This is a genomic window from Stenotrophobium rhamnosiphilum, from assembly GCF_003052265.1.
Lineage (GTDB): Bacteria > Pseudomonadota > Gammaproteobacteria > Nevskiales > Nevskiaceae > Stenotrophobium > Stenotrophobium rhamnosiphilum.
This window is the reverse complement of the sequence record NZ_QANS01000001.1, coordinates 170,159-227,829: the sequence shown is the minus strand read 5'-3', so window position 1 is coordinate 227,829 and position 57,671 is coordinate 170,159. Positions and strand designations below refer to the sequence as shown.

Genomic DNA, 57,671 nt, shown 5'->3' with positions numbered 1-57,671 from the left:
AAACTGGCCGGCCCTAAAGCCACTCAGCTCCTGCTGCATGTCCGTCGCGGTAACGGCGCACTGTTTATCCTGTTGCAGTAAAACAGTACTAGACCCACAAAGGCGTCGGGCTATACTAAGGCCCGTCGCCTTTTCTATTTCCGCCATGCTCGAATCAGAACTCGAACAGCTCGAAGACCGTGTGCAGCGCATGATGGCCGCCTACAGTCAGGCGCGCCTTGAGCATAAGCGCACGCTGCAAGAGCGCGATCGTTTGTTGGCGCTCAATGCTGAATTGCGCCGCCGCATTGAAGGCATTGTTGATCGCATCCGCGCGCTAGAAACGGAGCAGGAATCATGACCGCTGCGAAACTTGGCAAAGACTCGCTGAGCGTTACCGTACGCATCATGGGCAAGGAATACAGTGTTGCCTGCCCACAAGAAGAACACGAAGCGCTGGTGAAGTCTGCGGACTATCTCAACGAGCGCATGACCAGCATCCGCAAGCGCGGCCGCGCATTAGGCGCTGAGCGTATCGCTGTGATGGCTGCACTTAACATTGCACGCGAACTACTTGAAATGCGTGGCATTGATGGCGTGTCTCAGCCAGACGCTGCTGCGGTGGCGCGTGTGAAACAACTGCGCTTGGACATCGACTCCACGTTGGCGCTTGAGTAGATCACCGTTGAGCGGCTGTCATCTTTTGCAACAGTCTGAAATGGTATGCTTCTATCCGGTGTCTCCCTCGGTTTCGGCACAAGCTCCAAAACCCTTGAGCCTAATTGTTAACCCCGGGAGCCGTACCAGTGTTCGGCGTGCAGGCTCACCTTGAAGTGAGAAGCCCAATAGCATTGCGAAGCACCCACTTGAGACTCTGTCTCAAGGTCGTGAGTTTATGACGACGCAGGCGGGAGACACCCCTTCTTATAACGCCACGCAGCGCAAGAGCGCGCTACGTCGCGAACTGCGTCGCAAGCGCAGCGAAATTTCTTCCGAAGACGCACGCAAGGCCGCACTGTTGGCCGCCTGCCATCTTGTAGGCAGCGCACCACTGCGCCACGCAAAGCATGTCGCGGTTTATCTCAACTACGGTTCTGAGCTTGGCACCGAGCCTTTGATTGACGCCCTGCTGCGCGAAGGCAAACAGGTTTATGTGCCGCGCATCGCATCTGAACGCCGCATGCGTTTTGTACAACTCAAAGCAGACACGCCACTGCGCTTGAACATGCTCAACATCAAAGAGCCCGCAGGCCGACTACTTTCACGTCGCGTAAAACAATTCGATGTCATCGTCGTGCCATTACTCGGTTTTGATAGCACGGGCCAGCGCCTAGGTAACGGCGGCGGTTATTACGATCGCGCACTCGCAGCACCCAGGCCATTCCGCAAACCATTACTGGTCGGCTATGGTTACGAACTCCAACACGTTGCCGCAATTCCATCCGAGCCTTGGGACATTCGCCTCAACGCCGTCGCGACAGAAGCTGGCATATACAAATTTTGAACCTAAATTTTAATTTTTGATTAGAGAGCAGCACATGGCCTACTGGCTAATGAAGTCCGAACCCGATTGTTTTTCAATTGATGATCTGGCCAAGCGCCCCAAGCAAACTGCCCCTTGGGACGGCGTGCGCAACTATCAAGTGCGCAATATGTTTCGCGACAATATGAAAGAAGGCGATCTCGCTTTCTTCTATCATTCCAGCTGCCCAGAGCCTGGCATTTACGGCGTGATGGAAATCGCCAGCAATGGATACCCAGACCCTACGCAGTTTGATCCGAAGCAAGATCACTACGACGCTGGCAGCAAACCAGAAGAGCCACGTTGGTTGCTGGTGGATGTGAAGTTCCAACGCAAACTTAAACGTCCCGTGCTGCTGCCTGAAATTCGCACGCACGAAGCTAAACTCGTAGGCCTGCGCATTCTGGAAAAAGGTTCGCGCCTTTCTGTAACGCCAGTAAAAAAAGAGCATTGGGATTACATCCTGAAGCTCGAGAATGCGAAGGCGCCTTGAGTCAAAAACACACTCTTTTATTTATTATTTTTTTACATTTACCTAGACAAATATTAGCTTTGAATTAATTCACGCTACCGCGGTCTTTAGCGCCACGCTCCACCGCCGCCGGTAGCATCAGATGAACCAACCCGCTAACCGCTTCAACCGCTATCAAGCCGTGCGTCAGCTCGGCCCCGGCCTGATCACCGGCGCAGCAGATGATGATCCGAGCGGCATCGCCACCTACTCGCAGGCTGGCGCGCAGTTTGGTTTCAATATGCTGTGGACGATGGTGATTACCTATCCGCTGATGGTGGGCATTCAGCTCATCAGCGCGCGCATTGGTCGCGTCACTGGTCGAGGGCTTGCAGCAAATATCCGTGCAGCTTTTCCCAAGCCACTACTGTTGGGCATCGTTTCGCTGTTGCTACTCGCCAACATCATCAACATTGCCGCCGACATTGCCGCAATGGGCGATGCCGCTCGCCTGCTCCTTGGCGGCTCAGCGCATGAATACACTTCCATCATCGGCCTGCTGTGTCTCACGCTGCAGGTGTTCATGGCCTACAAGCGTTATGTCGAATATCTGAAGTGGCTCACGCTCTCGCTACTGTCGTACGTCGCGATTGTGTTCATGCTCAACGTGCCTTGGGAGCAAGTTGCTGCGAGCGTGGTCGCGCCCAAGATCACTTGGGATCGCGACACGTTGATGATCATCGTCGCCATCTTTGGCACCACGATCAGTCCTTACCTATTCTTCTGGCAGGCCGCGCAAGAAGTGGAAGAGATTCACAACACGCCCGGCGCCATGCCACTCGCCGCAACCGAAGAAGAAACCCCTGAAAGCCGAAAGCAATTGCGTCGCATCAAGTTCGATACCTTTATCGGCATGGGCTTCTCGAATCTTGTCGCCTTCTTCATCATTCTGACGACTGCGGCGACACTGCATCTGCATGGAATCACCGATATTCAAACTTCTGCACAAGCGGCAGAAGCGCTGCGCCCTTTAGGTGGTGAATTCACCTTCTTGCTATTCGCACTCGGCATCATCGGCACCGGCCTGCTCGCTGTGCCTGTACTTGCAGGCTCTGCCGCATACGCCGTTGCCGAATGTTTTGAATGGCGCGCAGGACTCAATCTGGAACTGCTCGAAGCCCGCGAGTTCTACGGCCTCATCGCTCTCGCAACCCTGGGCGGCTGCGCACTCGACTTCGCCAACATCTCACCAATTAAAGCGTTACTCTGGAGTGCCTTACTCAATGGCATCATCGCTGTCCCGATCATGATCGTGATGATGATCCTCGCCTCACGTCGCGAAGTCATGGGCCGCTACGCCATCTCGCTACGTTTGAAAACTTTCGGCTGGCTGGCCACCGCAGTGATGGCCGCCGCTGTCATCGCAATGTTTGTCACAACTTGAAGAGACACTCTTATGACCATCAACACGAATAGAGACGCAAAGAACTTCTACTGGTGCCTTGAACACAATCAGGTCGAAGAAAGTATTGGATGCGGCAGCACCACACGCATCGGGCCTTATGCAACGGCCGCTGAAGCATCGACTGCACTAGAGCGCACACGTCAACGCAAAGCAGAACAGGACGCGCGCGACGCGGAAGATCAAAAATAATTCAGTAATGTAGGGTGGGTTAGCGCAGCGTAACCCACCGTTACCTCATATCGAATAGGTGGTGGGTTACGCTGCGCTAACCCACCCTACGGTCAACACATAAGCAATAAAAAAGCCGGCTCGAAAGCCGGCTTTTTCATTAATATGGAAATACTTACTTACGATCGCGCTTCGCACCAATACGCAGACGCAATGCATTGAGGCGGATGAAGCCTTCAGCATCTTTCTGGTTGTACGCGCCACGATCATCTTCAAACGTTGCGATCTTTGCGTCGAACAGCGTGTCTGGCGAACGACGGCCAGCGTTGTAGACGTTGCCCTTGTAGAGCTTAAGGCGCACTTCGCCGTTGACGTGCTTCTGCGTATCGTCGATCAGCGCCTGCAGTGCGTTGCGCTCTGGCGAGAACCAGTAGCCGTTGTAAATCAGCTTGGCGTAGCGCGGCATGATTTCGTCTTTCAGGTGAGCCTGTTCGCGGTCGAGCGTGATGCTCTCGATGGCGCGGTGAGCTTTCATCAGAATCGTGCCGCCCGGCGTTTCGTAGCAGCCGCGTGACTTCATACCGACGTAGCGGTTCTCAACGATGTCGAGACGACCGATGCCGTGATTGCCGCCAATCTCATTGAGCTTGGCGAGCACTTTGTACGGCGACAGTTTCTTGCCGTTCACTGCAACCACATCGCCATGCTTGAACTTCAGCGTGATGTATTCAGCTTTAGCCGGAGCCTGCTCTGGATTCTTCGTCCAGCGCCAAATGCTGTCATCTGGGACCCACCATGGATCTTCCAGACCGCCGCCTTCATACGAGATGTGCAGTGCGTTGGCGTCCATCGAGTAAGGCGAACCGCCGCCCTTCTTCTTGGTGATTGGAATCTTGTGCTTGGCAGCGTAGGCCAGCAGCGTTTCGCGGCTGGTCAGATCCCACTCGCGCCACGGTGCGATCACTTTGATCGCCGGGTTGAAGTGGTATGCGCCGAGTTCGAAACGAACCTGGTCGTTGCCCTTGCCGGTGGCGCCGTGAGCGATGGCGTCGCAGCCGGTCTGCTCAGCGATTTCCATCAAGCGCTTGGCGATCAGCGGGCGCGCGATCGACGTGCCGAGCAGATACTCGCCTTCGTAAATCGCGTTGGCGCGGAACATTGGGAACACGAAATCGCGCACGAACTCTTCGCGCAGGTCATCAATGAAGATTTCCTTCACGCCGAGCTGCTTGGCTTTAGGGCGGACGTGGTCCAGCTCTTCGCCTTGACCGATGTCGGCGGTGAACGTCACCACCTCACACTGGTAGGTGTCCTGCAGCCACTTCAGGATGACGGAGGTGTCGAGACCACCGGAATAGGCCAACGCAACTTTGCGGACTTTGCTCATAGGGAGTTCGTACGTTCAAAAAATGGGAGAAAAAGCGGCGCGATTATATAGCGACTCGCACCGTGCTAGCTTTACGTCAGCAAAATTAGGACGAGCCATGAGCACCAATCCCATTGAATTGATCATTGAACCGCGCACTCAGGACCTCGGCGGCTTTACCGTCCGACGCCTTTTGCCCTTTGCAAAACGTCGCCATGTCGGCCCGTTTGTTTTCCTTGATCACATGGGCCCCGCGCAGTTCGCACCCGGTCATGGCATCGACGTACGGCCGCATCCGCATATCGGACTGGCCACGGTCACCTATCTCTATGAAGGCGCGATTACCCATCGCGACAGCTTGGGCAGCGAGCTTGATATACGCCCCGGCGACGTCAACTGGATGACCGCAGGCACAGGCATCGCGCATTCCGAGCGCACCCCGCCCGATTTGCGCGCCACTGGTTCTGCGCTGCATGGCTTGCAAATGTGGGTAGCACTACCGCTCAGCGAAGAAGACTGCGCACCCGATTTCCAGCATTGCCCGGCTGCCACGCTTCCGGTGTTCCGACAGGAGCAGGCGCAAATTCGCCTGATCGCCGGCACGCTCTATGGCCATGAAGCCCCCGTGCGCATCGCCTCGCCACTGTTTTATGCCGAAGCGCAGATGGCCGATGGCGCAGAGCTGACATTGAGTGACGAGCACGCCGAACGCGCGATTTATGTGATCAATGGTGCTGTAGAAATTGATGGCCAGCCCCTGAACCCGGGCCAGCTCGCCGTACTCAGCGTTGGCGGTCAGCCCAAGCTAAAAGCAAAAGGTCCAACCCTGCTGATGTTGCTCGGCGGACCGCCGCTCGATGGCGAAAGATTGCTGTGGTGGAATTTTGTCGCCAGCACGCCAGAGCGTATCCGCGATGCGCAAGAACGCTGGTTGGCTCAGAGTTTTGACAAGGTGCCGGGCGAGACGGAATTCATTCCCTTGCCGGAAGATTGGTTGAAACTGCCGGTGCCACGCGGCGAGCATTAAGCAGTTGCCTGCGTAAAACGCTCGATAGGCAAGCCTTATCGCAAGCATGGAAACATACGATTGGCGGCCCGATTCATTGTTAAGAATAATTCTTATCAATGCCGAGGACGCCGCCATGACTAAGACTTTGAGCTTTGCCGCTGTTCACTTCACCGTCGCTTTCAGCGTCGTTTACCTGATGACAGGTGACTTACTGACGGGCGGCGTGATCGCACTCATTGAGCCTTGCTGCAATACCGTGGCCTTCCACTTCCATGAAAAGCTGTGGACGGGACGCACAACGCCTTTGCGCGCGTTGTGTGGCCACGCCCACGCTTAAGGCGTTAGTGAACCTTGCGCGAAACACCCATCAAACGCTCAGCGTCCTGCGACACGCGGCCGCTTTCGCTGTATTCCGGACGCAGCAGCATCTCTAGCTGAGGGCCGGAAGGCTGTTTGTTGGCGAGTGCTTTCTTGATCACTTCTGCGTAACGCTTCAGACCTGAAGCCTTTCTAGGCTTGCGCTTAGGCACTTCACCCTTGGCTGTGGTTTTTGCCACGCGTGGGCGAGGTGCTTTTTTCATCGCCTGCTTTTTGAGCGGAGCAGCAACAGGTTTGGCAGCAGCAACTTTCTGCGCAACAGCTGGCGGAATAATCAGCTCAGGCTTCTTCGCTGGAATTTTCCAAACCGAAGCTTTCTTGGCGACGACCTTGCTGGCCGGTTTGCTCGGAGCTGGCGCAGCTTTTTTAGCAACCGTCTTAACAAGCTTTTTGACGGCAGGCTTTTTAGCAGCAGGCTTGGCAACTTTCTTCGCTGGCGCCTTCACTGCTTTCTTAGCAATAACTTTCTTGGCTGCTACTTTTTTAACCACTGCCTTCTTGGCAGGCAGCTTTTTAGCAGGCGCTTTAGCAACGGCTTTCTTAGGCGCTGCTTTAACGACCTTCTTCGCTTTGGCAGCAGGTTTAGCCACAACCTTCTTTTTAGCGACTGCTTTTTTGGCGACAACCTTCGTCTTTGCCTTGGGCTTGACCGCAGCAACGGGCTTTTTAACAGCCTTAGGCTTGGCAGCGGCTTTCTTAGCGACTGCTTTTTTTGCGGGAGATTTGCTGGGAGATTTCTTGATAGCCATAGGTCGGTAACAGACTCAAAACGAAGTTTCTAAGGGCGAATGATATAACGATTGAAATAACGCTTCATCAGAACATTGCTAACTACCCCTTAAGGTGGGGTCGAGAAAAGCGAACACGCGCAGTCTTCGTCGACATTATTTCGAGGACGACTCATGACATCTGCACGTAGCTGGTTCCTGCAAAAACGCCCCATCGTCAATATTGAAAATGACACGCTGGAGCTACGCGAACACACGCTGCCAGAACTCAAAGACGGCGAATTCCTGATGCGCACGATTTTGCTGTCGCTAGACGCCAGCAATCGCATTTGGATGAGCGATCAAGACTCCTATCTGCCGCCAGTGAAGCTCGGTGCCGCGATGCGCGGTGTTGTGGTGGGCGAGGTGATCAAGTCGCGCCACAAGGATTTTCCCGGAGGATGTCTGGCCTCAGGCTTGGATACCTGGTCAGATTACGTGGTGACTGACGGCACCGGCCTAACGCCGATGGCACCATTGCCCGGCTTAAATCTGGCTGATGCTTTCGGCGTGCTCGCCATCGCTGGCCCTACCGCTTATATCGGTCTGCACGACATTGGTCGCATCAAGCCGGGCGATACGGTAGTTGTCACCGCCGCCGCAGGTGCTGTCGGCATGGTCGCCGGTCAGCTCGCCAAAATTCACGGCTGCCGCACGATTGGTGTCGCGGGCGGTCGCGATAAGTGCAAATTGCTGACTGAGCAGTACGGCTACGACCACGCCATCGATTACAAATCCGAGAATGTTCTGGAGCGCCTGCGCGAATTGGCGCCAGAAGGCATTGATGTGCACTTTGAAAACGTCGGCGGCGAACAGCTCGACGCCGCGCTCACGCATATGAAAATCGGCGGCACCGTCGTTATGTGCGGCCTCATTGCCAGCTACAGCACCAATGAGCCCGTGCCCGGCCCGTATATGTTCCGCAACGTTATTTACAAACGTCTGCGCATCGAAGGCTTTCTGTGCCTCGACTACAGCAAGAGCTACCCCGCGATGCAGGCCAAGCTGGCGCAGTGGATTTTGGAAGGACGTTTACATTTCAAACTGCATGTCGTCGATGGCCTCGAAAACGCGGTTGATACCTGCAAACTGCTCTACAACGGCGGCAATCAGGGCAAGTTGCTGGTGAGAATCGGGCCCGATACTCAGTAATTCCCGAAATCATTCCAGACAGGGCTGATCGAGCGCCCGAAGCGCCTTTACCGAATTAAACGGTGCTTTATTCGCCGAATTCCGTGCAGCCGTGGTCACAAGGACGGATAATCCGCAGCCGCGACCCCGCTCGCGTCCCCCGTCTGGAGTTTTTGTTGAGCACTGAGCCCCCAATCGTCAAAGTCGGCCACCGCTTTCGCGGCTTTTTGCCGATCGTGGTGGACGTCGAAACCGGCGGTTTTAATGCCCAGACCGATGCACTGCTGGAAATCGCAGCCGTGATTTTGGGCATGGACGAGAACGGCAATCTGGTGCCCCAAAAGACCGTATTCAGCCATGTCACGCCTTTTCCGGGTGCCAATCTGGAAAAAGCTGCGCTGGAATTCAACGGCATTGACCCCGATCACCCCCTGCGTCTGGCCAAGCCAGAGCTGGAAGCGCTGAATCACATCTTTAAGCCGATTCGCAACGCAGTCTCAGAAAACGGCTGCACCCGCGCCATTCTGGTCGGCCACAACGCACACTTTGATTTGGGCTTCCTCAATGCGGCCATTGCGCGCAGCAGCGTAAAGCGCAGCCCTTTCCACCCCTTTAGCGTGTTCGATACCGCCACCCTCTGCGGCGCCGCGCTCGGCCAAACGGTGCTGGCGCGTGGATTAATCGCCGCCGGGCTCGATTACGATCAGAAAGAAGCGCACTCAGCGATCTATGACGCCGAGCGCACTGCGGAACTTTTCTGCTTGTTAGTGAACAAAATGCGACCGATTTACGAATCGGTACAGAACACCCCCGAAGATGCGTCGGCTGAGCCGGCCGCGTCCACATAATTAGACTCGACAGGGATGTCCGTTTTGCCTTTAAAATTTCGTATTGATCGCATCAACTGGAATGCCATGAAATTGGGATGGAGCTCGTCGATCACGGGCTGCGCAATGCTGTTTGCCGCACTGATCGCAATGCCTGCACAGGCTTTTGACTTTAAAGACGTCAGTGAGCGTGCACGTGCGCTGGCTGAAAAGCCTTATGAGAAATCGGACGGCGATCTGCCGAAAGAACTGCAAGACCTTTCTTACGATCAGTATCGCGACATCCGTTTTAAATCTAATAAAGCCATGTGGCGCGGCACCAAACTGCCCTTTGAGCTGCAGTTTTTCCATCCGGGCCTTTACTACACGCAGACCGTAAAAATTAATCTCGTCACCCCGAAGGGCTCGCGAGCACTGCGTTTTAATCCGGACTTTTTCGACTACGGCAAAAACACACTCGATAAAAATAAGCTGCGCGACATCAGCTTTGCGGGCTTTCGCATTCACTACCCGCTCAATAAAAAAGATTACAAAGACGAGTTTCTGGTGTTTCAAGGCGCCAGTTATTTGCGTGGCGTTGGCAAAGGACAGCACTACGGTTTAGCCGCACGCGGCTTAGCAGTTGATACCGGCCTGATCTCGGGCGAAGAGTTTCCTGCTTTCACCGAATACTGGATTGAAACGCCGAAAGTCGACGACAAGCAGTTGACGATCTACGCGTTGCTGGATTCCAAGCGAGTGACCGGTGCTTACAAATTCATCATCAAGCCTGGCGACTCCACTTCGATTGACGTGCAAGCGCGCGTCTATCTGCGTGAATCCGTTGGCAAGCTGGGCCTGGCGCCGCTGACCAGCATGTTCCAGTTCAGCGAAAACCAGCCGCATCCCCAAGACTACCGCCCGGAAGTGCATGACTCCGACGGCCTGCAAATTCAAACCGATCGCGAATGGATCTGGCGTCCGCTGGTGAACCCCAAGCGCTTGCTGATGACCTCGTTCACCGCCACCAACCCGCGCGGATTTGGTCTGATGCAACGTGATCGCAAATTTGATCACTACGAAGATATCGACAAGCGCTACGACCTTCACCCCAGCGCGTGGGTACAACCCAAAGGTGATTGGGGCGCAGGTCGCATTGAGCTTGTGCAGCTTCCAACGCCTGACGAAACCAACGACAACATCTCGGCTTATTGGTCGCCCGACACCATGCCGGCGCCGGGCCAGCCCTTGGATTTCGCTTACAACTTGTCTTGGCAGATGAACAAGGAAACGCGTCCGCCAATGGCCTACGCGGTGCAAACGCGTCGCGGCAACGGCTATACGCGCGATCCGGATGACAGCAGCATTCGTTTCAATATCGATTTTGAAGGCGGCGAACTCGCCAATCTCAAGCCAGACGACAAAGTCATCTCTGGCGTGTGGCTCGACGACAACGCTGAGATGATCGAGCGCCGCGTGGTGCGTAACGACATCACCGGCGGCAGACGCTTGGTCGTGCGCTTCAAACGTCTCGACGACGATAAACCAGTGGAAATGCGCGCCTTCCTGCGCAAGGACAACGAGACCATCTCTGAAACCTGGTCTTACATCCTGCCGCCGCAATCGGGCACCAAGAACTCTCCCTGAGTTTCAAGGCGCGGGAGCCCTGCTCTCGCGCCTTCATTGATTGCTCAAACTCAGCACTCAAATGGCGCAGGCATTAAACTGCGCGCCCAAGACCTGTCTGCGGCCTAGCCGCACTGATGATTTGGTCTATCGATAATCGTTTAAATTTATTTTATTAATTAAATAAATTTAATAAATAATCACAATAATTAGCGAACAATGACGACTGCGGGTGATTCCAATATTGAGCGGGAAGCGCTGCTAGCGCGCTTGCAAGCGCAGGGCCGCAAGCGTGGCGATGCGCACATCAGCAATGTCTTGCCGACTGACGTTAATGGTCATCTGCGACTGGTGACGATGCCGCCGCTGCATCGCGCCTCGATGACGCCTAACGAGTGGCAGAACAATCCGTTCAAACGTTTCGCGAGTTGGCTACGTCTGCGCTATGGCAAACAAACCGTGCGCGCACCCGAAGTCATCGCCGCAGAAGCGCCGCACTCAGGCAACGTGCCGTGGCGCGTTAGTGGCCGCAATCGTCGCTTTTTATTGCTTGGCCTCGTGATTGCACAAACCTGGGTTGCAACATTTTTCATGAGCGCGGTGTTGCCGTATCACGGCACCAAACCGCTCGAACTCGTAGTGCTGGCGATTTATGCCATTTTGTTTGCTTGGGTCGGCAGCGGTTTTTGGACTGCGCTGATGGGCTTCTGGGTTTTGCTGCGCGGCAAAGACAAATACTCGATCAACGGCAACACACCCGCTGATCAGCCGATTGCAGACGACAGCCGCACCGCCATCATCATTCCGATCTGCAACGAAGATGTCGCACGTGTGTTTGCTGGACTGCGCGCCAGTTACGACTCGGTGATGCGCGCGGGTGCGCTGAAGCATTTCGACTTCTTCATCATCAGCGATAGCAGCGAAGCCGACACGCGCGTTGCAGAACTGGAGGCATGGATGAATCTATGCCGCGAAGTGGATGGCTTTAGTCATATCCACTATCGCCTGCGTCGCCATCGCATCAAACGCAAGAGCGGCAACGTTGCCGACTGGTGCCGCCGCTGGGGCAGCGACTATAAATATATGGTGGTGTTTGACGCCGATAGCGTGATGTCAGGCAGCTGCCTCAAGCGTCTTGTGCAGTTGATGGAAGCAAATCCCGGCGCGGGCATTATTCAAACCGCACCACGCGCATCCGGCCGCGAAACGCTTTACGCACGCATCCAACAATTTGCGACGCGCGCTTATGGCCCACTGTTCACCGCTGGTCTGCACTATTGGCAACTCGGCGAATCGCATTACTGGGGCCACAACGCAATCCTTCGCGTAGCGCCGTTTATGCAGCATTGCTCGCTAGGTCGTTTATCTGGAAGCGGCGCGTTGTCGGGCGAAATTCTGTCGCACGATTTTGTCGAAGCTGCGCTGATGCGTCGCGCAGGTTGGAGTGTGTGGATCGCGTATGACTTGGAAGGCAGCTACGAAGAAATGCCGCCGACGTTGCTGGATGAGCTCAAGCGTGACCGTCGCTGGTGCCAAGGCAATCTTCAAAATTTCCGCCTGTTCTTCTCGCAAGGTCTGCACCCCGCACATCGCGCTGTGTTCATGACCGGCGTGATGGCGTATTTGTCGGCGCCGATGTGGTTTATCTTTTTGGTGTTGTCGACTGTTCTGCTCGCCGTACAAACACTGACGCCGCCAGAATATTTCACGCAGCCGTATCAGCTATTCCCAACTTGGCCCGAGTGGCATCCGGAATGGGCGATGCGCTTATTTGGCGCCACCGCCACGCTGCTCTTCCTGCCGAAGCTGCTATCGCTAATTCTGTTGCTCGCTAAAGGCTCACGCTTCTTCGGCGGTCCTTTCAAGCTGATCGGCACCACGATTATGGAAGTGCTGTTCTCCGCACTGCTCGCGCCGGTGCGCATGTTGTTTCACACACAGTTTGTGACGACAGCGCTGATTGGCTGGTCGATCAAATGGAAATCGCCGCCACGCGGCGATAACGAAACGCCATGGAGCGAAGCACTGCTGCGCCATGGCACCGGCACTTTGCTGGGCATCGTTTGGGCCGGCATCGTTTACTGGCTCAATCCCGGATTTTTGTGGTGGCTGCTGCCTATCGTCGGCAGCTTGATCATCGCGGTGCCGCTGTCGGTTTGGAGTTCGCGCGTGTCACTGGGACGCTGGTCCCGTGAACATCGCTTCTTCCTGATTCCAGAAGAATCCAACCCACCGCGTGAACTGCGCTGGACCAAGGCAGCGGTGCGTCGAGCACCCGATTACAGCGGTGGCTTTGAACGCGCTGCAGCCCATCCCCTCACCTTTTCAATGGTGCGCGCCGCCGTTACGCCGCGCGACAAACGTCCGCCGCATATCGTCGAAGCCCGCGCACAGTTGGCGTTGCACGCTTTCAAGAATGGTCCGAACGCGCTCAACGAAACTCAACGCAACACACTGCTCGCGGACCCCGACGCACTGTCACGTTTGCACCATATGCTGCAGTCCGATCCGGTAGCGCGCCATTCTGATTGGCCGCTGGAGCCAGCGCCGAAGTAATCACAGGCCGCTGTTGCGGTTGTCACACAAGCTTCATTAAACAGTCATCTCACTTCCATCTTCCTCTCCTATCGTGCACGTGCACAAAAGAAAGAGGAATACGGAAATGTCCGCAATGATTGAAGCAGGTGATGGCACCCGCGCTGCACGTTTTGAACTCAGCTTCGCAACTACGCGCGAAGAAATTCTGGAAACGCAGAAGCTGCGTTACCGCGTGTTTGCCCAAGAAATGGGCGCACAAATTGATGGCGGTGCTGAAGGCATCGACCACGACCAATTCGACCGCTACTGCCGCCACCTGATGGTGCGCGACACGCTAACCGGCCAAGTGATCGCTTGCACGCGCATCCTGACCGACGACATGGCCCCTAATGCTGGCGGCTTCTACTCCGCAGGCGAATTCGATCTCTCGATGATCGACTCACTGCCTGGCCGCGTGATGGAAATCGGCCGCACCTGCGTAGACGCTGAATACCGCGGCGGCGCTGCGATTGCCACACTGTGGCAGGGCATCGCGTCTTACATCACCAGCCACGGCTACGACTACTTGTTTGGTTGCGCCAGCATCGGCCTTGAAGATGGCGGCGCCAGCGCGCACGCAATCCTCGGCACGCTGCGCGAGAAGTACATGGCACCAGAACGCCAGCAGGTTCGCCCTTTCATTCCGCTGCCAGCAGCTGACGCACGCGTGACTGAAAAGCCGAAGATGCCGCCACTGCTCAAGGCTTACGTCAACCTCGGCGCCAAGGCTTGCGGCGAAGCGTACTGGGATCGCGACTTCAACTGCGCAGACGTTTTCATGCTGCTCAATGTGAGCGACCTCAACCCGCGCTACGCCCGCCACTTCCTCGGTAAATCTGCGCCGAGCGAACAGCCTGCGGTTCTGAATGCCTGAACTTAGCGCCCTCATGAACACCACACCGGCTCGCACTGTGCGGGCCGTTGTGCGTGGCGCGCGATTAGTCATTCACTTGGCGATTGGTCTGCTGCTAGGCGTTGCGTTGATGCTGGATCGTTGGAATCGACTTAACGCACAAGCACTGATGACCTGGTGGTGCCAAGTCGCACTCGGCATCTTCAGCATCGAACTGATTCGTAACGGCGCACCACATGATGGTGGACGCATCACGGTCGCCAATCACGTGTCGTGGCTCGACATCATCGTGATCGGCGCCAGCGAACCGACGCGCTTTGTCGCCAAATCCGAAATTCAAGATTGGCCCATCGCGGGTTCACTCGCCGACGCCTGCGGCACGTTCTACATCCGTCGTGGCAAAGGTGGCTCACGCCCGCTGCTGGATAAACTCGTTCCACATCTGAAAGCCGGTGGCTGCGTCACCATCTTTCCTGAAGGCACGACCACCGACGGCCTCAGCGTGCTGCCCTTCCACCCGCGTCTCTTCGCCGCCGCGCTCGAAGCGCAATGCGTGGTGCAACCGGTAGCGCTCCGTTACGGCCTCTCCGCCAGCGGCGACAACATCGCCCCCTTCATCGGCGACGACGATCTCGTCAGCCACGTCCTGCGCATGCTCAAAGAGCCAGAGATTGTGGTGGAAGTGAACTACGGTGCCGTACTCGCCAGCGAAGGCCGCACACGTGAAGAACTGGCTGAGATGACACAAGCCAGCATTTCGAAAGTTGTGATGCCTACGCAGCGAACGAGCTTGCAGCCGAGCTTGGAAACAGCGTTGGAATCTGCGCTGACCTGAGCCGCATAAGAACCTTGGCACAATGGCCGCCCCCGGGCGGCCTTTTTTATGAACAGGATGTTCTGTACCTACGCGGTCGCATGGATGCGAAAGAGCGTAGGTGTTTGTGCAGAGATGCCCTCATTAAAAGGCCGCGCAGGAGTGGGGTTGTCGGCGCCGCATTGATGTCCCAAAAAAGAACGCGAAAGAGCGTAGGCGTTTGTGCAGAGATGCCCTCTCTAAAAAGCCGCGCAGGAGCAGAACTCCCTCCCCCTACCTCCCCAGCAAAGCCCCATTTCCCGCCAAGCAAGGATTAACCGACATTCCCCCATCTGAAGGGCGTAAAATGTGCCGTCCGCGAATCGAGCCCCGCATGAGCACGTCCCCAGAATCCCCCGCTATCAAACCCATCGTCGCCGGTGAAAAACTGCGTGGCGCGGAGAAGATGGCGCGTATTCCGATCAAGATCGAAGCCACGACAGAGATGCTGCGCAAGCCGTCTTGGATTCGTGCCAAGACGCAGGGCACGCCAGAAGTCGCGCGCATTAAGAAAGCGCTGCGCGACAACAATCTGCATACGGTTTGCGAAGAAGCCAACTGCCCCAACCTCGGCGAATGCTTCGGCAAGGGCACGGCCACCTTCATGATCATGGGTGCGATCTGCACCCGTCGCTGCCCGTTCTGCGATGTGGCACATGGTCGCCCGAATGCGCTCGATGCGGACGAGCCGATTAATCTCGCTCGCACAATTCGCGATATGGCACTGCGCTATGTCGTCATCACTTCAGTAGATCGCGATGATTTGAAAGATGGCGGCGCCGCACACTTTGCCGCTTGTATCCGCGAAGCCCGCGTGCTGTCACCAAAACTGACGATTGAAGTACTGGTGCCGGATTTCCGCGGTCGTATGGATCCTGCGCTGGTGATCTTTAATGACACGCCTCCAGATGTGTTCAACCACAATCTGGAAACCGTACCGCGCCTCTACAAGCAAGCGCGTCCGGGTTCGGACTACGAATGGTCACTCGATCTGCTCGAGCGCTTCAAAAGTCTGCATCCAGAAGTGCCGACCAAATCCGGCTTGATGCTGGGCCTTGGAGAAGAGATCAGCGAAATCGAACAAGTGATGCGCGATCTGCGCGCGCACAAGGTCGACATGCTGACGCTGGGCCAATATCTGCAACCATCTAAACATCATTTGCCAGTCGCACGTTATGTGCATCCGGATGAATTTGAACGCCTGCGCATACTCGGCGAAGAAATGGGTTTCTCCCACGTTGCGAGCGGTCCGATGGTGCGCTCCAGCTATCACGCTGATCAACAAGCACACGGCGTGTTACAGGCTTAAGGGCCTGTTAACGCTAATTTCGCGCCAGCGGCGAAAGCCATTGGGCGCAGGGCAAGAAAGAGGGAGCGCGGCATAGTGACTCTATGTAAGCGACTGATGACGCCGCCATGCGTCCAATGGCTCCCGCCCCTTCGGGCTGCCGCCTCAAAAATTGCCATGCCGCGTTGCTCCTTCCTCGTTTAGAATCACTAAACTTCGTCAGTCGCGCCTTGCCTGGCAATTTTTGAGGGGGCAGCGCTGACGTGAAACTAGCGTTAACAGGCCCCATAATGATCGCGATCGAACCCGCGCAGATTGAAAAATTTGCGGCCGTTTTTGCTGAAGCTGTTCTCACCTGGCTCGACTCACGCGAAGCACAGTGGGTGACTTGGGATGGACACTCTCATCGTTTCGAATTTTCCAGCATTGAGCTGGACGAACCGATCATGCCGGTGATGCTGATCGTCGACGGTAACTGGGAAAAACTCTGCGGCGAAATCAACGCAGTGACGGATCCGGAGTCTGCTCACTTTGATATCGAAGCGCTGCGCAATGCGCTGGAAGATCAGCTGAACAACGAAGGCGCAGGCGAGCGTATTCTCAAGATGCATTTAAAGCGTTTGGAAAAAATCGCTGAAGCCGGTGACTTGGAAGACGACAGCGATCGTACTGAGCCTACTAACTCTGAAGATTTGTAGGGTGCGCTGTGCGCACCAACAAATCCCTTAAGTAGAGAGTTGGTGCGCACGGCGCACCCTACGTTTCAACTGCCCTGCAAGACCGTATCGATTTCGATCTTGCCACTCAAAATCTTGTGCACCGGACATTTGTTGGCAATGCCCAGCAAGTATTCGCGCTGCTCAGCAGTGAGCTCACCCACCAATTCGATTTCGCGATGAAAACGCGTGGCGTCTGCCGTTTTCTCCATCGAAACCTGCACGCGCACATCTTTGAGCGGCATCTCTTTACGCTTGGCTACCATCGTCACGGTGATCGCGGTGCAAGAGCCTAGCGCGGCTTGCAGCAATTCCGTCGGGCCAGGGCCTTGGTCATCACCACCAACGCTCACCGGCTCATCAGCAATGATTTGGTGATTGCCAATCTCAATAGTCTGCTTGAGTTTGCCGTCTGCAGCTTTCTGAACCTTGATCATTTTTTGCGCCTCGCTTCGAGTAGCTTGAGTCGTTCTGGCGTGCCTACGTCAGACCATTGTCCGTTAAACAATTCGCCAGTGGCATGACCATTGGCCGCAGCTTTGCGAATCAAAGGTGCCAGTTTGAAAGAACCTGGTTTGCAGTCATCAAACAACGCGGGATCAAGAATTGAGATGCCGCTAAACGTGTATTGCGCGCCTGCATCGTAAATGCGCGAAGACACCAGACCGAAATCGCCTTTGATGTTATGCGGCGGATTAGGCACCAGCACCAGATGCGCCAGATCACCACGCGCAAGACCGCGGCGCGTCCAGTTCTTCCACTCGCATTCGATGTAGACGTCACCATTGACGACGAGAAATGGATCTTCACCCAGCAGCGGTAGCGCCTTGTGGATGCCGCCGCCCGTTTCCAGCGCGGGCCAACCTTCATGCGAATACTGAATGCGTGCGTTCCAGCGTTTGCCGTTACCTAGCGCCGCTTCAATTTTTTCACCGAGCCAGCCGGTGTTAATCACGAACTCATGAATGCCCGCTTGCTTGAGCTGTTCGAGGTGATATTCGATCAGCGGTTTGCCACGGACTTGTAGCAGCGGCTTCGGCGTAACGTCGGTGAGTTCACGCATGCGTGAGCCGCGGCCTGCTGCGAGGATCATTGCTCTCACGAATTTAGCTCCAATTCATCAAACAACTGCACCAAACCAGCAAGCTCTGGATGACGCGCCGCCACTTCACGCACATAACGAATGAAGCGTGGTGTATCAGCCAGATAATGCGGCTTGCCATCGCGATAATTAATGCGCGCGAAGATGCCGAGAACTTTGAGGTGGCGTTGCACGCCCATCAATTCAAAGTCGCGGAAGAATGATTCGAAGTCGTCGCTCAACGGCAAACCTGCAGCACGTGCTTCGGTCCAATACTGCTTAACCCACACGCGTACGCGTTGCTCAGGCCAAGACAGGAAAGCATCTTTAAATAACGAAGCCACGTCATAGGTGATGGGCCCGAACACGGCGTCCTGAAAATCGAGGATGCCGGGATTAGGCGTGGAGATCATCAAATTGCGCGGCATGTAGTCGCGGTGCACATAAACCTTGGCTTGTGCCAATGCGCGTGCGACGAGCACATCTTCCGCATCACGCAGCAGCGCAGCCTGTGCTGGGGTCAGCGAGCGTTGCAAATGTTTGGCTACGTACCAATCCGGGAACAATGAAAGCTCGCGACGCAGCAGCGCTTCGTCATACGGCGGCAGCTCATCGGGTTTGGACGAAAGCTGCCAGTGAATTAGCGCAGTGATGGCAGGTGCGAATAGCTCATCAGCATTGGCTTCATTGATCACATGCAGATAAGTCTGTGTGCCCAAATCCGATAGCAAGAGGAAGCCCTGCTTCAAATCCTGCGCATGCACAATCGGGCCATTGAGCTTGGCATCGCGCACCAATCCAGCGATATGAATGAACGGCTCGCAGTTCTCTTTATCTGGCGGCGCATCCATCAACACCCAAGACTGACCCGCAGCGCTGAGGCGGAAATAGCGACGGAAGCTGGCATCGGCCGAGGCCGGAGCGATGTCGAGATCCTGACGGCCAAGCTGTGCGCTGGCCCAGTCGTAAGCGCTTTGGGCGCGAGGATCGTTGGCAAATGAGGCTATGGTCACGAGGAATTACATCGAGTCTTTACAATTTGGGCGAAGCTTACGGGGCGGCGCTTGCGCTGTCACCGTATCAGCGATGACCTTTAAACGGTTTACGCTGAGCCCCCAATAGCTGAAAATGCGGCATCTATAAGGATCCCCTGTGCTCCGTTCCGCTGCTTACACCCGTGTAACGCTTGTTCTCTGCGCGCTGCTTGCCGTGCCTGCAGCTATGGCTTCAGAAAACGGCTCATCCATAGAGTCCGCCAAACGCAGCGAGCCACGCGCCGCCGCGATGTGTCAGCAACTGCCGCTGGCCGCTAATCTGCCGATGCTCGTCGAAGGCCCTGAAAATGGCCCGGTTCACCTGACAGCCGATGATGTCTCGCTGGACAAGGAAGGCATCAGCACCTTGCTCGGCAAAGTGCGCGTGATGCAAGGCGGGCAAGAATTTTCCAGCGAAGCACTGAACTACGACGATAAGAACCGCACGATCGAAGTGCGTGCCGAGTCGCTGTTCCGCAGCAAGCAGATGAATATCAAAAGCCAGTCAGCGGATTTTGATCTCAACACGCAATCAGGCGCCTTCAACAACACCCTGTTCACCCTGCCCTCACGCGCCGCTCGCGGTAGCGCGGACGTCGTGCAGGTGAATCAGCATGGCACTGCGAATATCCGGCGCATTCGCTACACCACTTGCGGGCCCGACTCCAACGCTTGGTATCTCGCCGCGACCAAAGTACATCTCGACTATGACGAAGGCATGGGCAGTGCAACCAACGCTCGTCTTGAGCTCGGCGGCGTCCCCGTTTTTTACATGCCTTACTTTCGCTTTCCAATCGACAACGAACGCCACACCGGCCTGCTGTTTCCGACGGTTGGCATCACGGAAAACATGGGCTTTGATTTTCGTCAGCCGATTTATCTGAACATCGCGCCGAATATCGATGACACGTTTACGCCACGCTATATGTCCAAGCGCGGCACGCAGCTTGGCAACAGCTTTCGCTACCTACTTGAACAGAGCGAAGGCAAGCTTGACCTTGAATATCTCCACGAAGATCGTCAGACGCAAGATCGCCGTACTTTTCTTGAGTTTCAGCACGACAGCCTGATCAATCCGCGTCTTGCACTTGATATTCACGTTGCCGATGTCAGCGACGAACAATATTTCGAAGACTTCGGCGGTACGCGTATTGATTCCAGCGCGCTCACCTACCTTGATCGCAGCGCGCGACTCACTTATCAAGCGCCCGCGTCGTACACAGTCAATGTCATGGTTCAGGATTACCAAACCATCGACAACACGATTCTGCCTGCCGACGAACCTTATCGCCGCGTGCCGCAAATTCGTTTGGATGCGTTAACGCCGAATAGTTTCTACAACACGCGCGCTGGACTTGGCGCTGAGTACGACTATTTCACGCGCCCAAATTCGATCGATGGTCAGCGTCTTGATCTGCAGCCTTTCCTGCGCTTGGAAAAGGACAACATCGCTTGGTACACCACCAGCCAGATTGATGCGCGCTATACCGCCTATCAGCTATCGAACGTAGCGCCGGGACAACCCTCCGCGCCACAGCGTACCGTGCCGACGTTTAGCACTGAGGGCGGCCTGCGCTTTGAACGCATCACCGCCAATGGCAGCGTGCAGACGCTCGAACCACAGTTGATGTATCTCTACACGCCGTATCGCAATCAAAACGACATCCCAACGTTTGATAGCGGTGAACCCGATTTCGACGTCACCGAACTGTTCTCGCGCAATCGTTATTCCGGCATTGATCGCATCGCCGATGCTAATCAGGCTGCCTTCGCACTGTCCTCACGCTTGCTAGATCCCAACACGGGACAGGTTCGTCTGACCGCCACGATCGGTCAGATCTATCGCTTCACCGCACCAGAAGTCACGCTGCCAGGCTTTGTCTCTCCGGGTAACGGCGCCACCGACTTTATTTCGACTTTGGATTACCGCCTTTCCTCGCATTGGGCGGCATCGTCACTGCTGCAATGGGCGCCGGGCGATCGCCAATTCAATCGCGCCAACTTTGCGGTGCGCTATCGCGAGGACGAGACCAGCGCCACGGGCAAGCGTCTTGACTTGGTCTATCGCTATCGCCGCGGTGTGCTCGAACAGAGCGACGTGGTGGCCTCCATTCCTTTATTTGAAGGCTGGCGTGCCGCAGGTCGCTGGCGTTACTCGATTGAAGATAACCGCACACTCGATGTGCTCGGCGGCCTTGAGTACGAGACGTGCTGCTGGGCACTGCGTACGTCCTATCGTCGCTATGTTGCCAACACCAGCGGCAGATTCGATAACGGCATTTATGTTCAACTCGAACTCAAAGGCATGACGCGCATCGGCACCGGCTTCACGGGTCTGCTGCCGATCAACGACACCTTGCCGCAGTAAGGTTTGCCTGAAGAAAATCGTTTTAAATAGATTATTAATAAGTTTTTATATTATTTTTTATAACATTTCAAAAAGCGCAAAACCACATCGCCGCTCACCTGTCTGGAACCTAAAGCACAGATCAACGTCTGACAGGATGAGCGTGTTAACCTTGCGCCCGTTTATTGCCCGCTTTATTGCGTCGCTTTCGTTCGAAAAACCATCGAAACACCTTCCATGAAAACATCGTTATTCCGGCTGTTCGCCATTCTCGTTTTTGCTTTCAGCGGCGCCGCACATGCGGCCGAATCGCTGGACCGCATCATCGTCGTCCTAAATGACGGCGTGATTCTGCAGAGCGAACTGGACCAGTCCATCGTCGACGCGAAGCAACAGATCAAAGAACGCGGCATTGCTGATCCTCCAGAAGATGTGCTCCGCACGCAGGTGCTTGAGCGCCTGATTCTGACCAAGCTGCAAACGCAACGCGCTGCAGAAGCAGGCGAACGCATTGACGATCGCGAGCTCAACGAAGTCATCACCAACATCGCATCGCAGAACGGCATGACCTTGCCGCAGTTTGCTGAGAGCGTGAAGAAAGATGGCAACGACTATCTCGCCGTGCGCGAACAGATTCGCGATCAAGTCCTGATCAGCCGTCTGCGTCAAAAAGAAGTCGATGGCCGCATCTCCATCACCGATCAAGACGTTGACCTGTTCCTTGCCACGCAACCAGCGGGTCAGGAAGAGAACAAGGAATATCGCCTCTCACACATCCTCATTGCCGTGCCAGATGCTGCCAAGAACGAAGAGCGCAACAAAGCTCGCGCCAAAGCTGAAGACCTTGTGAAACGCCTCAAGGCTGGTGAAGACTTTGCCCAGCTCGCGCTCGCCAACTCCAACGGCCAGAACGCACTGCAAGGCGGTGATCTCGATTGGCGCAAAGCGGCTGACTTGCCGAGCTTGTTTGCGGCAACTGCGGCCAAGCTTGGTAAAGGCGACGTCAGCGGTGTGCTGGAAGCTGGCAGCGGTTATCACATCATCAAGCTGGTAGATGAGCGCGGCGGCAGCGGTCGTCAGACCGTCGCAGAGACCCACGCCAAGCACATTCTGCTCAGCCCGAATGCGCTGCGTGATGAAGAGCAAACGCGCGCACTGTCTCGTGATATTTATGATCGCCTGCAAAAGGGCGAAGACTTCACCGAACTCGCCAAGAAATATTCTGACGACCCCGGCTCCAAGAACGGCGGCGGTGATTTGGGCTTTCAGGCTGCCGGAATATTTGTGCCGGAATTTCAGGTTCGCCTGGATCAGCTCAAACCGGGCGAAATCAGCCAGCCCTTCCACAGCAAATTTGGATGGCATATCGCCAGCGTGATTGAGCGCCGTACGCGTGACACCACAGAAGAAACTCGTCGCAATCGCGCACGCACTGCAATTGGCCAGCGCAAGAGCGCCGAAGAATACGACAACTGGTTGCGTAAGCTGCGTGAAGAAGCCTACGTTGAATATCGCTTAAAGAGCGACGCAGACGCTAACGCGGCTACCAAGTCTTAATGCGATTCGTGCACTGTGAGCAGCGAGGTCAAGAGCAGCGCACGAATTCTGATCACGCCGGGCGAACCGGCGGGTATCGGACCTGATCTTGTCATCACACTCGCACAGACAGCACACCCGCTTGAATTAGTTGCGGTCTGCGATCCTGAACTTCTGCAGCAGCGCGCACAGCAACTGGGTTTGCCCATCAAACTAAAGCTGGTGACGCTGGACTCCGCGCCAACCCCAACACCTGCAGGCACACTCGCAGTGCTGCCCGTAACTCTGTCAGCGCCAGTACACGCAGGCAACTTGGACAAGCGCAACGCGAGCTACGTGCTTGATACGCTGACGATTGCTGCAAAGGCCTGCCAGCAAGGCACAGCACAAGCGCTTGTCACAGGCCCCGTGCAAAAAAGTGTGATCAACGATGCGGGCATCCCGTTCTCTGGGCACACCGAATTTCTGGCTGAGCTTTGCCAAGCGCCGATGCCAGTGATGATGCTCGTTGCCAATAGCAAACACCCGCTGCGCGTCGCACTCGCGACCACTCATCTAGCACTCAAAGATGTCCCTGCTGCGATCACACGCGAAACACTGACGACGGTATTGCGCGTGCTTCAGCAAGATCTGCGCACCAAGTTCGGCATTCAACAGCCACGCATTCTGTGCTGCGGACTCAACCCGCACGCGGGCGAAGGCGGTCATCTCGGCCGCGAAGAAATCGACACCATCATTCCGACACTCGATGCCATGCGCGCTGAAGGCATGAACATCACGGGCCCGCTGCCCGCCGATACCTTGTTCACTGCCAAATATCTCGACCACGCTGACGCAGTGCTGGCGATGTATCACGATCAAGGCTTGCCCACGCTCAAATACGTTGGCTTCGGCGAAGCAGTCAACATCACGCTCGGCCTGCCGATCATCCGCACATCGGTTGATCACGGCACCGCACTCGATCTTGCAGGTACAGGACGCGCTGATGTGGGTAGTCTTCGCGCCGCCGTCGCCCTTGCTGTCACACTATGCTCATGAACGATCAACACGCCGCCAAAAAACGCTTCGGTCAAAACTTTCTGCACGACGCGGGCGTTATCGATCGCATCATTCGCAGCATCAATCCTCTGCCACATGAAGCGATCATTGAGATTGGGCCGGGACTCGGCGCGCTCACCGTGCCGTTGCTACGCAAACTCGGCAAGCTGCGCGTCATTGAATTAGATCGCGATGTGATTCCGCATCTAAAAGCCAACTGCGGTGACGACGTCGACAATCTCGACATCGTGATGGCCGACGCGCTCAAAGTGGACTACAGCACGCTCGCTCCTGCGCAAGGCAAACTACGCCTCGTCGGCAACCTGCCCTACAACATCTCCACGCCGATTCTGTTTCATCTACTGCGCTACGCCGATCACATTTCCGACATGCACTTCATGCTGCAGAAAGAAGTAGTCGATCGCATGGCTGCAGAACCCGGCGACGATGATTACGGTCGCCTTACGGTTGCACTCGCTGCGCGTGCGCATGTGTCGAAACTTTTCACCGTTGGACCTGGCGCGTTCAATCCAGCGCCAAAAGTGGATTCCGCCATCGTGCGCTTGGTGCCGCGTCCACCTGCATTTGAAATTGTCGATCACACATTATTTGATCGCATTGTTGCTGCCGCGTTTTCGCAGCGCCGCAAAACGCTCTCCAACGGATTGAAAACGCTGATGACAGCAGATCAAATCCGCGAAGCAGGTATTGATCCCGGCATTCGCGCAGAGCGTCTCAGCGCCGCTGAGTTCGCCAGTCTCACTGCGGTGGCTGCTCGTAGCTTGACACCCTGACTCATAGGTCAATACTAGGCACACCACCATTCGTGGAGTGCTGAACATGGACAACACCTATAGCCACCTGCTTGCGGCGATAGAACTCAATGACGGCGGCGAACGCGTACTCAAACGCGCACGCGATCTCGCGAAGTTTTTTTCTGCGCGACTCAGCGTCGTTCATGCGGTTGAATATCTGCCGATGGATGCTGGCGAATCGATGATCGCTGCACCAGTGAATCTCACTGAACAAATGCAACAACAAGCGCGCGAACAGTTAAACGAGCTCTGTCAGCGACTTGATCTACCACCGGAAGCTGCAATCGTTGCACCGGGCGGTGTTGTTGCAGAAATTCTACGGCTCAGCGCAGAGCTAAATATCGATCTAATCGTGATTGGTCATCAACAACGCCGCGGACTCGCTGCATTGTTCTCGCATACCGATGAGAGTGTGGTGCACCGTGCACCTTGCGATGTGATGGTGCTGAATATTCCTTCAGCACCGTAGGCACTTCAGAGATTAAGGCGTCACAGGCGGCACTGCCGTTGTCACGATCGTTGGTTGTCCAATAGTGACGGTGTCCATCCACACAGTTGCCGTGCCCAACTGCAATCCCAAGGCAGACAACAAGGGATTGATTGCGCTACTGGCCAAGCCGTTAACCAGATTTAAAAGTGGTTGAACGATGTTGGTCACGGCTGTCAGCAAATTGGTCAGATCAAGACCCTGCGTATTCGGAGCTGGCTTCACTAAACTCAGTGTCACACTGGTTGCGGAGCTGACAGTCTGAGGATTCGGATTGGTCCCGCTTGCCGCAGGTACAGTCGGCGTACCCACCGCACCATTAGCACGATATACCGGGGGGATAGTGCCCTTCTGCGGCGACAGCACCGTAAATTCCTTCACGTCTTTGAGCGTCGTGATGGTAGATGAAACATTGATGTTTCCTGCGAGCGTCAGACTCACCGGCACATCAGTAACAGTATGGCTACCAACGCAAGCGCCCAGCAGAACGAGGCCAGTGCATTTCGGAACATGGATGGTTAACAAGTTCAACGGCGCAGAACCAAGAATCATCGGATTCGCAGCTGTGGCAGTGCCGGTATATGTGCCGACCTGCACATTGGCCAATCCAGTTTTTGCGCTCAAGCCTGCAACAGGTAGCCCCAAAGCGACGCCCGGGCGTGGGCAATCAATTCGATCGAGATACGCAATGGCAGGCGCAATCGTGACATCGACGCCGATATTCGGAAGATTAAGGCTATCAATCGTTGGCAAACCAATGCCCAGACCCAGCAGGCCCAGCAAATTTGTCAAAGTCTTTAAGGCCGCATTGAGTGTGCCTGCAATCAAATTGATGGAATTCGTTAACGTCGTCAACAGAGGGCCGATCTCGACGCGAATCTTGATCGTGATCTGTTCCGTGCTGGCTTGTGTTGCGCCTGGACGGCCCAAGGGACTTAGCTTGGGTGGCTGGATAATATTGGCGAATACCTTCACTGCTGCAATGCCAGCAGCATCTAAATTGACGGGAACTTGTATCGTTGAACCTGCACGCGATGCGATGGCCAGCGCTTGCACCAGATCACCCAGATTGAGCACCGGCACGTCCGCCGCCACTGCACCCAAGGGTGACAAAATACTGCCGAGCTGAATCGGTGCACTGTTGGTGCTTTGTCCCGCAAGATTCAGCAGCGCATCTTTGACTTGATTACTAACCGAGCCACTCAAAGCACCGGCCAGACTATTCAGTGCGCTACTCAATATCGGAGTCTTCGTCGCAATTTTGAGTGGGTCAGAAAGATCTGTGACGCTCAGTCCTATCGCTGTTGCCAGCTGACCTGCGGTGATGTTGGTGTTGACCAAACCCGTGTAGTCCGCAGCGGTCAGTGTCACGTTGCCGCCAAGCAAACCTGACAACAAATTATTGACCATGCCACCACTGAACTTGGCCACGCCACTGCCGACACGAACACTGCCAAGCACGTCCTGCGTTGCTGTTGCAGAGGCTCGCATGGTGCCGCCTGTTCTAAACAGCGGAATGAACTGCTGTGGGAAAGGCACTTGCAAAGTCACGCGCGCGGCATTGGCACTGCTAAAGCTGCTCGTTGCTAATGAGCGTTGCTGAACGCCACTAGCCGTAGTGACGGTTTGAATTCTGCCTGCTTGAGCAATCGTTACTAACCCGTTGGCAGCACCAAAACCGTTGGCAGCCAGGCTGCTGCTAACGCGTGTATTGAGCAAGGTTTGCGTAGGGCTGCCGCTGCTGCATCCACTGACAACGCGCGCTCCATCCAGTGCAGCCAATGTCGCGGCTTTTTGTAATTGACGCTGAGTGGTGTAGACCCTGCCGGTCTCGATGGCGAGCATCGTTCCGATCAGCAAAGCAGTTAATGAAATTGCGACAAAAACTGCTACAGCACCGCGCTGGCGGTGCAGAGATGAAATACCTGGGCGCTTATTGACCGCCACTTCCGCCACTACTACCGCCGACAAAACTTTCGCGATCGAAAGTCTGCGGAATCGGATAATCAAATGTCTTTAGATAACGATCGTAAACTTTGTCAGCGATCTCGCCTGGCATCGGCTGCACAGCAGGATTGCTCGCCGCACCGCTCTTCTGCAGATCAGTCCATGCATGCACTTCATCGCCCAACTTATAGGCGGCTTTATCATCAGCCATAGCTGCGAACGGTATTGTCAGAACTAAAATCATCAAGAGCTTATTCATGGTACTTACCTCTAACGTGGTTTCATCAGGGTTTGCGCTTTACGACGCAAGCCAGCCAGTTCGTCATCACTAACCCCGCTGTTGCGAGCAATCTGCTTGGCGCGGGTTTCGTCTTTGGTGAGAAGCAATAGCGTGATCAAGTTGTTGCGGCTTAACTGGTTGTTTTGATCCAGTTCCACCGCTGTCGCCAGTTCAGGCAAAGCCTCTTTGTAACGTCCTGAAACCATCAAGGCATAGCCTAGATCGTTTCGGAACGTTACTTCAGTGGGTCGCCGTTGAACGGCTAAGCGCAGGTGCTGAACGGCAACCTTGATATCGCGCTTAGCGTACAAGAGACCCAGACCATGCTCAGCATCCGCACGAAAGTCCGTGCTGAGCAGTTCTTTATAAAGTATTTCAGCCTGTACGCTCTGCCCCAGATTGCGGCGCGCTTCAGCCTCTAACAGCTTGAGTTCACGTGTGGCACCCGAGCTGCGCTTCTGATCTTCCACATGCGCCAATGCTGCGTAGTACTGCTGCTTAGCGAGCATGCCGCGAATGAGGTCCGCGTGAACAACACTATCATCACCTCTGCCGCGCTCACGCACACCAGAGTCTGAGGCGCGCGTAAGGCTCGCGCATCCACTAAACGTAAGCATCAGCACGCTGACACATACAACACGCATCAACTGCGTACTTGCAGAAACCCTTAGGGATTTCATTGGCCGTTAACCTGGGCCAATGCCCGAATGATTGAGAGGAATGCCGGGCCAGCAACAAAAATCAGCAAGGCTGGAAAGAAGAAAGCCACCATCACGACCGTCATTCGGCCGGACAAAATATTCACGCGCTCGCGCAAATCCATCGTGCGTCGCTCTTCAAGAATCTTGAGCGTTTCCAGCAAAGGTTCACGCACTTCGCCGCCGTAACGATCGATTTGGCGCAGCACACCGAGCACCGTGCTGAGATCACCGATATCCATCACATCACTAAAGCTTTTAAGGACAGCCTCGGTATCGGCGCCGGCATCGAGCTGTCGCAGCACCACTTCAAATTCACGGCCCAACTCTGGCAGCACGCCACGGCCTTCACGCACTAAGCTCGCAAACGCCTGACGGTTAGACAAGCCGGCTTCAAACAACAGCACCAGCAAATGAATAAACAAAGGCACTTCAGATTTGATGCGTTCGCGACGACTTTCAGCAACGCTTCGCAATATCCAGCGCGGCATCAGGAATGACAGCGACGCTCCGCAAAAAACGAGCAGCACCATGAAGAACGGAGTTTTAAGATGCGCCGGCCCAAACAACCAGAAAATCAGCAAACCAATAATCATTACAACCGGCAAGCCGCCTTGAAAAATGTACCAAAGCATGCGTGCTTGAGCACTGCGCCAGCCGGCCTGCAACATCAGACGTGCGCTTTGATTGTCGCTATCGACCCAGTCTTCAATCGCTTTGCCACGTTTTGCCAATCTTTGTAGCACGGCACGATCACCGCCCGTCGCAAACTCTTCGCGCTCTTGTGCAGTGGGCGCGATGCGCTGTTGCAACTTACTCTTCTCACGCGAACGGAGCGCAAGTATGCCGACGGCAAAAATAGCGCCAATGACGATGAGAACCGTTAGCGCAAGCAAGCTCGCAAGGATTGTCGGACTCATTCTGCGTCCTCCGTAGAACGCATCATTCGCCAGATGACGATGATGCCCGTCAACTGCAACAGCACAGAAACGATTAGCAAAGTACGGCCGCTCGAATCCGCCCACATGTTGACGTAGTAGCCACGGTTAATCAGCATGATGTAGAGCGTCAATGCGACAGGAATTGTTGACAGAATAATTGCTGAAAAGCGCGTCTCTGCTGTCAGCGCTCGCAGTTCGCGTGCTGCGGCATCACGACTACGAATAGCCTGCACGAGGCTACGCAAAATGTTTTTGAGGCTGCCACCGTATTTGCGATTAACCGAAGCGGCCAAGGCCATCACGCGAATATCACGCAACTTGTGAATGCGGCCGGTCTCCATCAGCACGTTTTCAATTGGCGCGCCCAAGCGCACCTGCCGACTGATGCTCAGAAAGAGTGTGCGCAAGGGCTCAGCACTTTCGCGCGCAGCTGAAGCCATCGATTCTTCTAGCGTATTACCCGCAGCGAGTACGCGAATGGTGCTTTCAAGAAAGTCTGGAAGTTGCCCAACGATTTTGCGGCGACGCGCTGCTGCCTGACGTGTCAGCGAGATAAATCCAACAATCAGCACAACGCCAATAATGAATGCGCCTGTAAACGTACCGAAGATCAGCAACACCAAAGGAATTGAAATCCCCAAGCCAATCAAGATTTTTTGAACAGTCTCAATTTCAACTTCTGATCCAGAGCGCCACAAGATGTGGCAAGTCCAGCGCAAGATTGGATTCTTAATCTTGTTGTCATCGGCTTCTGGAGAAGCCAGATCAGCAACCTCATCTCCTCCTAGAGCACGAATCCGCAGTAACGCGTCAGTTTTTTTATCGTCGCCGCTCGACCGCAGCGTGATCACAATTGCCGCGCCAACAAGTAGCAAGGAAACCAGAAATAGCAGCACAGCAAAGATCATGGCTTGTCTCGGCTGTCCACGTGAACACCGGCCTCCATGTCGTAGTGGAATACAGTACGCATCTGCAGTTCATTCCCGGAGAGTCCAAGCACTTCGGTAATCGAGGTCAGTCGACGTTTGCCATCTGCCAGACGGGCCACATGCACCAGCAAATGAATCGCGCTGGCAACTTGACCGCGAAAAGTCACTTCGCTGCCGTTGTAACCCGCGAATCCGGCCAGCAATTCCATACGATGAATAGCGTCACGTGTGCTGTTCGCGTGAATCGTGGTCATTGATCCATCGTGACCAGTGTTCATCGCCTGCAACATATCCAACACTTCATCGCCGCGAACTTCGCCGACAATGATTCGGTCTGGTCGCATACGCAAGGCATTACGTACGAGATCACGTGCGGTGACAGCGCGCTCACCGTCGAGATTCGGCGGGCGCGTTTCCAGACGAACAACGTGTCCGTGTTGTAAGCGCAACTCAGCGGCGTCTTCAACAGTGACGATGCGTTCACCCTGCGGAATCCATTGCGACAATAGATTGAGGAAAGTGGTTTTACCCGAGCCAGTACCGCCCACAACGATCAGATTGGTGCGTTGACGAACGCGATCTTGCAGATAGTTGAGCGCCGCTTCGCTAACGCTGCCACTGCGGATTAGATCTTCCGAGGTCAACGCCTTCTTGCGGAATTTACGAATAGATAAGCAAGGACCGTCCAAGGCAATCGGAGGAATAATTGCGTTTACACGCGATCCATCCGGCAAGCGTGCATCCACCATCGGCGTGGATTCGTCAACGCGTCGGCCAATCGGCGCGAGGATGCGTTGAATCACACGAATGACATGGTTGTCATCGAGAAAACGTACCGGTGCAATGGTGAGCTTGCCGTCACGTTCTACAAACACATTGCTTGGGCCATTCACCACGATGTCATTAATCGTGTCGTCTTCAATCAGCGCTTGGATTGGGCCAAAGCCCATCAATTCATCGCAGGCATCTCGTGCCAGCGCTTCTGATTCGCGTAGATTTACTGGCAGGCGTTGTTCAACAACGTAGCGACGCATTTGCTCAGTGACGAAGCGCTCAAGCTTTGCTTCATCCCATTGATCAATCTCGAGGTTGCGTTCCTCAATCTGTTGAATCAAATGCCGATGAAAACTGCTCTTGAGCTGCTGATACTGATCAGACAGTCGAAAGCGCGTGACCTGTTCAGTATTAGCGCTGTTCATGCTAGCTGAACAACTTTCCGAGCAAGCCAGGACGTGTCGCAACTACAGGCATAGCACCAGACAATAATGTGGCGGCCATGCGACGCATGTCATCGCAATACTGATCTTTCGGCGCCAAAGTGAACATCGGCTCACCGGTGTTCATAGATTGAATGCGCGCGTCACCTTCGCCCGACAAGGTCGCAAGAAGCTTGAGATCCAAAATGTCAGCAAGGCTTTGGGCTTCCAGCCCCATGCGACGACGATAGCCATCGATCACCAGCATGGTTTGATCCAAGGCACAGTTGTCCAAACGCAGCGTACGCAACAGATATTTATTGTGGCGTGACTTGATGATGGACTGATCCGTGAGCAGGAGCGTGCGATCTGCTTGGGCAATGATGCCGGTAATACCTGCGAGTGGCAGCGCACCGTCCATAGCGACGACGATGCAGCCAAACAAGCCGCGCATAACCTGTAAAAGCTTAAGCAGCTCATCAATATTAATTTTCGGATGACCAATCAGGTCCTCCGGCAGGGTCAGCACATAAATCCCGCTCACATGCTTAGGAAACGCAGTATCAACCAAGGTTTGATCTGCACGATAAACATCGCTGATCGCATCAAGGACGCTGTAGCTGAGATTCAGATTAAGAAAAATCCCTGCTGCACCAACCGGCCCCGCAATATCCAACAGCAATACGCGCTCATTCTTTGACATCTGGCTGGCACAGCTTAGGGCCAAATGTTCGGCAGTGAATGCAATACGTTCAGTGGCGTTGCTTGACACAACAGCGAATAACTTGCCGTGCGCCTTAGGCAAAGTTGACTGCGTTTGCGTGGAACGGCGCAGTAATTTTCCGAGCAAGGCAGCAACGTTGGTATCGTCACGACGCAGCACAAAGAAATCACGCGCGCCTGCACGTATCGCGGCAAGCATTACTTCTGCATTGCTATCTGCCGCCAATGCCGCCAAGGGAATGTCAGGCATACGATCGAGAAACTTCTCAACCATGCCGCTGCGCTCAGCAACATTTGCACTCTCAAATTGAAAGAACACGATGTCGACACGGCCCAGCATTTTGACGCGCTCAATCAAATCATCGGCATCCAGCGGATGCACGGCTGTGAAATCGATACCGTCGGCAACGTTTTGCAGCCAGTTCAAATAAACCGGATCATCAGCAACGACTACAGCCTGTGGTCTCATGGAACTGTTCTTATTGTTAGTTTTATTTGCTGAAGCCGGTGTCGTAATCGCCGCGCTCCAAGAACATCGTCTGAGCAAAGTTAGGATTGTAATTGTCGTACTTGGCGCCAGGCAGCGGCGGCAACTTAGCTTCACGTGCCAAAGGTCGCACCAGATGCGGAGTAACGATCATCACCAGTTCTTTGTCTTCACGATTGATTGAGGTCGAACGGAAGAATGCACCCAGTACCGGAATGTCGCCCAGCCATGGCACCTTGTTAACGCTGTTAACCAGATTGCGTGAGACCAATCCTGAAATGACGAAGGTCTCGCCATCGCCGAGTTCAATCGAAGTATCCGTGCGACGCACGATCAGTGATGGAACCGCAACGCCGCCAATCTGAATGCCTGCCGAAAAATCGAGGTCGCTGACTTCCGGTGCCACTTTCAGCGCGATGCGATCACGTGAAAGAACTGTTGGCGTCAGACTCAAACGAACACCAAATTCTTTATAGGTCACAGTAATGCCTCCAGAGGCGGAGCCGCCTTGCGCCACTGGAACAGGAAACTCGCCGCCAGCCAGATAGGTTGCGGTTTGGCCGCTCATCGCAACCAGACTTGGCTCAGCTAGCGTATGTGCCAAACCTTTCTGCTCCAGCACACTCAGTACGCCCAACAAACCTTGGCCACTATTTGTAAACAGAATATTGAACGCGTTCTGCACCGGCAAAATGCTCGTGCCCTGTTGGCCCGTAAAACTGCTCACACCATTCTGTGCACCAGGCGGCGAGGCACCGATCGTAAATTGGTTGTTGGCTTTGAAGAAGTTCAAGCCGTAGGACTGCAAAGTGCGGCGGCTGACTTCTGCAATCTTGACGTCCGTCATTACCTGCGTTTCAAGCGCAACGCTGCTGCGATCAGCAACCTTGCCATCTTTGGTGCCCTGCTGTGCCGACGTTTTTGCGCGACGGTGTGCCAGCAAATTCGGCAAGCTGCCTTCCAACTGCAAGCCTGGATCAATGATTGCGCCTTGCAGTTCAGGATCTTGTGGACGTGAAGCACGTGCCGGATCCTGAACCGCACCAACACGAATCCGATATTCAGTTGGCGTGCCAGTCTTGCTCGGCCACACAAACAAACTGGTGATACCGATTGTCTTGCCGCTAACTAAAAGCTCACGGCGGTTGATCACGTTGATGTCCGCAATATTCGGATCACCCACCGCAACTCGCGCAACACCTGCTGCTGAGCGCACCAATTTATGTGTGCCCTGCTCAACCTGAATCAGGTCAGGTGTGGCTTTGGCTGCCGATGCTGCAAAAGCCGATAGTGACAATGCAAAAGTCAGCGCAGCAAAACGAGAGATGTTTTTGGTATTCATGGCGCGCCTTAAAGATTGGTGCCGACGTTTTCAGCTTTAGAGCCACGAATCACTTCGATTGATGGGTTCGCATTCCTTGCTTTAGGTGATGGACGCACTCGCGACAACTCACCCGCTGTAACTGCTTTGTCCGGCACTTTGCTTGCATCGCGCGCCGCAATTGCCTTGGCCGAGAGTGGCAAACCGTTTTCGCCAGTTGGCTCTGTCTTGGCGACATCTGGATTTTGACTGTGCAGGGCCAGACGAATTTCGCCCAAGCTGATGCCGAGCATTACTTTGGTGGTATCGGCGTCTGGTATTGCTAAAACGGCTGTACGCTGGCGATGTTGGGGTTCACCGCTCTTGTCATCCTTGATGCCTTCAGGTCGATCGATGATGCGTTCTTCATAAGCCAACACACGAACATCTTTGAGCAGAACGCGAGACTGCGCTTGATCTACTGCTACCGAGCCCGGAGTGCTAGCAACACCGGAGCGCAGATAAAGGAGTACATCAACAATATCGCCCGGACGCACGAAATTGCCGACGGCGACAATATCCGTTACTTCAATCGAAATGGCCTGGAAGCCCGGTGGAATAACCTTGGCCAGCACATTACCCTCTTTGAAGTAGCGCGCAGTAACTGGGGCGCCAGCATCAATATCGACCAACGGCACATGCTTGACCACGTCATCGAGACTGGTGAAATACTGTGGTGGAACCACCGAAACTGGCACCAAGCCAACAGAATCACGATCAATCGGCTGATAAGCCGGCAGCGGCTTTAGCGCTACGACCGCAAGTGTCTGTGGAGTAGCCTGCTTCTTGGCGTCTTCCGTAGCCTTCTGAGCTTCTTCAGCGTAGCTATGAAAAACGCGATAGCTCACGACCGCGAGAATCAGTGCTAACAGCACCAATACAACGGTAACTATTTTAAGAGTGGTGCTGCTCATCTTGCGTCCCTCGAAATCTTTTACATTTTCTATAGATTAACCGCGTTGACGCCGCAGCCATAGCTCGCTAAATCAAATACGTACAGTCGCTCGAGAAGCCAATTGAGTCGGCGTCGGCGGAACCTGTCCACTTCCAAAGGATAGTACTGGAAACAGCGAGGTCGGCGTGTTCATGCTGAAGCGCACTGTCACCACCACCGCATCACTGCCATCCGTTGGGCATGTTGTGCCTGCGGTCAGTGAACAGAATGTGACGGTGGTAGAAACTCGTGCCAGCTGACCTGCGCCGAGCCAAGATAGTGATTGCGTCACCGTGTTTTGCGCCAGCGTCGTCATTTGCGTGCGCTGGGCGGAGGCTGTTTGATTGGGCGAAACCGAAACCGCAGACGCTGCTGCTTGCTGCGCAACGAAGGTAATCGATTCCTGGAGAACAAAAATATAGGCGTAGACCACCAGCCCATAGATGAGGAACAACAAGATGGGGAACACAAAAGCGAACTCAACAACGGCCGCGCCTGCTTGCTTGCAGCGGCGCAACACGTTTGAGCCTTTTGCTTCCATGCGGTTCATCAAAAAAAACTCCACAACAAAGATTCTGCGAATAGTTGAACGATGAAGCCTACAGCCAATGCCGGTGCAGCTGCGATCCTTCGCTTCCCTGATTCCGGCACATGTCGATGAACCAGCCATACTGCTGCTGAAAGTGCGCCGAGAATTATGGCAAACACCAACAGCATTTTAAGCGTCGCCAGAGGTCCGAGTAACAAACCCATGCAGGCGGCAAACTTCACATCACCGGCGCCCATCTTGCCGATGGCATAGCCCGGCAACAAGATTCCACCGCCAATGAAAAAGCCCATCAGACTCGGCAGTATCGCCACACCCAATAGGCCTTTACCGTTTACCACCAGCGCCAAGAGCGCTGGAACCAGCAACAACACTAGCGCTACATTTGGAACCCGATGACTGCGCCAATCTTTCCAGGCAATAGCGACGGCCCAAATTGCCAGGCCGCCGCTAATCACCAGGTCATGCACGTGCTGCAGGATTACGTGCCGAGTGCAGTCGTAACCGCGGTGCTTACACGCGAGAACAAGCCTCTCAGACCTGCAGCATCAGTTGCACCACCGATTGCAGTCAGAATCGCAACCAGACCAACGGCGATCAGGCCGATAATCAAGCCGTACTCAACAGCCGTGGCGCCTTCTTCATCACGAATAAACTTCATTACTTTCTGTAGCATTTTCCTTCTCCTGATGGTTTGAAATCCGGCCACTTCGGCCTGGAGTTAATATCCGCCTAGATCGATGTATCGTCAAAGCTACTGAAACGGTAATAGATACCGCTTATCGGCCCTATATATGCTGAACTACCGTTCACCCCTCAACTATGACCACTGACGTCCGATAACTATGACCACTTACGCTATCGGCGACTTGCAAGGCTGCTTCGCACCGCTGCAAAGACTGCTACTAAAAATTGATTTTTCGCCGCATCGTGATCGATTGGTTTTTGCCGGAGATTTGGTCAATCGCGGGCCGCAATCACTCGAGGTTCTGCGCTACGTCAAATCACTAGGACATGCTGCCACAACAGTGCTCGGCAATCACGATCTACATTTGATCGCAGCCGCACGCAGCGGCCACGTTGGGCGCAATGATACGTTTGACGACATCCTTCGTGCATCAGATTGCGACGAATTACTCGACTGGCTGTTGGCGCAACCGCTGGTCTACGAAGACACCGACAGCGGCGCGTTGATACTTCACGCTGGCGTGCCACCGCAGTGGGATCGCGCGCAAACTTTGTCACTCGCGCAAGAAGTCAGCAGCACTTTGACTGGCCCTAAAAGCGATAAATTTCTGGCTCAGATGTACGGCAACGACCCCGATATTTGGGATGAAAAACTGCGCGGCATCGAGCGGCTGCGCTTCGTCGTTAATTGCCTTACTCGTCTACGTTATTGCGAAGCGGATGGCCGTACCCATCTAAAACCTTCCGGCACACCTGGCACGCAGGCTCAAGGGCTCATGCCTTGGTTTGAAGTGCCGGGACGCAAAACGGCCCAAGACACGATCATCTTTGGGCATTGGTCGACGCTAGGCAAAGTGCACTGGCCGCAGGCGCAGGTGTATGGATTGGACACTGGATGCCTCTGGGGTGGCTGTCTGACCGCACTCAACCTCACGACCATGCAGACCATCAACGTGGACTGTGAGCAGTTTCAGAAGCCACACGCGAAGGATTGAGCCATGGGGTGCGCTATGCGCATCTGGGTGAGCCTGTGCGCAGGCTGGTGCGTGTGCACAGCGCACCCTACGCCACCAAAACAAAACCCCGCTTTCGCGGGGTTTGTTTTTACAGAACCGTACTGATTAGTGGCGTGGCTTAAAGACTGGCTTCTCGCCAGGCGCCAACTGCTTAACCTTGAGCAAGAACGAGGCAATGGCCGGCAGCACCAAGATGGCGCCGAACATGTTCGCGGTGAACATGAACACCAGCAGTGCGCCCATATCGCGCTGGAACTGCAGGCCCGAGAAGAGCCACGTCGCAACACCGAGACCGAGGGTGATGCCGGTGAAGATCACCGCCTTACCCGTCATCTTCAGCGTCTTGTAGTAGGCCTCTTTCATCGAGAAGCCGCCGTTCACAGCGTCAGCCATGGTGGCGTAGATATAGATACCGTAATCCACACCGATACCCACCGCGAGCGCGACCACCGGCAACGTTGCCACCTTCATGCCGATACCAAGCACGGCCATGACTGCATAGGCAGACCATGACACCAGCGCCAAGGGCAGCATGATGCTGAGAATACTCTGCCACTCGAAGAACGAGAGGTAAACGCAAATGACGATCGCGATGTAGACGTAAAGCAGTGTCAGCTTCTCGAGGCGATGCACTTCCTCGTTGGTTGCCGCCATAACACCGACGTTAGCCGTTGCCATAGCGAAGTTGACCGGGCACTCCTTCACGAACGTTGCGAGCTTGGCAGCACCGTCATCAACATTTTTCTGCAGACCAGCAATGCGGGCATCTTTAGCGATGTCTTCATCACTCGCATCAGGATGACGCTTCTTGTACTTATCAACGGCCTCAGCCAGATCCGCACGCGTGCCACCAATGTTGCGACGTGCCGTCAGTTTGTCAGCACAGTACTTAGCGTCGACGTCTTTATTGTCTGCATAGAATTCAGCGCCATTCGTCGTATTGAACTTGTTGACGCCTTCAACCATGCGTTCGATGGTCGCAGCTCTGTGATCCTTGGTGAACACGAACACAGCCATGGCCGAGCAGTTCGGGCTCAACAAACCAGAAGACGTCGGAATCGGTGTGATCGACTGCACCATCGCGTATTTGTTACGCGGCAGCACCTTGAACTTGGGGCTCGCTTCGGAGAACGCAGAGTTCACCTGACGACCTGCCCAAGGCAGCGAAATGGTCGACTGCACACCAGCCGTGTTTTGCATGTGCCAGCCAAAACGGTCGATCTGTTCCATCACCGTGTACTTGGTACAAGCATCCGCATCGGTTTCAGCCACAACCTTGAAGATGTCGACGCCGATGGCGAAGTTGTTGGTGACTTCACGGAAGTCTTTATTGAAACGCGAGTCCGGCAACAGTTCTGGCACACCGGCCTGGCTATCACCCACCTGTAATTCTTTACCCTTCCACAAGCTCCAACCCAAGATGAACGAGCAGATCACGATTGTGATTACCGCAGGCTTGAAGTTGACCATGTTGGAAAGCACATGCCATACCGGATCGAAGATGCTGTCGCGCTTCTCTTGCTTGGCGGCAAAAACTTTTGGATCACCGATATCAACCCAAGTCAGCATGATCGGCATCATGATCTTGTTGGTCACGATGATCGCGGCCATACCGAGCGTCGCGTTGATCGACATTTCACGAATGATGTCGATTGGGATCAGGTAGATCGTGGCAAAGCCAACGACGTCCGTCATGATCGCCATCGTTCCGTAAATAGCCAAACGGCGCCAGGTTTGCAGCGATGCGTCGAAGCTGTTGCGGCCGTTTTCAGCAATTTCGCCGACCCAGGCGTTGACGTACTGCACGCCGTGAGACACCGATACCGCGAGAATCAAGAACGGCACCAGAATCGCAAACGGATCGAGACCGAAGCCGAGCAGGCGCAGCAAACCAAATTCCCAAACCACGGCTACCAGTGAGCAGATCAGCGGTAACACTGCGAGCTTAAAGTTACCGATGTAAAGCCACAGCAAGATCATGGTCATGATCAAGGTGATCAGGAAGAACACCACCACTTGCAGCGTTGCATCAATAACGTCGCCAACAACCTTGGCAAAGCCGAGGATATGGATTTCAACGTCTGGGTTGTACTGCGGATTTGCTTCGGTCGAAACGGTGACCAAGTTACCCTTGATCGGCACGATTTCTTTTTTGTCTTCGCCTTCAACCTGCTTGAGCGCGTTGAACGTGGTGAAACGCTGCTTCCAGCCGAGATCGGTGAAGCCTTCGTCAACCGCTTCGCCCGCTTTGAACTTGTATTTGCCGTCTTCCGACGTGTAGTCAGCTTTGAGCTTGTACGTATATTTGATCTTGCTGGTGAAGCGGCCGCGGATGCGGTCTTCCAGCATGTGAGCAACGTTGCCGTAATCGAGTTTCTCGCCGGTGACTGGATCAACTTCCAGCAACTCCGAGAAGATCATGGCGCCGCGCTGATCTTTAGTGGTGTAACGGCCGACGTGGCCACCTTTGTTCACGTGATCGCGAACAATGTCGAACATTTCTTGCGTAGGAGCGTATTCGGCAGGGATAACGTTGCCGCCCTTAAAGCCGCCTTCCACCACTTCGATGTAACGCACGTCTGGCGTAAACAGCGAAGACACACGCGAACGATCAATACCAGGCAGGAAGAACACTTCATCCGTGGCCTGCTTGAGTTCGGTGAGATATTTCTCGTTATAGATGTTGCCGTCTTTCTGGATCAACGCCACCAACACGGTGTTGGCGCCGCCGAAGTCGGCCATGTACTGCTTCAACACCTTCATGTACGGATGTTCCAGCGGAATCGATTTATCGAAACCAGCATCCGTACGGATCAACAGCATATGTACAAACAGGAATGCGGTGATGACCAACAGAATGGACATCGTCAGCCAGCGCTTTGCGTAGATCAGCGGCTCAATGGCTCGCAGCATCTTCGTCGTGCGGCTCATGTGCGCAGCGTCGTTGTTTTCACTCATTTTTAAACTCCCCTTCTTATTCGCGCTGTTTTCTTACTGAGCCTGCAGGCTCGCGAGCGTCTGAATGCCTTCGTCGCCAGCGACGAGGACGCCTTCCTTGAATGGGATCACGCCACTCAGGGTGCTGGTCACAACGTCGGTGATACGACGACCGCTGGCCGTCACTTCGTCCTTGCGGATCTTCACAGAACGAGCATCTTTGGTTGCTGCATCAACAACCAAAATCGTGCCGGACAGACCAACCAGAATCAGCTTGCCGTCAGCGGTAGTCGTGCCACCAAAGAAAGTGTCGACTGTTTTGGTATCAATCTTGGTCCAACTGCCGGAACGCACATCGTTATTGATGAAAACGTTGCCGCGCAGACCGTATACAAGTGCACCTTTCTCACCGACCGGCAGAGCGCCGAACAGCGAAGCTTCGTAAGGTGAATTCACTTTTTCCCAAGTGTTGCCGTTGTCGGCTGAAACACCAATGGTGCCCTGCTCGCCTGCAACCAGCAGATTGCCGTTGCCAAGCTTGATGATGTCATTGAGGTGAAGCTCGTCGGCGCGGATTGCTGGAGCGTCGAGATCGGTCCAGGTCTTGCCGCCGTCGCTGGTTTTGCTGGCCATGCCGTAAGCGCCAATGGCGAAACCGGTGTTAGCGTCAAGGAAGCGCACGCTCAGGTACGGCTTTTCAAGTTCTGCGTTGAAGTTCTGCAGTTCCCAACTCTTGCCACCGTCAGCGGTGTGCAGGATGGTGGCATCGTGGCCAACCGCCCAGCCGTTTTTGTCATCGACAAAAGTCACGGCGGTCAACGGCGAACGCACAGGCGTCGGCACCTGAGCCCAGTTACGGCCATTGTTAGAAACCAGAATCTGGCCTCGGTCACCCACAGCGACCAAATGCTTGCCGGTATTCACCAAGCCCAACATTGGGCTGCGTGAAGCGAGCGGCATGATCTCGGAAGGACGCGGCTTGGCCGCGACTACCGGAGCTTCGGCTTCAGCTGCAGCCGTCTCTTCTGCAGGGGCAGCGGCATCGTCAGCAGGTGCAGCAGCAGCTTCGTCAGCAACCGGGGCATCTGCAGCGGGCGCGGCAGCGTCCTCAGCCAATACCCAACCTGCGGTTGCCAACATTGCAGCGGCAGCGCCAGCTACAAGCAATTTCTTTTTATGTTTCATGGTCATCTTCTGACTCCCCCAGAAAAGTACGCCCCGGTCTTTACCGTGGCACTGATTTTTAAACTAATTTAAAGCTTACAAATTTTCGCTCAAAGACGCGGGGTACTGCTCGCGTGTGGGCAGGTTTTCATCATAGCCTGCCCTAATGTAATGCGCATACCCTATCTGCTTGCCTATACAAGTACCCTACCTGCGGTCATTCTGCCGTCATTTTCGTGAGGCACGTCGAGCGCGGGCGGGCTCAAAATCACGCACTTCAAAGCTCTGACCGGTCGTTTCGACCTCTTCATTATTCAGGCCACGCACCAGATATCGGCCATTGAACAAATCGTAGATCGTTTCCATCACCGGCATTTGATACGCCTTGTCATAGGCCACGATGCTGTGCCCTTCCTGCACACGCCAGAGTTGGTCTTGCGCGTCATAGACATCGACCAACACGATCTGCCAGCTATCTTCATCCAGATAAAACGTGCGCCGTTTGTAAAGATGGCTCACGCCGCCTTTCTTAACACGCGCATCCACGACCCAAACGCGACGCAGTTCATATCTAGTCAAATCTTGATTGACGTGATTCTTGCGAATGATGTCCGGGTATTTGTACTGGTCGCTGTGCACTTTGTACGAGTTGACTGGCACATAGATTTCGCGCTTGTTTTCAAGCTTCCAGTCATAACGATCCAGAGGGCCATTAAACATATCGCTCTGATCGATAGTCGAAAGACCATCAACAGCAGTGCCGAAATTGTCATACGTGACGAGCGAACTGCGGCGCATCACGGTGCGAATTTGGGTCGGGCCGTATTCCCAAGCTTTACGTAATTCCTTGGCGCCATCCATGGTTTCGTGAATCAACAACAGCGTACCCGCAAGCGCTTTGGGCTCCGTGACGAGCTGCGTGGAATAGAAAAGAATATTGTCCAGCGCATCAGGTTTAATGCCCTGCTGGCCGTAATTGAAAAGCGTGTCCACTCGCATCTTCACGGCGTTATATTCGCCAGCGGATGACACGGTGAACTGATTGTCCCAACGCCGCGTCGATAGATCGCGATAGCGCAGGCGATGATTCCAAATCGCTTCTTGTCCATTCTCCGGAATCGGAAATGGAATGCCGGTGATTGCACCGCTGAGCGTTTCGCCTTTATTTGTCAGCTCTGCGCTCAAAGCATTGTTGCGTGTGGCTTCATAAACCGCTGGCGGATTCGCAAAGCTGCGTCGCGACGGATAGACATTGATCTTGTATGTGTCGGGATATTTTGCGAACAACGCGATTTGCCCAGCCGTTAGGCGAGCGCGGTATTCAGCCAAGTTCGCCGCAGTGATGGTGAACAGCGGTTTATCTTCTGGATATGGATCAACATACCGCGCACCAGCGCCCGCGAAATTTGCTGGCACAGCAGTCTGGCCACCCGTCCATGGTGGAATGCTGCCGTTTTCATTTGCTGAAGCCTGAGCACCGGTGGGAGTCAGATCAACGCCAAGGCGCACTGCTTTTTCCGGTGTGGTTTTGGCGACGGCTGTCAGCGCGAAGCATGCGGCTACGACACCAACCATCCATCGACCATTACATTTCAGATTCATCGATGGACCATCCTCGACAGATTAAGGGGGAACGACTTGTATCAGAGGGCGATACTGGGCTGCAACACTCGCTAGTCTTGAAGCCAGATTAAGCTCGCCAAGCGTCCCGTCACACTTTGGCGACGGTAAGAATAAAAACTTTGCGCGTCGCTGAACGTGCACAAGCCGCCACCGTAAACGCGAGTGAGGCTGTGGCTTTGTAAACGCTGCCGCGCCAGCAAATAAAGATCAGCAAAATATTTGCCCGGCGCACCTGCAACAAAAGCCTGCGCCGCTACCGCGTCATGCGCGATAAACGCGTCACGCACTTCACTTCCAACTTCGAAGGCTTGAGGACCTATCGACGGACCAAGCCAAGCTTGGACGCGTGACGCCGGGAGATTCATCGCTTGCACAGTGTTTTCGAGCACACCTGTCAGCAGACCGCGCCAACCCGCATGTGCAGCAGCAACAACGCTACCACTGTCATCGCAAAACAATACGGGCAAACAATCTGCTGTGAGAATGGCGCAAACCACGCCCGCGCTCGCACTACATGAGGCGTCGGCCTCCAAAGTGTCCGGCAAAGCAGGCAGCTGCGCGACCTGCGTGCCGTGAACCTGTTTTAACCACACAGGCTCACTCGGCAGCGCTAAAGCCGAACGCAACAGCGCACGGTTTTGCATGACGTTGGCAAGATCATCGCCCACGTGGACGCCAAGATTCAGCGCGTCGTAAGGCTGCGGGCTAACGCCACCCGCGCGCAGCGTCACGGCCGATCGCACCCGAGCGGGCACCGGCCAATCTGGCCGCAGAAACGATAGCGGCACGCCCGCAGCACTCATCAAATCATTCCCACTCTGAACATTGGGCGCGCCTAGTTGTTATATTTTATAAATTAAATATATTTAAACTTATATATTAAAACGACTCAGCGTTTAGGCGAAGCAGCAGCATCCCGCGCGGTGTGCTTGCGCAGCGCGACGAGCAAGTCCTGAATATCTTTCGGCGGCTCAGCCAGCCAGCCCATGGTTTTGCCGCTGATGGGGTGGTCCAGCTCCAGTTCACGCGCATGCAGCGCCTGACGCGGGAAGCTTTTCAACACATCGCGCAGTTCTGGGTCCATGCCGCGACCACGAATCACATCGCCGCCGTACATCGAGTCGCCGATGATGGGATGGCGGATATGCGACATGTGCACGCGAATCTGGTGCGTGCGGCCGGTTTCGAGTTTGACGCGCAGATGCGTGTGCGAGCTGTAGCGCTCTTGCACGCGATAGTGCGACAACGCTTCACGCCCACCTCGGGGAACCACCGCCATGCGAACGCGGTCACGCGGATGGCGGCCAATCGGCGCATCCACACTGCCGCCGGAAACCATATCGCCATGCACCACAGCGTCGTATTCGCGACGGAAAGCGTGCTCGGAAATCGCCGCAGACAAGCGTGTCTGCGCCGTCAGCGTCAGTGCGATCACCAGCAAGCCAGAGGTGTCTTTGTCGAGGCGGTGCACCAAACCTGCGCGTGGCACAACGTTGGTCTGTGGAAAACGATGCAGCAGCGCGTTTTGCAGCGTGCCCGAGGAAATGCCCGCGCCCGGATGCACAGTCAGACCTGCTGGTTTATTGATCACTGCAATCGCTTTGTCGTGATAAACCACGTCCAGCGCGATTTTCTCGGGATGAACCGTCAGATCAGCCTCCGGCACTGCCTCCAGCTCCAAGGTATCGCCAGCAAGAACCACGGTCCTTGGCTTATCGATCACGATGCCATTGACTCTGACACGGCCATCGCCGATCCAAGTCTGTAAACGCGCCCGTGACCAGTCGTTGAACAGCTTGGCGCAGACCACATCCAGACGCTGTTCCGTCAACTCGTGCGGAACCTCTGCGCTATGGTGGAGGTCTTCTTCTTCACTCGTTGTGTCGGTCTTTGTTGCTTTAGCCATCAGCTATACTCGCGCCTCATAAAATCGTTTCGAAAACATGAAATCATCCAACCTGTTCCGCGCGGCATTCACCGCGTTGGCTCTCGCTGCCGCAGCGTGCTCATCGACGCCCGCCAAGGACTCACCGGACAAGGAAAAGTCCGCTAAGGATAAGCCCTTAACCCCGGCAAATCCTTTCCGGCCTGACAGCGTCAGCGACCTGTCCGCCAAAGAGCGCAAGCTCGACGCGGACGGATTGTATAGGCAAGCGCGCCTCGCACTCGATGCTTCTGACTTCGCCACCGCAATTAGTCGTTACGATCAGATCGCCGCGCGCTTCCCTTTTACCGAGTACGCGACACAGGCCGACCTCGAGCGCGTGTATGCGCTTTACCGCAGCTATCAGCCTGATGAATCGCTGAGCGCAGCAGACAAATTCCTTAAAGAACATCCGCGCCACCCAGCTGCGGACTACATTCAGTACATCAAAGGTCTGGTCAACACGACGCGTGACGAAGGTTTGTCCGGCACGTTTGGCCTTGATAGCACCAAAGAAGACGTTAGCTACCTGCGTCGCTCTTTCGACGATTTCTCGCTGCTCGCGCAAAAATATCCGACCAGCCCCTACGCCGGTGACGCACGCCAGCACATGATCGATCTGCGCAATCGCATTGCTCAGCACGATCTGCATGTTGTGCATTTCTACGTAAAACGCGGCGCATTCATTGCCGCCGCCAAGCGCGCAGAACAGATCTTGGTGCAGTACCCCGGCGCGCCAGCCACCATCGGCGCCATGGAAGTGCTCGAACAGTCCTATCGCAAGATGGGCCAGAACGAGCAGGCGGATACCGTGCACAAACTGCTCGTAGCGCAGCTTGGTACGTCAACACCGCAGACGGATTACCCCGTCGCACCTAAAAAGCCAGGCCTGATTGAAAGAACCACCAAGGCATTCTCAATCAAACCCGTTGCAGGGCCAGAAAAAGAACTGCCCGAACCAGCGTCCAAAGCGAAGCCGAAGGCCGTTCCGATCATCGAGCAAATGGATCCGCCGCCGCCGAAGCCTATGCCCACGATCAAGGTGGTTCCCGTTGAAGACAAGGCCAGCTCGGAAACTAGCGCTAAGCCTGAAGCCAAGAAGCCAAAGACTGCGATGGAGTGGCTCCAGCAATTGTTTACACCTGGCAACGAAGAGCTTGAAGGCGCGACAGTGGTTATTCCGACGCAGCCCAGCGCAAAGGCAACGCCTGCCGCTGCTGGTGCAAGTGATCAGACCCCATCGTCAGATGGCGCCATTCGCGGCAGCGGCTTCTCGATCACAATGGAGCCCTATGACGATGGCGAGAGCAAGAAGCCAGCCGAGAAAGCTGCGGATGTTCCTGCTGACAGCAAACCAAACACCACGCCTTAACGGCGTGGCAGTTTAAATATCGCCGTAAACCGCCGTTAGCGGATATCGGCGTTCACGCCCGAACGCGCAGCCGGTGACCTTAGGGCCCGGTGCTGCTTGGCGGCGTTTATATTCTGAGCGACGCACGAGTCCTGCAACGCGTCGCACATCAGCTTCAGCAAATCCTTTCTTGATGATTTCTGGAATCGACAACTGCGCTTCAACATAAGCCTGCAGAATCGGATCCAACAATTCGTACGGCGGCAATGAATCCGAATCTTTTTGATCCGGACGCAACTCTGCCGACGGTGGGCGCGTGATCACACGTTCCGGAATCACTTCAGAAACCGTATTGCGATAACGGCACAAGCGATAAACCAAAGTCTTGTACACATCTTTGATCGGCGCATAACCGCCGCACATATCGCCATAGAGCGTGGCATAGCCCACTGCCATTTCGCTCTTATTGCCGGTTGGCAACACGACATGTCCAAACTTGTTCGACAGCGCCATCAGCAGCATGCCGCGGCTGCGTGACTGCAAATTTTCTTCGGTGAGATCAACAGCGCGTCCGATGAATTCACCAGCCAACATCTGCGTAAACGTTTCGAATGCGGGCTCAATCGGCAACATCGAATACTTGATGCCCATGAGTTCCGCTTGAATGCGCGCATCGTCGTTCGACATATCCAGCGTATAGCGCGAAGGCATCGACACGCCCCAAACGCGATCAGCGCCAAGTGCATCCACTGCAATCGCCGCGACCAGTGCGGAGTCGATACCGCCCGACATACCAATCAGCGCACCGGGGAATCCATTGCGATTCACGTAATCGCGCACGCCTTGCACCAGCGCTCGGTACGTTACCGCCTCTTCACTTTGCTCTTTGCGCAACTCACCGGTGAATTGCCCAGCTTGCAAAGTGATCGGGAACACACCTTCTTCAAACTCTGCTGCAGAAAATGCGACAGAACCATCTGCATTCACAGCACAAGAGTCGCCATCAAAAACGATATCGTCTTGGCCACCAACGCAGTTGACGTAAATCACTGGCAAACGATTTTCCGCAACGCGCAGATCCAGCGCGCGACGACGCTCAGCAGATTTGCCGATGTTGAATGGCGAAGCGTTGATATTGAGGATCACCTCGGCGCCAGCAGCTCGTGCTTGCGCAGCTGGTTCTGGAAACCAGATGTCTTCGCAGATCGTCAGGCCAATCTTGTGGCCTTCGACTTCAAACACGCAGGCATCGTGCCCGCGCTTGAAATGACGGCGTTCATCGAACACGCCGTAATTGGGTAATTGTTGTTTGCGATATCGCGTGATGATGTGGCCATCGCGAATCACATAAGCCGCGTTATAAATTTGACCGTGCTCGTACTCGGGCAAACCGAATACCAGCGTGATGCCCTTCACTTCATCCAACAAACGACTAACGCCCTGTTCAATCAGGCGCGGCACAGCGCTGCGGAGCAGCAGATCGTCTGGGGGATAACCAATGAGTGAGAGTTCAGGACAAGCAACGAGGTCGGCACCAAGCTCATCGCGAGCTTTGCGTGCCGCCTCGATTATCTTGCGAACATTACCTTCGACGTCGCCAACCCAGAGATTAAGCTGGGCGGCGGCGACCGTAAGAGACTGCTGCATCAACAGTGCTTTTACTTGCTGAGCAGCGCAAGCATCGCAGCGCCCAGATCAGCAGGCGAACGAACCGTTGTCACGCCAGCCGCTTCAAGCGCTGCAAACTTTTCGTCTGCCGTGCCCTTGCCGCCAGCAATGATGGCGCCTGCATGGCCCATGCGCTTGCCGGGAGGCGCGGTAACGCCAGCGATGTAAGCAACAACAGGCTTCTTCACATGCTTCTTGATGTACTCAGCAGCTTCTTCTTCGGAAGAGCCGCCGATTTCGCCAACCATGATGATGCCGTCGGTCTGTGGATCAGCTTCGAACATCTTGATGACGTCGATGAAGCCCATGCCGCGAACCGGGTCGCCGCCGATGCCGACGCAGGTGCTCTGGCCGAGGCCGTTCTGCGTGGTCTGGTGAACAGTTTCATACGTGAGCGTGCCTGAGCGCGACACCACGCCAATACGACCTGGCTTGTGGATGTGGCCCGGCATGATGCCGATTTTGCATTCGCCCGGGGTGATGATGCCTGGGCAGTTAGGACCGATCAGCACGCAGTCTTTTTCTGCGAGCGTAGCTTTCACTTTGACCATGTCATTCACCGGAATACCTTCGGTGATGCAGACGATGATCTTGATGCCAGCATCAGCCGCTTCAAGAATCGCGTCGGCTGCGTAAGGCGCAGGTACGTAGATCATCGAAGCATCAGCGCCGGTTGCCTTCACTGCATCGTGGCAGGTGTGGAACACAGGCAGACCGAGATGCGTAGAACCGCCGCGGCCTGGGGTAACGCCGCCAACGAGCTTGGTGCCGTACGCAATCGCTTGTTCAGAGTGGAACGTGCCCTGTTTGCCGGTGAAGCCTTGGCAAATAACTTTGGTGTTTTTGTTGATCAGAATCGACATGACTTACTTTCCTTGGGCTGCTGCAACGACGGTCTTAGCCGCCTCGGTGAGATCGGAAACGGGCGTGATTTTGAGGCCGCTCTTTTCGAGCAGTTCACGGCCCTTCTCCATGTTCGTGCCTTGCAGGCGCGCCACAACTGGAATTTTCAGATCGGTCTGTTTGCAAGCCTGAATGATGCCTTCGGCAATCAAGTCGCAACGGACGATACCGCCGAAGATGTTGATGAAGATCGCCTTCACTTCCGGCGATTTGGTGATGAGCTTGAACGCTTCCGTCACCTTCTCAGCCGTGGTGCCGCCACCAACGTCGAGGAAGTTGGCTGGCTGGCCACCGTGCAATTTGACGATATCCATCGTTGCCATGGCCAGACCTGCGCCGTTGACCATACAACCGATATTGCCTTCGAGGGTGACGTAGTTGAGATCGAACTTGCTGGCTTCGCGCTCGCGCTCGTCTTCCTGTGAAGGATCGCGCATGTTGGCGATCTCTTTCTGACGGAACAGTGCGTTGTCATCAAAGTTGAGCTTGGCGTCGAGGGCAAACACATTGCCTTCTTTGGTCACGATCAACGGATTGATTTCGACGAGGCTGCAGTCGAGATCGGTGATCATCTTCGACAGGCCGAGCATGATCTTGGTGAACTGGTCGACTTGTTCTTTGGTCAGGTCCATGAAGAAGCCGAGTTCGCGCGCCTGATAAGGCTGCAGACCGGCTGCTGGGTGCACTGACACATGCTTAATTTTTTCTGGCGTGTTGTGCGCCACTTCTTCGATGTCCATACCGCCAGCAGCGGAGGCCATAAACACCACGCGCTCCAGCGTGCGGTCAACAACGGCGGAGACATACAGCTCGCGCGCAATCGCTGAGGGCTTTTCAACCCAAACGCTGTTCACGGGCAGGCCGTGTGCGTCGGTCTGGATGGTGACCAGCTTCTTGCCGAGCATTGCCTTGGCAGCTTCTTCGACAGCGTCAAAACCTTCCACCAACTTCACGCCGCCAACCTTACCGCGGCCGCCAGCATGCACCTGCGCCTTGACTACGAATTTCTCGCCGCCAACCTGTTTAGCAGCAGCGCGAGCCTGTTCTGGGCTGGCTGCAAGTGCGCCTACTGGCACTGGAATGCCATAGCGCGTGAAGATTTCTTTGGCTTGATACTCGTGTAGATTCATTCGGACTTCCTGATTCGGTCTTTTGCGAGGGGGTGGATTCTCCTCCAAGGTACAAGGGATAAGCAAAATCATCCCCACCCGCAAGGAGTAGCTCAATTAAATTGGGTCGTTACTTTTTATTAGTTACAGAAGTATTAGTATATAAAAAATAACAACTGAGACGTCCATAGTAAAGGCTGTGAACGGCCAGCGACAGAGACGCAATGGCCGCCTACAATTAGCAAAATACATACCACTTGCACCGAAAAAACTCATGATATTCCGCTTACTACTGATTGCCGCCGCCATCTGGATTGTCTGGCGTCTGTTCCGCGGCGTGCGCATCCACGTAGAGCGCGCACAACCGCCTCCGCCCCAGCGTTATGAGGCCATGGCGCGCTGCGAAAAATGCGGCACACACCTGCCCGCCGAGTCACTTTCGAAGACTGGACTTTGCGGCCGCTGCTCAGGATGAGCTTTTATGGTGCGTCCACAGATCTGCGCATTGACACGTCTGCACTAAGTTGTAGCGCGTAAGCATGTCTGTCGCGGCGAGCCAACGAGATAGCACTCACGCCGATTGGCGCTTGCTGCGCCTGCTGTCGCTTTATCGACTCGTCCTGATCAGCGCGCTACTGATTGCTTACGAAACCGGGTTTAGCGGCGTTATTTTCGAACAGACCCTGTCGAAACTGTTCCGTTACACCTGCGACGCCTACGCCATCGTCGCACTGGCCTTGCTGCTGCCGCTGTTTGCACGTCGCCCTAGCCTGACCACACAGGCGCAGATCCAATTTGCCATCGACGCGATTGCGCTTGGCCTTCTGGTTTACGCCAGCGGCGGCGTGCCGAATGGCATGGGCATCTTGCTGATCACGCCCGGTATCGCGACAGCGATCCTGCAAACCCCGCGCATTGCCTTGCTACAGGCCGCTGGCGCCACGCTGGTGATGTTCAGCGAGGAGTTGCTGCGCCAATCCAGCATTGGCTTTGTCGCCTCAGAATTCACCGTCACCGGCTTCCTAGGCCTGATGTTCTTCGCCACGATGATGTCCGCCAACACCGTTGCCGTGCGCGCGCGCCGCAGTGAAGCTTTGGCCGAACGTGTCGGTAGCGACTTGGCCAACATGTCGCGCCTCAACGACAGCATCATTGAGAACATGCACACCGGCGTATTGGTCGTGAATGCGCAACGTCGACTACGCAGCTCCAACACCGCTGCTGGGCGTCTACTCCACACCAATCTCACCAACGGCCATGCACTCGCAACTGGCGCACCAGAGCTCGATATCGCACTGCGTGACTGGATGGTCGGCGCAGCACCTACGCCGACAGTACTCAGCGCAGGCATGGTGGATGTCATCCCACGTTTCACGCGCCTTGGCTGGGGCGACGACGCACCGGTGCTGATCCTGTTGGAAGACGCTGGCGCATTACGTGAACAAGCGCAGCAGATGAAACTCGCAGCACTGGGCCGACTGTCCGCCAGTATCGCCCACGAAATTCGCAATCCACTTTCAGCGATCAGTCACGCTGGACAACTGCTCGCGGAATCCAGCGAGTTACAGGGTGAAAATCAACGCCTGCTCGGCATGATCCAACGCCATGGCGCGCGCATCGAAAAAATCATTCGCGACGTTCTCAGCATCTCGCGCCGCGAAACGCGCGAGATTGCCACGCTGCCACTCAGAAGCTGGCTGGTCCGCACCGCAAATCTGTATCAGGAAGGCCATCCGCTACAGCAGCGCCCGATTGAACTCGCAGATATTCCGACCAGCCTGATGGTGGAATTTGATCCCGATCATCTGCAGCAAGTGCTATTCAATCTCTGGGACAATTCTTTCGAACATGCGCGTGAATACAATGTTCTGGTGTTCGTTAACGCCGGACCTGCGCGCGGTGGCGCAGTTTGGCTAGAGGTTCGGGACAACGGCCCTGGCATTCCAGAAGAGCTGGTGGAACAGGTTTTTGAGCCCTTCTTCACCACCGCAGCCCATGGCACCGGACTCGGACTTTATCTATCGCGTAGTCTCTGCGAATACAATCAGGCCAAACTCGTACACGTTCCGCAGCCGGAAGGCACTTGTTTCCGTATTCTGTTCTCGCAAGATAAGCATTCATGACCAAAGCTTCAGCCCTAATTGTTGACGACGAAGCTGACATCCGCGAGCTGGTGGAAATCACTCTCACGCGCATGGGCTTAAAGACACAATCCGCCGCCACTCTGGCTGAGGCGCACGCGCTGCTGGCTGAGCGCAAGTTTGATTTCTGCATTACCGACATGCGCCTGCCAGATGGTAATGGCCTGTCGTTGATCCAACACATCCAACGCGAAATCCCCTGCATGCCGGTGGCAATGATTACGGCTTACGGCAATGCACAGGCTGCAGTGGAAAGCCTCAAAGCAGGCGCATTCGATTTCGTATCCAAACCCGTCGATCTCGCAACGCTGCGCAAATTGGTTGATAGCGCGCTCAAGCTGCGCAAAAACGACACGACAGATACTGCCGATCAAGAACTGCTGGGCACGCACGAGAGCATTCGCAATCTGCGCGCGATGATCGAACGCCTCGCGCGTTCACAAGCACCCGTGCATATCGCAGGCGAATCCGGCACCGGTAAAGAGCGCGTCGCGCAGTTGATTCACAAGCAAGGCCCGCGCGGACAATCACCGTTCATGCCAGTCAACTGCGGCGCGATTCCAACCGAGCTGATGGAAAGCGAATTCTTTGGCCACGTTAAAGGCAGCTTTACTGGCGCAGTCCGCGATAAGCAGGGACTTTTCCAGAGCGCAGAAGGCGGCACTTTGTTTTTGGACGAAGTAGCGGATCTACCTTTGCACATGCAGGTGAAATTGCTACGCGCAGTGCAGGAACGTTCGGTGCGCCCGGTCGGTGCGGAAACCGAAGTGCCAGTAAATGTACGCATCATTTCTGCCACGCATAAAAATCTGAATGACTTGGTCAATCAGGGCGCATTCCGCCAAGATCTTTACTATCGCTTGAACGTGATTGAAGTCCGCACGCCACCGCTACGAGATCGCGCAGACGACATTCCGCTGCTGTCTGAACACATCCTCACCCGCCTGGCTCGCGACAACGGTCTTAGCGCACCACCGAAACTGGAAGCGCAAGCACAGCGCCAGCTGCGCGAGTACAACTTCCCGGGCAATGTGCGTGAACTCGAAAATATTCTTGAGCGCGCCATCACCATGTGCGATGGCAAAGTGATCAGCGCCAGCGATCTTCAGTTGCGTCCTTCTGCGCCGGTGCAATTTTCTTCTGCGGTTGCGAATGAAAACGCCGCACTGGGCGATCACATCGAAGAAATTGAAAAGCGCGCCATTCGCGAAGCGCTTGAAAAAGCGCGCTACAACAAAACCCGCGCTGCAGAACTGCTCGGCATGTCGTTCCGCTCGCTGCGTTATCGCATCAAGAAACTCGGCATCGAATAAGCCACACGTTTAATCGCGATACGAGGGATCAATTCGATCCAATTTGCGCAGTAAACCTGGCCACGCGAGCTTTCCACCCAAGCCACGCGTCACCTTCTCAGCCGCAGCTTGAATGCCGTCGAGAATGGGCTTGGCCACTTGAATCAACTCGCCGCCGCCCGCCTGTGCTCGCACTTGAATCGTGCAGGCCGCTTCCATCACGTACATACCTAAAAACGCGTCGGCTGGCGTAGCGCCAACAGTGAGCAAGCCGTGGTTGCGTAGCATCAGATTCATCTTTGTGCCGAGATCACGCACCAAGCGTGGCTTTTCGTCTTCGTTGAGTGCAATGCCTTCGTAATCGTGATAACCGAGTGAAGCCAGAACGATTACCGACTGCTGCGAGATCGGCAGCAAGCCACCCTTCTGCGCAGACACCGCAACGCCGTTGAGCGAGTGCGTATGCATGACGCACATCGCATCTTCACGCGCAGCATGAATCGCACTGTGAATGGTGAAGCCTGCGGGATTAATCTCGTAAGGCGACTCCGCCACTTTGTTTCCGTTGAGATCAATTTTGACCAGCGAAGACGCGGTGATTTCTTCAAACAGCATGCCGTATGGATTGATCAGAAAATGATGATCAGGTCCAGGCACGCGCGCCGAGATGTGCGTAAACACCAGATCGTCCCACTTGAAATGCGCAACCAATCGATAAGCCGCAGCCAGATTGACGCGCGCCTCCCACTCTTGATTCGATACCGAACTACGTAGGGAATAAGTGTTGCTGTCGGTGATGCGTTCCATGAGGCCTCCATTGCGGCTACCGAATCAGGTAGCTGCGCCTATCATCAGGCTGAGTTAGATTTAACTCTCATCATTCCTCGGTGACCGCCATGCCGTCAAAGCCTACCGCGCCATTCACGCCCACACTGTTCAAATTCCTCAAGGATCTCAAGCGCAACAACAATCGCGAGTGGTTCACTGAGAACAAGACGCGCTATGAAGCGGAACTGAAAGAGCCGTGCCTGCGCTTTATCGCAGCGCTGGACGCGCCACTGAAAGAAACCGTCAGCGAGCAATTCGTCGCCAGTCCCAAAGCCGTTGGCGGCTCGCTGTTCCGCATTTATCGCGACACCCGTTTCTCTGGCGACAAGACGCCGTACAAAACTCACGTCGGCATGACGTTCTTCCACCAAGCAACCAAAGCGGTCGCGCGCGGCAGCGATGGCAGCAATGCCTCGCCGGGTCGCCTCGATGCGCCACTGTTTTATCTGCACCTGCAGCCCGGCGAATGTTTCATCGGCGGCGGCGTCTGGCATGGCCAGCCAGAGACGCTCAAACGCATTCGCAGCTATATGGTGAATAACCCTGCCAGTTGGAAGAAAGTCACGCGCAGCGCGGCATTCAGCAAGCTCTATTCGCTAGACGGCGACAGCCTGTCGCGCCCGCCAGCAGGCTATGACCCTGCGCATGAGCTGATCGCCGACCTGAAACGCAAGGATTACGTCTGCACAGCTACTTTGAGCGAAGAACAGGTTTGTTCGCCCGATTTCCCCAAAATCGTACTCAAACACTTCGCCACAGCCGCGCCGATGATTGATTGGCTTTGCGGATCACTGGATCTTGATTTTTGATCGGCGGAGCCCCGAGAACACATTCGGCCGAGCCAGCACAGAGCCCAAAATACTATCGCGCCTAAGCCCATTATTTTTATATTCTTTTGCTGTACTCCTTAGAATCAAAAATCATATGCGCCTGCCATTACTCCGCTCTCTCCTCATTGGCTCCCTGAGCCTAGGCCTACTCGCCGCTTGTAGCAGCAGTAGCCCGACTGACAACTCTAACGGCAGCTCAGGTGGTGGTCGCACCTTTCTGATCAAGCCAGGTGCCAATGCAACTACCGATATGGTGGCCGCCATGGTGCAGGCCGCACCAGGCGACGTCATTCAGTTTGATTGCGGTTACTTTGAACTGACCTCTTCGCTACAGCTGATCAACACTGAAGACATCAGGGTCAAAGGCTGCGGCAAAGACAAGACCGTGTTGTCGTTCAAGAACAACAACGCGCCTGAAGGCATTCTTGCCGTCAACGTTCACGGCTTCTGGGTAGAAGACCTGACGGTGCTCGACACCGGCGGCAATGGCGTTGAAATGCGTTCGGTCGATCACGGCACCGTGACCCGCGTACGTGCGATCTGGTCTTCTGGCGGTGGACGCATGAGTCCCGATCCGATCACTGCGTCCAACTACGCTGCGAATTCAGCAAAGCGTTTGAATGTTGCTTGCACCAGCCCCGCCGTTCGCGATCCTAATGTTCCGGAAAACGTACTACTCGGCGGCACCACTTCGCCCGACTACACCGTGAGCAACAAGACCGGTCGTTACGGCATCTATCCGGTTTCGTCGCGCAACATCCTGATTGATGAATCGGAGTCCATCGGTGCGTCCGATGCGGGCATTTACGTTGGACAAACGACGACTGCGATCATCCGCAAAAGCCGTGTGGCCTATAACGTTTTTGGTTTCGAAATTGAAAACGTACAAAGCGGCGAATATCTCGGCAACCTTGCTGAGTGCAACACCGGCGGCTTCCTGATCTACGATCTTGACGGCCTTGGTCAGTATGGTGACCGCACCACCATGCACGACAACATCTCGCGCAAGAACAATACCTACAACTTCACCTCCGGCGGCATCGTCGGCAAGGTGCCGCCGGGCAGCGGCATGATTACGCTGGCCTACGATCGCATCGACATTTACAACAACCAGTTCATCGACAACAACACTGGCGGCATCATTCACACCAGCTACGAGCTGTTCCCTTCTGGTGATCGTCCGAGCGAGCATCGCATAGACTGGTACACCGAAGGCGTACACATCTGGAAAAACAAGTTCGTCAACAATGGCAATGGTCTGCCTTTGCCAACCACCACGGCATTGATTGATCAGGACCTGACCAAGCTGCTGCCTATTCTGATCGGCGTGAAAAACCAGGCCGGCTGCTTGTTGAACTTGCCAACTTGCCTGCAAGCCGGCCTGACGGTGCCAGTCGGCCCACACGGCGCGCACATTCTGTGGGATGGACTGCTTGATACTTACAATAAGGATTGCCCGTATCCGAAAGACATCGACGGCAACCCAGTACCCAAGAATGATATTGGCAAACCGCTGATGAGCAATCAGACGCCTGATCCGTCCTGCCACTACAACGCTTACAAGTTCGATACCAGCAAGCCAGATGCACCACGCATCAAGCCACAATGGTTCTCTTGCATCGATAGCGACAATGAGTTCGCCAGCGGCGCTCTGCCCTTTGCCAACTTCCACGGCACCAAGGGCTTGGAGCTGGTCATCGAAAATAATCTTGATCCGGCTGCGTTGCCATTGATCGCATCTGATTTCGACATGTCTCCACACAATTGCGTGGCACGCTACGGCAAGAATCTGCCGAAGCTGCCTGAAGTGGTGATTCCACCATTCAAGCGTAGCGGTGCCTTTGACCCGGCACCTACTCAGGAAAAAATCGACAAGCTGTGCAAAGCCGGAGGCTCTGGCGTCAACTTTGCCGCCGCACCGGTTAACTGCCCAACGCTGGATCAATATCGTCTGTTCGATAATGCAGAAGATCCAACCAGCGCACCTAACAGCGGTGGCGTGCCATTTGCGCTCAACACCAAACTGTTCTCGGATTACGCCGTGAAGTATCGCGTCGCATTTATTCCGTCAGGCCAGAAAGCGATCTACAAAGACGCCAAGACCGATGGCGTCAACGCAACCTTGATCTTCCCGACGGGCACGATCATCGCCAAGACCTTCTCGTTTAGAAACGAAACGGCCAATACGGAAGTAGCGATTGAAACTCGCTTGCTGATCAAGCGTGTTACTTCCAAGGGCCAGGTACGTTGGGATGGTCTGCCGTACATCTGGACGACTGAGAACGGCAAGCGCGTTGCCAAACTTGCGATGGGCGGCGGCACTGCATCCGTGTCATGGAATCAGCACAACGTTGACTCTGGCCTCGCTGAAGTCGGTAGCACTAGCAACTATCTGATTCCGAATGCGGGCCAATGCCAGAGCTGCCACTCCAACGACAACAAGGAAGCTGGCGCCTCACCGATTGGACCGAAAGTGCGTTTCCTCAATCGTGCTTTCAAATCGGAGTCGACCCTCGTCACCGATCAAAGCCATCACGACATCTTCGGCAAGAACCAGATCAAGTACCTCTGCGACAAGGGGCTGGTCACAGGTTGCCCGTCTGATCTCGGCGTTGATCCGACCACACAGATCGCAAGCAAGCTGGAACACGCGCCTGCGTACAACAAGCCGGGCGATGCTGGATTCGCCGCAGGCTCTGACGCCGATATCGAAGCCCGCGCCCGTGCCTACCTCGAAGTGAACTGCGAGCATTGCCACAACTCGCACGGCTTTGCGGCAAGCACCGGCTATTACCTCGACTCACTGCGTGCGGTGGATTTGAGCTACGGCATTTGCAAACGTCCTACGGCAACTGGCACTGAA

General features: G+C 55.0%; 53 protein-coding genes, 1 other RNA gene and 1 pseudogene (2 of these 55 running past the window's edge). 29 read left to right on the top strand and 26 right to left on the bottom strand.

Annotated features, from left to right (window positions below):
- The 8 genes and pseudogenes from CJD38_RS01120 to CJD38_RS01085 all read left to right on the top strand — a co-directional run.
- On the top strand, positions 1 to 81 hold the 3' end of the coding sequence (locus tag CJD38_RS01120; protein WP_107938460.1) for a DegQ family serine endoprotease. 1,383 nt of this gene lie to the left of the window's left edge; 81 of the gene's 1,464 nt are visible here — the last part of the coding sequence; its start codon lies off the left edge, out of view; its stop codon occupies positions 79 to 81.
- A gap of 64 nt (positions 82 to 145) precedes the next feature.
- Positions 146 to 340 (top strand): hypothetical protein, encoded by a 195-nt coding sequence (locus tag CJD38_RS01115; protein ID WP_107938459.1) that lies wholly within the window; start codon positions 146 to 148, stop codon positions 338 to 340.
- Complete coding sequence (locus CJD38_RS01110; RefSeq protein WP_107938458.1) at positions 337 to 657, top strand: cell division protein ZapA; 321 nt, start codon at positions 337 to 339, stop codon at positions 655 to 657. The genes CJD38_RS01115 and CJD38_RS01110 overlap by 4 nt, the downstream gene beginning before the upstream one ends.
- A gap of 58 nt (positions 658 to 715) precedes the next feature.
- Positions 716 to 898, top strand: a non-coding RNA gene (gene ssrS, locus CJD38_RS01105) — 6S RNA.
- A gap of 27 nt (positions 899 to 925) precedes the next feature.
- Positions 926 to 1,483: pseudogene (locus tag CJD38_RS01100) on the top strand (5-formyltetrahydrofolate cyclo-ligase); the annotation flags it as partial.
- 34 nt (positions 1,484 to 1,517) lie between these two features.
- Positions 1,518 to 1,994, top strand: a complete 477-nt coding sequence (locus tag CJD38_RS01095) for an EVE domain-containing protein (protein WP_107938457.1) — start codon at positions 1,518 to 1,520, stop codon at positions 1,992 to 1,994.
- 121 nt (positions 1,995 to 2,115) lie between these two features.
- Complete coding sequence (locus CJD38_RS01090) at positions 2,116 to 3,396, top strand: Nramp family divalent metal transporter (RefSeq protein ID WP_107938456.1); 1,281 nt, start codon at positions 2,116 to 2,118, stop codon at positions 3,394 to 3,396.
- Between the two features lie 12 nt (positions 3,397 to 3,408).
- On the top strand, positions 3,409 to 3,606 hold the full coding sequence (locus CJD38_RS01085; protein ID WP_107938455.1) for a hypothetical protein: 198 nt from the start codon (positions 3,409 to 3,411) through the stop codon (positions 3,604 to 3,606).
- Between the two features lie 154 nt (positions 3,607 to 3,760).
- Here CJD38_RS01085 and CJD38_RS01080 read toward each other — a convergent pair whose 3' ends face one another.
- Positions 3,761 to 4,972, bottom strand: coding sequence for an argininosuccinate synthase (locus CJD38_RS01080; RefSeq protein ID WP_107938454.1), 1,212 nt, complete (start codon positions 4,970 to 4,972; stop codon positions 3,761 to 3,763).
- 97 nt (positions 4,973 to 5,069) lie between these two features.
- Between CJD38_RS01080 and CJD38_RS01075 the strand changes: the two genes are divergently transcribed.
- Positions 5,070 to 5,978 carry a pirin family protein gene (locus CJD38_RS01075; RefSeq protein WP_107938453.1) on the top strand — a complete coding sequence of 303 codons (909 nt, stop codon included), beginning with the start codon at positions 5,070 to 5,072 and terminating at the stop codon, positions 5,976 to 5,978.
- Between the two features lie 115 nt (positions 5,979 to 6,093).
- A complete protein-coding gene (locus tag CJD38_RS01070; protein WP_107938452.1) occupies positions 6,094 to 6,297 on the top strand; it encodes a DUF2061 domain-containing protein in 204 nt (67 codons plus the stop codon).
- A gap of 4 nt (positions 6,298 to 6,301) precedes the next feature.
- Here the strand turns inward: CJD38_RS01070 and CJD38_RS01065 are convergent, their stop codons facing one another.
- Positions 6,302 to 7,087, bottom strand: a complete 786-nt coding sequence (locus CJD38_RS01065; protein WP_206362837.1) for a hypothetical protein — start codon at positions 7,085 to 7,087, stop codon at positions 6,302 to 6,304.
- Positions 7,088 to 7,240: 153 nt separating this feature from the next.
- On the opposite strand from CJD38_RS01065, the gene CJD38_RS01060 reads away from it, so the two are divergent.
- From CJD38_RS01060 to CJD38_RS01025, 8 genes are all read left to right on the top strand, one after another.
- The gene (locus CJD38_RS01060) at positions 7,241 to 8,257 is read left to right on the top strand and encodes an NADP-dependent oxidoreductase (protein ID WP_107938451.1); all 1,017 of its coding nucleotides are present in this window, start codon (positions 7,241 to 7,243) and stop codon (positions 8,255 to 8,257) included.
- Between the two features lie 143 nt (positions 8,258 to 8,400).
- Complete coding sequence (gene rnt, locus CJD38_RS01055; protein ID WP_107938981.1) at positions 8,401 to 9,084, top strand: ribonuclease T; 684 nt, start codon at positions 8,401 to 8,403, stop codon at positions 9,082 to 9,084.
- Positions 9,085 to 9,150: 66 nt separating this feature from the next.
- Positions 9,151 to 10,689 carry a glucan biosynthesis protein G gene (locus CJD38_RS01050; protein WP_240625564.1) on the top strand — a complete coding sequence of 513 codons (1,539 nt, stop codon included), beginning with the start codon at positions 9,151 to 9,153 and terminating at the stop codon, positions 10,687 to 10,689.
- A gap of 198 nt (positions 10,690 to 10,887) precedes the next feature.
- The gene (gene mdoH, locus CJD38_RS01045) at positions 10,888 to 13,224 is read left to right on the top strand and encodes a glucans biosynthesis glucosyltransferase MdoH (protein ID WP_107938450.1); all 2,337 of its coding nucleotides are present in this window, start codon (positions 10,888 to 10,890) and stop codon (positions 13,222 to 13,224) included.
- 106 nt (positions 13,225 to 13,330) lie between these two features.
- Positions 13,331 to 14,119 carry a GNAT family N-acetyltransferase gene (locus CJD38_RS01040; protein ID WP_107938449.1) on the top strand — a complete coding sequence of 263 codons (789 nt, stop codon included), beginning with the start codon at positions 13,331 to 13,333 and terminating at the stop codon, positions 14,117 to 14,119.
- Positions 14,120 to 14,132: 13 nt separating this feature from the next.
- Complete coding sequence (locus CJD38_RS01035; RefSeq protein WP_161554122.1) at positions 14,133 to 14,933, top strand: lysophospholipid acyltransferase family protein; 801 nt, start codon at positions 14,133 to 14,135, stop codon at positions 14,931 to 14,933.
- Between the two features lie 352 nt (positions 14,934 to 15,285).
- On the top strand, positions 15,286 to 16,260 hold the full coding sequence (gene lipA, locus CJD38_RS01030; RefSeq protein ID WP_107938447.1) for a lipoyl synthase: 975 nt from the start codon (positions 15,286 to 15,288) through the stop codon (positions 16,258 to 16,260).
- Positions 16,261 to 16,529: 269 nt separating this feature from the next.
- Positions 16,530 to 16,937: a hypothetical protein gene (locus tag CJD38_RS01025; RefSeq protein WP_107938446.1), complete on the top strand. Its 408-nt coding sequence runs from the start codon at positions 16,530 to 16,532 to the stop codon at positions 16,935 to 16,937.
- A gap of 65 nt (positions 16,938 to 17,002) precedes the next feature.
- Here the strand turns inward: CJD38_RS01025 and CJD38_RS01020 are convergent, their stop codons facing one another.
- From CJD38_RS01020 to CJD38_RS01010, 3 genes are read right to left on the bottom strand one after another with little or no spacing between them, the layout of a single operon-like run.
- Entirely contained in the window at positions 17,003 to 17,392 is a 390-nt protein-coding gene (locus CJD38_RS01020; protein ID WP_107938445.1) for an OsmC family protein, read from the bottom strand.
- Positions 17,389 to 18,057 carry an N-acetylmuramate alpha-1-phosphate uridylyltransferase MurU gene (gene murU / locus CJD38_RS01015; protein ID WP_107938444.1) on the bottom strand — a complete coding sequence of 223 codons (669 nt, stop codon included), beginning with the start codon at positions 18,055 to 18,057 and terminating at the stop codon, positions 17,389 to 17,391. Before murU ends, CJD38_RS01020 begins: the two co-directional genes overlap by 4 nt.
- On the bottom strand, positions 18,054 to 19,049 hold the full coding sequence (locus CJD38_RS01010; RefSeq protein WP_107938443.1) for an aminoglycoside phosphotransferase family protein: 996 nt from the start codon (positions 19,047 to 19,049) through the stop codon (positions 18,054 to 18,056). Before CJD38_RS01010 ends, murU begins: the two co-directional genes overlap by 4 nt.
- 139 nt (positions 19,050 to 19,188) lie before the next feature.
- On the opposite strand from CJD38_RS01010, the gene CJD38_RS01005 reads away from it, so the two are divergent.
- The 5 genes from CJD38_RS01005 to CJD38_RS00985 all read left to right on the top strand — a co-directional run bounded on the left by CJD38_RS01005 (position 19,189) and on the right by CJD38_RS00985 (position 25,275).
- Positions 19,189 to 21,438 carry an LPS-assembly protein LptD gene (locus CJD38_RS01005; protein WP_107938442.1) on the top strand — a complete coding sequence of 750 codons (2,250 nt, stop codon included), beginning with the start codon at positions 19,189 to 19,191 and terminating at the stop codon, positions 21,436 to 21,438.
- 216 nt (positions 21,439 to 21,654) lie between these two features.
- Positions 21,655 to 22,974, top strand: a complete 1,320-nt coding sequence (locus CJD38_RS01000; RefSeq protein WP_107938441.1) for a peptidylprolyl isomerase — start codon at positions 21,655 to 21,657, stop codon at positions 22,972 to 22,974.
- 15 nt (positions 22,975 to 22,989) lie between these two features.
- Positions 22,990 to 23,991, top strand: a complete 1,002-nt coding sequence (pdxA, locus tag CJD38_RS00995; RefSeq protein ID WP_107938440.1) for a 4-hydroxythreonine-4-phosphate dehydrogenase PdxA — start codon at positions 22,990 to 22,992, stop codon at positions 23,989 to 23,991.
- Positions 23,988 to 24,785 carry a 16S rRNA (adenine(1518)-N(6)/adenine(1519)-N(6))-dimethyltransferase RsmA gene (gene rsmA / locus CJD38_RS00990; RefSeq protein WP_107938979.1) on the top strand — a complete coding sequence of 266 codons (798 nt, stop codon included), beginning with the start codon at positions 23,988 to 23,990 and terminating at the stop codon, positions 24,783 to 24,785. Before pdxA ends, rsmA begins: the two co-directional genes overlap by 4 nt.
- Positions 24,786 to 24,831: 46 nt before the next feature.
- Entirely contained in the window at positions 24,832 to 25,275 is a 444-nt protein-coding gene (locus CJD38_RS00985) for a universal stress protein (RefSeq protein ID WP_107938439.1), read from the top strand.
- A gap of 12 nt (positions 25,276 to 25,287) precedes the next feature.
- Here the strand turns inward: CJD38_RS00985 and CJD38_RS00980 are convergent, their stop codons facing one another.
- From CJD38_RS00980 to CJD38_RS18745, 12 genes are all read right to left on the bottom strand, one after another.
- Entirely contained in the window at positions 25,288 to 27,240 is a 1,953-nt protein-coding gene (locus CJD38_RS00980; RefSeq protein WP_161554121.1) for a pilus assembly protein TadG-related protein, read from the bottom strand.
- A complete protein-coding gene (locus CJD38_RS00975; RefSeq protein WP_161554120.1) occupies positions 27,227 to 27,451 on the bottom strand; it encodes a DUF3613 domain-containing protein in 225 nt (74 codons plus the stop codon). Before CJD38_RS00975 ends, CJD38_RS00980 begins: the two co-directional genes overlap by 14 nt.
- 59 nt (positions 27,452 to 27,510) lie before the next feature.
- A complete protein-coding gene (locus tag CJD38_RS00970; RefSeq protein ID WP_146165889.1) occupies positions 27,511 to 28,200 on the bottom strand; it encodes a hypothetical protein in 690 nt (229 codons plus the stop codon).
- The gene (locus tag CJD38_RS00965) at positions 28,197 to 29,138 is read right to left on the bottom strand and encodes a type II secretion system F family protein (protein WP_107938435.1); all 942 of its coding nucleotides are present in this window, start codon (positions 29,136 to 29,138) and stop codon (positions 28,197 to 28,199) included. The genes CJD38_RS00970 and CJD38_RS00965 overlap by 4 nt, the downstream gene beginning before the upstream one ends.
- Positions 29,135 to 30,067, bottom strand: coding sequence for a type II secretion system F family protein (locus tag CJD38_RS00960; protein ID WP_107938434.1), 933 nt, complete (start codon positions 30,065 to 30,067; stop codon positions 29,135 to 29,137). Before CJD38_RS00960 ends, CJD38_RS00965 begins: the two co-directional genes overlap by 4 nt.
- Positions 30,064 to 31,287 (bottom strand): TadA family conjugal transfer-associated ATPase, encoded by a 1,224-nt coding sequence (locus tag CJD38_RS00955; RefSeq protein ID WP_107938433.1) that lies wholly within the window; start codon positions 31,285 to 31,287, stop codon positions 30,064 to 30,066. The genes CJD38_RS00960 and CJD38_RS00955 overlap by 4 nt, the downstream gene beginning before the upstream one ends.
- 1 nt (position 31,288) lies before the next feature.
- Positions 31,289 to 32,476 (bottom strand): CpaE/TadZ family protein, encoded by a 1,188-nt coding sequence (locus CJD38_RS00950; protein ID WP_107938432.1) that lies wholly within the window; start codon positions 32,474 to 32,476, stop codon positions 31,289 to 31,291.
- 22 nt (positions 32,477 to 32,498) lie between these two features.
- Positions 32,499 to 33,836, bottom strand: coding sequence for a type II and III secretion system protein family protein (locus CJD38_RS00945; protein ID WP_107938431.1), 1,338 nt, complete (start codon positions 33,834 to 33,836; stop codon positions 32,499 to 32,501).
- An 8-nt stretch (positions 33,837 to 33,844) separates the two neighbouring features.
- Positions 33,845 to 34,768, bottom strand: a complete 924-nt coding sequence (cpaB, locus tag CJD38_RS00940) for a Flp pilus assembly protein CpaB (RefSeq protein WP_107938430.1) — start codon at positions 34,766 to 34,768, stop codon at positions 33,845 to 33,847.
- A 72-nt stretch (positions 34,769 to 34,840) separates the two neighbouring features.
- Positions 34,841 to 35,338 carry a TadE family protein gene (locus CJD38_RS00935; RefSeq protein WP_161554119.1) on the bottom strand — a complete coding sequence of 166 codons (498 nt, stop codon included), beginning with the start codon at positions 35,336 to 35,338 and terminating at the stop codon, positions 34,841 to 34,843.
- Positions 35,338 to 35,805 carry a prepilin peptidase gene (locus tag CJD38_RS00930; RefSeq protein WP_206362836.1) on the bottom strand — a complete coding sequence of 156 codons (468 nt, stop codon included), beginning with the start codon at positions 35,803 to 35,805 and terminating at the stop codon, positions 35,338 to 35,340. Before CJD38_RS00930 ends, CJD38_RS00935 begins: the two co-directional genes overlap by 1 nt.
- An 11-nt stretch (positions 35,806 to 35,816) precedes the next feature.
- The gene (locus CJD38_RS18745; protein WP_107938427.1) at positions 35,817 to 36,011 is read right to left on the bottom strand and encodes a Flp family type IVb pilin; all 195 of its coding nucleotides are present in this window, start codon (positions 36,009 to 36,011) and stop codon (positions 35,817 to 35,819) included.
- Between the two features lie 169 nt (positions 36,012 to 36,180).
- Between CJD38_RS18745 and CJD38_RS00920 the strand changes: the two genes are divergently transcribed.
- Positions 36,181 to 37,017, top strand: coding sequence for a symmetrical bis(5'-nucleosyl)-tetraphosphatase (locus tag CJD38_RS00920; RefSeq protein ID WP_107938426.1), 837 nt, complete (start codon positions 36,181 to 36,183; stop codon positions 37,015 to 37,017).
- Positions 37,018 to 37,143: 126 nt separating this feature from the next.
- On the opposite strand, the gene CJD38_RS00915 is transcribed toward CJD38_RS00920, so the two are convergent.
- The 5 genes from CJD38_RS00915 to rluD all read right to left on the bottom strand — a co-directional run bounded on the left by CJD38_RS00915 (position 37,144) and on the right by rluD (position 44,668).
- Positions 37,144 to 39,996, bottom strand: a complete 2,853-nt coding sequence (locus CJD38_RS00915; protein ID WP_107938425.1) for an efflux RND transporter permease subunit — start codon at positions 39,994 to 39,996, stop codon at positions 37,144 to 37,146.
- 33 nt (positions 39,997 to 40,029) lie between these two features.
- The gene (locus CJD38_RS00910) at positions 40,030 to 41,160 is read right to left on the bottom strand and encodes a YCF48-related protein (protein WP_161554117.1); all 1,131 of its coding nucleotides are present in this window, start codon (positions 41,158 to 41,160) and stop codon (positions 40,030 to 40,032) included.
- Between the two features lie 207 nt (positions 41,161 to 41,367).
- Positions 41,368 to 42,741 carry a DUF1329 domain-containing protein gene (locus CJD38_RS00905; protein ID WP_206362835.1) on the bottom strand — a complete coding sequence of 458 codons (1,374 nt, stop codon included), beginning with the start codon at positions 42,739 to 42,741 and terminating at the stop codon, positions 41,368 to 41,370.
- A gap of 71 nt (positions 42,742 to 42,812) precedes the next feature.
- On the bottom strand, positions 42,813 to 43,565 hold the full coding sequence (pgeF, locus tag CJD38_RS00900) for a peptidoglycan editing factor PgeF (RefSeq protein ID WP_107938423.1): 753 nt from the start codon (positions 43,563 to 43,565) through the stop codon (positions 42,813 to 42,815).
- Positions 43,566 to 43,651: 86 nt separating this feature from the next.
- Positions 43,652 to 44,668, bottom strand: coding sequence for a 23S rRNA pseudouridine(1911/1915/1917) synthase RluD (rluD, locus tag CJD38_RS00895; protein WP_107938422.1), 1,017 nt, complete (start codon positions 44,666 to 44,668; stop codon positions 43,652 to 43,654).
- Between the two features lie 37 nt (positions 44,669 to 44,705).
- Between rluD and CJD38_RS00890 the strand changes: the two genes are divergently transcribed.
- Positions 44,706 to 46,058: an outer membrane protein assembly factor BamD gene (locus tag CJD38_RS00890; protein ID WP_107938421.1), complete on the top strand. Its 1,353-nt coding sequence runs from the start codon at positions 44,706 to 44,708 to the stop codon at positions 46,056 to 46,058.
- A gap of 12 nt (positions 46,059 to 46,070) precedes the next feature.
- On the opposite strand, the gene CJD38_RS00885 is transcribed toward CJD38_RS00890, so the two are convergent.
- Genes CJD38_RS00885 through sucC form a run of 3 tightly spaced genes read right to left on the bottom strand, consistent with a single transcriptional unit; the run spans position 46,071 to position 49,738 of the window.
- Positions 46,071 to 47,684 carry an NAD+ synthase gene (locus tag CJD38_RS00885; RefSeq protein WP_107938420.1) on the bottom strand — a complete coding sequence of 538 codons (1,614 nt, stop codon included), beginning with the start codon at positions 47,682 to 47,684 and terminating at the stop codon, positions 46,071 to 46,073.
- An 11-nt stretch (positions 47,685 to 47,695) separates the two neighbouring features.
- On the bottom strand, positions 47,696 to 48,568 hold the full coding sequence (sucD, locus tag CJD38_RS00880; protein ID WP_107938419.1) for a succinate--CoA ligase subunit alpha: 873 nt from the start codon (positions 48,566 to 48,568) through the stop codon (positions 47,696 to 47,698).
- Positions 48,569 to 48,571: 3 nt separating this feature from the next.
- Positions 48,572 to 49,738 (bottom strand): ADP-forming succinate--CoA ligase subunit beta, encoded by a 1,167-nt coding sequence (gene sucC, locus CJD38_RS00875; RefSeq protein WP_107938418.1) that lies wholly within the window; start codon positions 49,736 to 49,738, stop codon positions 48,572 to 48,574.
- A 518-nt stretch (positions 49,739 to 50,256) separates the two neighbouring features.
- Between sucC and CJD38_RS00870 the strand changes: the two genes are divergently transcribed.
- Positions 50,257 to 51,840 carry a sensor histidine kinase gene (locus CJD38_RS00870; RefSeq protein WP_107938417.1) on the top strand — a complete coding sequence of 528 codons (1,584 nt, stop codon included), beginning with the start codon at positions 50,257 to 50,259 and terminating at the stop codon, positions 51,838 to 51,840.
- A complete protein-coding gene (locus CJD38_RS00865) occupies positions 51,837 to 53,171 on the top strand; it encodes a sigma-54-dependent transcriptional regulator (protein ID WP_107938416.1) in 1,335 nt (444 codons plus the stop codon). The genes CJD38_RS00870 and CJD38_RS00865 overlap by 4 nt, the downstream gene beginning before the upstream one ends.
- Positions 53,172 to 53,180: 9 nt before the next feature.
- Here the strand turns inward: CJD38_RS00865 and CJD38_RS00860 are convergent, their stop codons facing one another.
- Complete coding sequence (locus CJD38_RS00860; RefSeq protein WP_107938415.1) at positions 53,181 to 53,957, bottom strand: class II aldolase/adducin family protein; 777 nt, start codon at positions 53,955 to 53,957, stop codon at positions 53,181 to 53,183.
- A gap of 89 nt (positions 53,958 to 54,046) precedes the next feature.
- Between CJD38_RS00860 and CJD38_RS00855 the strand changes: the two genes are divergently transcribed.
- Positions 54,047 to 54,787 (top strand): DUF2461 domain-containing protein, encoded by a 741-nt coding sequence (locus CJD38_RS00855; protein WP_107938977.1) that lies wholly within the window; start codon positions 54,047 to 54,049, stop codon positions 54,785 to 54,787.
- Positions 54,788 to 54,902: 115 nt separating this feature from the next.
- On the top strand, positions 54,903 to 57,671 hold the 5' portion of the coding sequence (locus tag CJD38_RS00850; protein WP_107938414.1) for a parallel beta-helix domain-containing protein. Its footprint extends 222 nt past the window's final position; 2,769 of the gene's 2,991 nt are visible here — the first part of the coding sequence; the start codon lies at positions 54,903 to 54,905; its stop codon lies off the right edge, out of view.

Coding starts and splice junctions, on each gene's coding strand:
- CJD38_RS01115 (WP_107938459.1), top strand. CDS start 146: ATGCTCGAATCAGAACTCGAACAGCTCGAAGACCGTGTGCAGCGCATG.
- CJD38_RS01110 (WP_107938458.1), top strand. CDS start 337: ATGACCGCTGCGAAACTTGGCAAAGACTCGCTGAGCGTTACCGTACGC.
- CJD38_RS01095 (WP_107938457.1), top strand. CDS start 1,518: ATGGCCTACTGGCTAATGAAGTCCGAACCCGATTGTTTTTCAATTGAT.
- CJD38_RS01090 (WP_107938456.1), top strand. CDS start 2,116: ATGAACCAACCCGCTAACCGCTTCAACCGCTATCAAGCCGTGCGTCAG.
- CJD38_RS01085 (WP_107938455.1), top strand. CDS start 3,409: ATGACCATCAACACGAATAGAGACGCAAAGAACTTCTACTGGTGCCTT.
- CJD38_RS01080 (WP_107938454.1), bottom strand. CDS start 4,972: ATGAGCAAAGTCCGCAAAGTTGCGTTGGCCTATTCCGGTGGTCTCGAC.
- CJD38_RS01075 (WP_107938453.1), top strand. CDS start 5,070: ATGAGCACCAATCCCATTGAATTGATCATTGAACCGCGCACTCAGGAC.
- CJD38_RS01070 (WP_107938452.1), top strand. CDS start 6,094: ATGACTAAGACTTTGAGCTTTGCCGCTGTTCACTTCACCGTCGCTTTC.
- CJD38_RS01065 (WP_206362837.1), bottom strand. CDS start 7,087: ATGGCTATCAAGAAATCTCCCAGCAAATCTCCCGCAAAAAAAGCAGTC.
- CJD38_RS01060 (WP_107938451.1), top strand. CDS start 7,241: ATGACATCTGCACGTAGCTGGTTCCTGCAAAAACGCCCCATCGTCAAT.
- CJD38_RS01050 (WP_240625564.1), top strand. CDS start 9,151: ATGAAATTGGGATGGAGCTCGTCGATCACGGGCTGCGCAATGCTGTTT.
- mdoH (WP_107938450.1), top strand. CDS start 10,888: ATGACGACTGCGGGTGATTCCAATATTGAGCGGGAAGCGCTGCTAGCG.
- CJD38_RS01040 (WP_107938449.1), top strand. CDS start 13,331: ATGTCCGCAATGATTGAAGCAGGTGATGGCACCCGCGCTGCACGTTTT.
- CJD38_RS01035 (WP_161554122.1), top strand. CDS start 14,133: ATGAACACCACACCGGCTCGCACTGTGCGGGCCGTTGTGCGTGGCGCG.
- lipA (WP_107938447.1), top strand. CDS start 15,286: ATGAGCACGTCCCCAGAATCCCCCGCTATCAAACCCATCGTCGCCGGT.
- CJD38_RS01025 (WP_107938446.1), top strand. CDS start 16,530: ATGATCGCGATCGAACCCGCGCAGATTGAAAAATTTGCGGCCGTTTTT.
- CJD38_RS01020 (WP_107938445.1), bottom strand. CDS start 17,392: ATGATCAAGGTTCAGAAAGCTGCAGACGGCAAACTCAAGCAGACTATT.
- CJD38_RS01000 (WP_107938441.1), top strand. CDS start 21,655: ATGAAAACATCGTTATTCCGGCTGTTCGCCATTCTCGTTTTTGCTTTC.
- rsmA (WP_107938979.1), top strand. CDS start 23,988: ATGAACGATCAACACGCCGCCAAAAAACGCTTCGGTCAAAACTTTCTG.
- CJD38_RS00985 (WP_107938439.1), top strand. CDS start 24,832: ATGGACAACACCTATAGCCACCTGCTTGCGGCGATAGAACTCAATGAC.
- CJD38_RS00975 (WP_161554120.1), bottom strand. CDS start 27,451: ATGGCTGATGATAAAGCCGCCTATAAGTTGGGCGATGAAGTGCATGCA.
- CJD38_RS00970 (WP_146165889.1), bottom strand. CDS start 28,200: ATGAAATCCCTAAGGGTTTCTGCAAGTACGCAGTTGATGCGTGTTGTA.
- CJD38_RS00965 (WP_107938435.1), bottom strand. CDS start 29,138: ATGAGTCCGACAATCCTTGCGAGCTTGCTTGCGCTAACGGTTCTCATC.
- CJD38_RS00960 (WP_107938434.1), bottom strand. CDS start 30,067: ATGATCTTTGCTGTGCTGCTATTTCTGGTTTCCTTGCTACTTGTTGGC.
- CJD38_RS00955 (WP_107938433.1), bottom strand. CDS start 31,287: ATGAACAGCGCTAATACTGAACAGGTCACGCGCTTTCGACTGTCTGAT.
- CJD38_RS00950 (WP_107938432.1), bottom strand. CDS start 32,476: ATGAGACCACAGGCTGTAGTCGTTGCTGATGATCCGGTTTATTTGAAC.
- CJD38_RS00945 (WP_107938431.1), bottom strand. CDS start 33,836: ATGAATACCAAAAACATCTCTCGTTTTGCTGCGCTGACTTTTGCATTG.
- cpaB (WP_107938430.1), bottom strand. CDS start 34,768: ATGAGCAGCACCACTCTTAAAATAGTTACCGTTGTATTGGTGCTGTTA.
- CJD38_RS00935 (WP_161554119.1), bottom strand. CDS start 35,338: ATGAACCGCATGGAAGCAAAAGGCTCAAACGTGTTGCGCCGCTGCAAG.
- CJD38_RS18745 (WP_107938427.1), bottom strand. CDS start 36,011: ATGCTACAGAAAGTAATGAAGTTTATTCGTGATGAAGAAGGCGCCACG.
- CJD38_RS00920 (WP_107938426.1), top strand. CDS start 36,181: ATGACCACTTACGCTATCGGCGACTTGCAAGGCTGCTTCGCACCGCTG.
- CJD38_RS00915 (WP_107938425.1), bottom strand. CDS start 39,996: ATGAGTGAAAACAACGACGCTGCGCACATGAGCCGCACGACGAAGATG.
- CJD38_RS00910 (WP_161554117.1), bottom strand. CDS start 41,160: ATGAAACATAAAAAGAAATTGCTTGTAGCTGGCGCTGCCGCTGCAATG.
- CJD38_RS00905 (WP_206362835.1), bottom strand. CDS start 42,741: ATGAATCTGAAATGTAATGGTCGATGGATGGTTGGTGTCGTAGCCGCA.
- pgeF (WP_107938423.1), bottom strand. CDS start 43,565: ATGAGTGCTGCGGGCGTGCCGCTATCGTTTCTGCGGCCAGATTGGCCG.
- rluD (WP_107938422.1), bottom strand. CDS start 44,668: ATGGCTAAAGCAACAAAGACCGACACAACGAGTGAAGAAGAAGACCTC.
- CJD38_RS00890 (WP_107938421.1), top strand. CDS start 44,706: ATGAAATCATCCAACCTGTTCCGCGCGGCATTCACCGCGTTGGCTCTC.
- CJD38_RS00885 (WP_107938420.1), bottom strand. CDS start 47,684: ATGCAGCAGTCTCTTACGGTCGCCGCCGCCCAGCTTAATCTCTGGGTT.
- sucD (WP_107938419.1), bottom strand. CDS start 48,568: ATGTCGATTCTGATCAACAAAAACACCAAAGTTATTTGCCAAGGCTTC.
- sucC (WP_107938418.1), bottom strand. CDS start 49,738: ATGAATCTACACGAGTATCAAGCCAAAGAAATCTTCACGCGCTATGGC.
- CJD38_RS00870 (WP_107938417.1), top strand. CDS start 50,257: ATGTCTGTCGCGGCGAGCCAACGAGATAGCACTCACGCCGATTGGCGC.
- CJD38_RS00865 (WP_107938416.1), top strand. CDS start 51,837: ATGACCAAAGCTTCAGCCCTAATTGTTGACGACGAAGCTGACATCCGC.
- CJD38_RS00860 (WP_107938415.1), bottom strand. CDS start 53,957: ATGGAACGCATCACCGACAGCAACACTTATTCCCTACGTAGTTCGGTA.
- CJD38_RS00855 (WP_107938977.1), top strand. CDS start 54,047: ATGCCGTCAAAGCCTACCGCGCCATTCACGCCCACACTGTTCAAATTC.